Genomic DNA, 56,392 nt, shown 5'->3' on the forward strand with positions numbered 1-56,392 from the left:
CCAGGCCGTCCAGCCGCCCGGCCAGGAACGGCTCCAGCGCCAGGTGCCGCCGGTCCTGCTGGCCGACCACGACCACCAGCGGCGCCCGGTTGACCCGCGCGGTGGCCAGCGCGCCGACGGCGTTGCCGAGACCGGCCGTGGTGTGCAGCAGCACCAGGGCGGGGGCGTCGTGCGCGATCGCCCAGCCGGTGGCCATGCCGACCACGCTGCCCTCGTGCAGCGCCAGCACGAAGCGCAGGTCGTCGGGCCAGCCGCCCAGCAGGGGCACCTCGGTCGAGCCCGGGTTGGCGAACACCGTGGTCAGCCCGGTCCGCCGCAGGACCGCGAAGGTGGCGTCCCTGACCGTGCTCATCTGACTCCCTTGGCTTTCTGGATCTGCGCGTACACGTGCCCGCGCAGGTCGGCGAAGCGGGGCAGCGCCCGGGTGGCCAGCTGGTCCCGCTCGGCCGGAAGGTCGATCTTGAGGTCCTCCAGCACCACGGTCGGGGACGAGGACAGCACCACCACCCGCTGCCCGAGATAGACGGCCTCATCGATGTCGTGCGTGACGAACAGGGTGGTCGTGCCCAGCCGCTGCCACAGCGCCAGGATCAGATCCTCCAGCTCGGCCCTGGTCTGCGCGTCCACGGCCGCGAACGGCTCGTCCATGAGCAGCACCCGCGGCTCGTACGCGATGGCCCGCGCGATCGCCACCCGCTGCTGCATACCCCCGGACAGCTGCCACGGGTACGCGCCCGGCACGTCCGCCAGGCCCACCGCGGCCAATGACTCGCTCACCAGACGCTCCCGCCGCTCCTTGGCGACCTTGCGCTCCTTCAGCGGCAGCTCGACGTTCTGGCGCACGGTCATCCACGGGAAGAGGCTGCGGCCGTACTCCTGGAAGACGACCGCCATGTCGGGCGGGGGGCCGGTGACCGGGACGCCCGCCACGGACACGGTTCCGGCGGTGGCCGGGAGCAGGCCGGCGATGCAGCGCAGCAGGGTGGTCTTGCCGCAGCCGGAGGGCCCGACCACGCAGACCAGCTCGCCCCGGTCGATCGAGAACGTGAGGTCCCGGACGGCCTCACGGCTCCCGTACACCTTCCGCAAACCGGTGACCTCAAGCACGGTTACTCCAATGCCAGAACAGGATCCGGCGTTCGCACCACCGGAACGCCGTGGAGAGCGCGAAGCCCAGCAGGCCGAGGAGGAGGATGCCGCTCCACATCTCGGCGATCTGGAACCCGCGCTGGAACAGCACGATCGTGAAACCCAGCCCGCTGCTGCTGGCGAACATCTCGCTGATGACCATGAGGATGATTCCGACGGACAGCGCCTGCCGGAGGCCGGCCATGATCTGCGGGCTGGCGCCCCGCAGGATCAGGTGGCGGCGGGAGATGCCGTACATGCGGCAGGTGTCGGCCAGCACCCCGTCCAGGGCGCGTACGCCCTCGACCGTGTTGAGCAGGATCGGCCACACGCACCCGGAGACGATGACCAGCACCTTCATGGTGTCGTCGATGCCCGCCAGCAGCATGATCAGCGGTACCAGCACCGGCGGCGGGATGGCGCGGAAGAACTCCAGCACCGGCTCGGCGGTGGCCCGCAGCCGCGCCGAGAGCCCGATCGGCACGCCGAGGCCGACCCCGACGGCCGTGGCCACGACATACCCGGCCAGCAGCCGGCCGAGGCTCGGGAGCGCGTCGTCGAGCAGCCGCTCCCCGAACCAGGTCTCCGCGAAGGCCGCGGCCACCCGGCCCGGGTCCGGCACGTAGAAGTTGTCCGCCGAGGCGCTGTACGCCCACCAGGCGAGCACCAGCAGGGCGGGCAGCCCGAGCACCCGCAGGATCGCCTTCATGTTCTTCTCACTGGGATGTTCCCCTCACCGACGGATGCCAGGCCAGCACCCGGCGCTCCAGCGCCCGGACGCCGACGTTCACCGCGATCCCGATCAGGCCGGTCAGCACGACCAGCGCGTACACGGTCGGCACCGCGCCGCCGCTCTGCGCGGTCTGGATCTCCAGCCCGAGCCCGGGACTGCCGATGACCAGTTCGGCGGTGATCGCCAGGATGAAGGCCACCGCCGCCGCCAGCCGCACCCCCGTCATCACGTACGGCAACGCGGTCGGCCACACCAGGTGCCGGATGTAGGACCACCGGCCCAGGCCGTACGAGCGGGCGGTGTCCCTGGCGACGGTGTCCACGTCGGCGACGCCGTACAGGACCTGGATGAGGACCTGCCAGAAGGAGGCGTAGACGACCAGCAGCAGGGTGGAGCCGAGGGAGGCGCCGAAGAGCAGGGTGGCCAGCGGGATGAGCGCCACCGACGGGATCGGGCGGAGGAACTCGATGGTGGAGTTGCTGGCCGCCCGCAGCCCCGGGACCAGGTCGATGAGCACGCCTGCGGCGACCGCGGCCACGAAGGCGATGGCCAGGCCGAGCGCCCAGCCGCGCAGGGTCTCGCCGAGCGCGATCCAGAGTCCGGGGGTGAGCAGCAGCCCGCCCAGCTCGGCCAGGATCTCCGAGGCGGGCGGGAGGAAGCGGGCGTCGACCAGCCCCAGGCGGGGGGCGGCCTCCAGCACGGCCAGCAGCGCGGCCAGGCCGGCCGCGCCGTAGACCGGGGCGGGCAGCGCTCTCGTCACGGCAGCAGGACCGCGAGGTCGGCCTTGTTCTTGAGCACGCCGTCGCCGAGGGCCGCGTCCGCGATGGCCTGGACGGAGGCCCGGTTGACCTGGGCCGGCCACTTGGGCAGCGTGATCTGCGCGATCACCTCGGGCGCGATCTTCGTGTAGCTCTTGAGGATCTCCCTGGCCTCGTCGGGGTGGGCCTGCGCGTAGTCCAGGGACTCGTTCATCGCGGCGGTGAAGCGCTTGACCAGGTCCGGGTCGGTGTCGCGGCCGGTGAAGTACATGGCCACGGTCAGGTCGGGGGTGGACTCGGCGTAGTTCCAGGCGACTGGGCGGGCGCCCTGCGAGATGGCCTGGCTGACGAAGGGCTCGACCACCCAGATCGCGTCGACCTGCCCGTTCTGCAGGGCGGCCGGGGCGTCGGGGAAGGCCAGCTCGACGAACTTGATCGAGGACGGGTCGGCGCCGGCCTTGCGCACGGTGGCCCGGATGGTGGTGTCGCCGATGTTCTTGAGCTGGTTCACCGAGACGGTCTTGCCGGCCAGGTCGGCGGCGGTCTGGATCGGGCTGTCGCCCTTGACCAGGACGGCGCTGAAGTCCTTGCCGGACTCGCCGGTGGAGTTGACGCCGTTGGCCACGACCTTGATCGGCAGGCCCTGCTCGCTGGCGGTGAGCAGCGAGGTGGTGTTCGCGAACGCGAACTGGAACTGGCGGCTGACCACGCCGGAGATGCTGGCCGCGCCGCCCTGCACGGGCGTGATGGCGAGGTCGATGTTCTGCTTGTCGAAGAAGCCCTTCGCCTTGCCGAGGTGGATCGGCGCGGTGTCCACGATCGCGATCACACCGGCGTTGACCTTGTCCTTTCCCCCCTCCTGCGCGGCGGGCGCGGGGTCGGTGGTGCCGCAGGCGCCGACCAGCAGCAGGGCGGCGAGGAGGAGTGCACGTCGCATGGGTTACTCCAGATGTTCGCAATACGAACGAGAGTTCTCGCAGAGAACGTAGGCCCAGCCGCGTATCAACGTCAACGACGAGCGGTGTTTCGTGTTCGCATCATGAACCTGTGTTCGTTATAGGGATGAGATGGAGGCGCTAGAGTTGCGGCATCATGGCTGAGGAGTACGTCCAGTCGCTGGCCCGCGGCCTGGCGGTGATCCGCGCCTTCGACGCGGCCACACCCGAGCTGACGCTGAGCGACGTCGCCCGCAAGACCGAGCTCACCCGCGCCGCGGCGCGCCGATTCCTGCTCACCCTCGTCGACCTGGGCTACGTCAGAACCGACGGCCGCCTGTTCTCCCTCTCCCCGCGCGTGCTCGAACTCGGGTACGCGTACCTGTCCAGCCTGTCGTTGCCCGAGGTGGCGCTGCCGCACCTGGAACGCCTGGTCGCCGAGGTGCACGAGTCGGCCTCGGTCTCGGTGCTGGACGACGCCGACGTGGTCTACGTGGCCCGGGTGCCGACCACCCGGATCATGCGGGTCACCATCGCCATCGGCACCCGTTTCCCGGCGCACTGCACGTCGATGGGCCGCGTCCTGCTGGCCGGGCTGCCCCCCGACGAGCTGGACGCCTTCCTGGAGGGCCACCCCCTGGAACGCCTCACCCCGCGCACGGTCACCTCGCCGGTGGCACTGCGCGGCGAGCTCGACCGGGTGCGCGCGCAGGGCTGGGCGATGGTGGACCAGGAACTGGAGGAGGGCCTGCGCTCCATCGCGGCGCCGATCAGGAACCGGGCCGGGCGCGCGGTGGCGGCGGTCAACCTGTCCTCGCACGCCAGCCGGACCACGCTGGAGTCGGCCAGGCGCGACCTGCTGCCCCCGCTGCTGGCCACCGCGGCCAGGATCGAGGCCGACCTGCACGCGACCTCCAGCCGGGAGGCGATGCCCTGACGCCCGATCGGAGCGCCGACTAAGATCGGGGGGTGGGCCGCCCGACGATGAACGACGTGGCCGCGGAGGCGGGCGTCGCGCTCAAGACGGTCTCGCGCGTGGTCAACGACGAGCGCGGGGTCAACCCGGCCACCGCCGACCGGGTCAGGGCCGCCATCGAACGGCTCGGCTACCGCCGCAACGACAGCGCCAGAACACTGCGCCGCGGGCGCACGGCCAGCATCGGACTGGTCATCGAGGACGCCGCCGACCCGTTCTACTCCGGCCTCAGCCGCGCGGTCGAGGACGTGGCCCTCCGCCACGGCTACCTGATGTTCACCGGCTCCTCCAGCGAGGACCCGGTCAGGGAGCGCGACCTGGTGCTGGCCTTCTGCGCCCGCCGGGTGGACGGCCTGGTGATCGTCCCGGCCGGGGCCGACCACGAGTACCTCACGCCCGAGCTGGACGCCGGCATCTCCGCCGTCTTCGCCGACCGCCCGTCCGGCTCCGGGCGCGACCTGGACACCGTGCTCTGCGACAACGCGGGCGGCGCCAGGGCCGGCGTGGCCCACCTGATCGCGCACGGCCACCGCCGCGTCGGCTTCGTCGCCGACGCGCCGTCCATCTTCACCGCCACCCAGCGCTGGTACGGCTACCGCCAGGCGCTCGACGCGGCGGCGCTGCCGTACGATCCGGCGTTGATCGCGATGGGGCCGCCGGAACCCGCCCGGGTGGAGGCGGACGTGACGCGGCTGCTGGCGCTGGCCGATCCGCCGACGGCGCTGTTCACCGGGAACGGCAGGACCACGGTGGCCACGCTGCGCGCGCTGGACCGGCCGGTCGCGCTGGTCGGTTTCGACGACTTCGAGCTGGCCGACCTGCTGGGCATCACCGTGGTCGCGCAGAACCCGGCGGGGCTCGGTACGGCCGCCGCCGACCTGCTGTTCAGCCGGCTGGCGGGGAATCGGGAACCGGCGCAGCGGCGTCAGCTGCCGACCCGGCTGATCCCGCGGGGTTCGGGGGAAGGCGCCTTCCGGCTGCTCTGACGGTGTCCGGGCGCAGGTCCTTGTGGAGGGCGAACGCCGAGAGCACCGTGGCGGCTCCGAGCAGGGCGATGGCGGGGGCGGGACCGGTCAGTTCGGCCAGGCCGCCCGCGATCACGCCGCCCAGTCCCTGGCAGGTCATCATGCCCGCGCCGGACAGGCCGAACGCCTGCCCGAGCGTGGCGGCCGGCACCGCGTCCACGAACCGGCGCTGGAGCCCCAGGTTGTAGGAGAGGCCGCAGGCGGCCAGGAACGCGAGCGCGGCCCCGAGCGGGGCGCCCGGCTCTGCCAGGAAGCCGATCAGCGGCAGCCCGAGCAGCACCACCAGCGGCAACGTCAGCCGCTCACGCAGCGCGGGCGGCGCGAACCGGCCGACCAGGAACTCCCCGACGCCCATCCCGGCCGCGGTCACAGCCAGCACGATCCCGGCCGACGACGGCGTCCCCTGCTCGGTGAAGTACGGGATGAACACCGCCTCCGAGCCCACCATGAACGTGATCGGCACCCACCCGGCCAGCAGCAGGCCGCGGATCCGCCGGTCGGCCAGCAGTTGCCGGTTGACCCGCAGGCTGGCCCGTACGACCCCGGCCGCGCCCGCCACCGCACGGGCCGCCCGATCGCGCAGGCCCAGCCGGTGCAGGAGCGCGTCCGCGCCGGACAGGGCGGCGGTGACCAGCAGCGCGTTGTCCGGTCCCAGCAGGGCGAGCAGGCCGCCGCCGGCCGCCATGCCGACGATCTGCGCGCCCGCGGACGTCATCGAGAAGATCGCCCGGCCCAGCACGAAGCGGTCGCCCTCCAGCACGTCCGGGAGGATCGCGGAGCGGGCCGCCATGAAGATCGACGCGGGCACGCTGCTGAGCACGACGAGCGTGAGCATGGCCCAGACGCCGAGCCCGGCGAAGGCCAGCACGAGGCAGACGGCCACCCGCAGGAGCTCACCGGCGACGATCACCGGGCGCGGGCGCAGCCGGTCGGCCAGCGAGCCCAGGAAGACCCCGCCGATCGCGTGCGGCACAAAGCCGATCATGTACGCCGCCGCCGACAGCCCCGCGGACTCGGTCTCGGCGTAGACCAGCACGGACACGGCGAGCATCTTGATCGAGTCGCCCAGGACCATCAGCAGCTGGCCGGCGAACAGCACCCGGAACTCGGCCACCGAGAACACTTCACGGAATGTCGCGCCGCGTTCGGCGACGTCCTCCACGGTCATCACGTACCTCCCGACCGCAGATCCTCGGGACGCCCGCCCTACCCTGGCTAATATTTCGGAAATATCCGAAAGGTGGGTTGATGATCAGAATCGAGGTGAGCCCGCAGGACGTCGCCGCCAGCCGGTTCGCGATCTCGCCCGTCGTGGAGACCATGCACGCGCTCTGGGTGGTGTCGGGACGGCAGCCCGCGGGGGCGTTGCGGTCGTGGGCGGAACGGGCGCGGGAGCCGTACCGGGCGCTGCTGGCGGCTGATCCGAAGTTGCGGGCGCTCCAGGCGCTGCTGCGGAGCGGCGGGTACAACGCCGACTTCGTCGCGCCCCCGCCCACGGGGGTGAACGCGCGGTTCGAGACGGAGATCGAGCGGATCAGGGCGACCCCGCTGGCCCAGGCTCACGAGGAGATCGCCAGGAATCTGGACGGCGTGGCCCGCCCGCCCCGGGCGGTGCTGGACCTGCTGGAGGGGCCGCGCGTGGTGGAGGTGCTCGCCGACGCGCTGGAGCTGGCCTGGCGCGAGATCCTGGAGCCCGACTGGCCGCGCTTCCACGCCATCCTGGAACGCGACGTGATCCAGCGCGCGGGCCGGCTGGCCACCTACGGCTGGGCGGCGGCCCTCGACGACCTCAACCCGCGGCTCGCCTGGCGGGACGGCGGCATCGAGTTCCGCAAGGGCGGCGAGAGCGAGCACGTCCGCCTCGACGGGCGCGGCCTGCTCTTCATGCCCAGCGCCTTCGCCTCCTCGGTGATCCCCTACCTGGAGGAGTCCTGGCCGTACGCGCTCGTCTACCCGGCGCGGGGCACGGCGGCGCCCGCCCCCGCCGCGAGCACCGCGGCCCTGAGCCGCCTGATCGGCCGCTCCCGGGCTCTCATCCTGCTGGAGCTGGGGGCGCCGGCCACCACCTCCCAGCTGTGCGCCAGGCTCGCGCTGAGCCTGGGCACCACCGGCGAGCACATCGCCGCGCTCCGCGCGGCCGGCCTGATCACCGGGACCAGGACCGGCCGCACGGTCCGCTACCACCGCACGCCGCTCGGGGACGCGCTGGTCAGCCCTTGAGCGCGCCCGCCATGAGACCGCGCATGAAGAAGCGGCCCAGCAGCACATAAATGATCATGGTGGGCACCGAGGCGAGGATGGCGGCCGCCATCTGCTGGCTGTACGGCACGGTCTGCGCGCCCGCGATGTTGTTCAGCATCACCGTGGCCGGCCAGGACGAGGGCCCGGTCAGGAAGACCGCGAACAGGAAGTCGTTCCACAGCGAGGTGAACTGCCAGATGATCACCACCGCGAAGGCGGGACCCGAGACCGGGATGACGATCGAGGCGAAGGTGCGGAGCATGCCGGCGCCGTCCACCCGGGAGGCCTCGATCAGCTCGTCCGGGATGGTGGCGTAGTAGTTGCGGAAGATCAGCGTGCAGATCGGGATGCCGTAGACCACGTGGGCCAGGACCAGGCCGGGGATGCCGCCGTACACGCCGAGGTTCACCATGAGCTGGACCAGCGGGATCATCACCCCCTGGTACGGGATGAACATCCCGAACAGGAACAGCGTGAACACCAGCTCCGACCCCGGGAACCGCCACTTCGACAGGACGTACCCGTTCATCGCCCCCAGCGCGGCCGAGATCAGCGACCCCGGCACGGCCAGCAGGAAGCTGTTGGCGAAGCCGGGGCTGAGCTTCTCCCAGGCCACCGCCCACGCCTCGGTCGTCCAGACCCGCGGCAGGTTCCACGCCTGGCTCGGGTCGGCCTCCGACAGGGGCTTGAAACTGGTCACCAGCAGCACGTACACGGGCAGCAGGAAGAGCAGCACGAAAAGCAGGAGCAGTGCGAGACGCACATGCCTGATGGTCACGTTCGATCTCCCCGGCGGGCGTTCCAGATCAGGTACGGCACGACGAACACGCACACCGACAGCACGATGTAGGCCGCGATCGTGGCGCCCTTGGCCGGGTCGTGCGAGTCGAAGACGGCGGTCCACATGAAGATGGCCGGCACGTCGGTGATGATCTGCTTGCCGGACACGGCCACGATCAGGTCGAACACCTTCAGACTGATGTGCCCGAGGATGATCAGGGCCGCCAGCGTGACCGGCCGCAGGAACGGCAGCACGATGTGGCGGTAGACCTGCCACTCGGTGCACCCGTCCACCCGCGCCGACTCGCGCAGCTCCTCCGGCACGCCCCGGAACCCGGCCAGGAACAGAGCCATGATGTATCCGGACATCTGCCAGATGGCCGGAACCGCCATGGCGGCCATCCCCCAGTCCGGATCACGGAACCAGCCCCACTGCAGGAAGTCCAGCCCCAGATAACCGAGCAGGCCGTTCAGGCCGACCGCGCGCTCGCCGGTGCCGCTGTTGAGCAGCCAGCGCCAGACCACGCCGGTGGCGATGAAGGACACCGCCATCGGGAAGAGGTAGACGGCACGGAAGCCGCCCTCGCCCCGGATCCCCCGCTCCATCAGGAACGCCAGCAGCCAGCCGAGCATCAGCGCGCCGAGCACGAAGACGACGGTGAACACGATGGCGTGGCGGACCGAAAGCCCCCAGCGGTCCTCGCTCCAGATGCCGGTGAAGTTCTCCAGCCCGACGAAGCTCCCCGGGGAGATCTCGTCGTGCTGGTCGCTCAGGGCGACCTTGAAGTTCCAGCCCAGCATGCCGTACACGAAAACCGCGATGGCGATGATCGACGGTGACACCAGCAGCAAGCCGGGCAGCCACCTGCGGACCCTCGTCACATTCTTCCTTTCCCCGGGGTGGGGGTACGGGCGTGCGCCGTACCCCCACGCGTCAGGTCACTGGCCGCTGTTCTTGGCGGCGTCGGCGAGGGCCTGCTGGAACTTGGCGACGTCCTGGTCGCCCTGGAAGAGGCCGACCGCGTCGTTGATCGAGGCGCGCCAGGCGTCGTTGGCGACCACGCCGTGCTGGATCGACCCGGCCAGCTTGTTGCTCGACCACTGGGCCAGGTCCCATTCGAGGTAGTCCTTGTAGAGGGACTTGTCGGCGTCCGTACGAGCCGGGATGGAGCCCTTCAGCGGGTTGAAGGCGTCCTGGCCCTCCTTGCTCGCCGCCACCTTGAGCCAGGCCACGGCGCCGGCGCGGTTGGGCGCGCCCTTGGGCAGGGTGAAGCTGTCCGACAGCCACATGAAGGTGCCGTCGGTGCCCGGTGCGGGAGCCCAGTCGAAGTCGGTCTTGGAGGACTTGCCGAGACCGCCGTCGGGCGGGTTGTGGAAGTAGCCGTAGGCCCAGTCGCCCATGATGTTGAAGGCGGCCTGGCCGTCCGCGACCTGCTTGGCGGCCGGCTGCCAGTCCTCCACCGGCGTGCCCGCGTACGACAGGATGGTCTTGAAGTCGTTGAGCGCCTGGGTCACGTTCGCGTTCGACCAGTCGGCCTGCGCGGTCCACAGCCGGTTGTACGTCTCGGTGCCGAGCGAGCCGAGCAGCACGCTCTCCAGCAGGTGCACGACCGTCCACTGCGAGCCGATGGACAGGGGGATCTTGCCGCTCGCCTTGACCTTCTCCAGGTCCGCGATGAAGGCGGCGATCGTGGCCGGCGGAGTGCTGATGCCGGCCTCCTTCAGCACCGCCGGGTTGAACCAGAGCACGTTGGACCGGTGGATGTTCACCGGCACCGAGTAGATCTCGCCCTGCACCGAGATCTGGTCGATGAGCTGCTGCGGGAAGACGTCCCTGAGCTTGAGCTCGTCGTAGAGGAAGTTGAGCGACTCCAGCTTGCCGGCCTTGATGTAGCCCTGCAGCTCCGCGCCCGCGTGGCCCTGGAAGGTGTCCGGGGGCTGGTTGGCGCTGAGCTTGCTGGCCAGCAGCGCGCGGGCCTGGTCGCCCGAGCCGCCCGCCACGGCCGCGTCCACGAACTCCTGACCGGGGTTCTCCCGCTCGAAGATCGCCCGCATGGCCTTCAGGCCGTCCGCCTCGCCGGCGCCCGTCCACCAGGAGAAGACCTCGACCTTGGCCTCCGCGCTCTGGCTGCCGCCCTGGGATCCGCCGCCGTCCCCACACGCCGTGAGGGTCAGCAGTCCGGTTAAGGAAACCGCGACGGCCGCCATCCACCGTCGTCTCATCGCAACATCCTTTCGGGGGGTCGTGAAACGGTCATGTCATCCCCGGCTGACAACGTTGTCAAGGGGCCTAATCAAGCCACCGTTCACTAGCCTGCGTCAAGGCTTGTGCGGATAACGTCTCTATATAGAGCGCTCTCCGACGCGCCTGGTCACCCGGCGATCCCGCCCGTCCAGTATGGCGGTCACGGTCACCCCGAAATCGCGCAGGGGGCCGGGCGATTCCACCGTCGGCAGGCCCGGCCCGGCCACCACCAGCGCGCCCCTGCTGAAGGCCAGACTCGCCAGCAGCGCCAACTCGGCGTCCGCGCCGGGCGGCCAGGTGACCAGCAGCACGTCGGACCCGGTCAGGCCGATCCCGTCGTCCAGCCGGGCCATCCCGGCCAGGAATTCCTCAGCGGTCAACCGGCCCTTCTCCGTGATCAGGACCACGCCCTCGGACGGGCAGGGCAGCGGCACCGGTTCGAGGGTCGGCAGCGCTCCGAACTCGATGGCGTCCACGGCCGGTCCGAACGAGACGACCTGCCGGACCCGCGACCGGTCGGCGGCCTCCACCGCGGCCGGGGCCAGCTTCTGGGTGGTGAACAGCAGCCGGGCGTCCCAGCGCAGCAGCGCCGCCGCGTCGGCCGCGCCCAGCGGGAGCGCCACGCCCCCGGCCGCGATCACCGTGTGCAGCGCGGTCAGCTGGGCGGCCACGCCGTCCACCAGCACCCCGGCGACCTGCCCCGGCCTGGCGCCGCGCCGCAGCAGCCCGCACGCGGCCCCGACGACCGTTCCCACCAGTTCGCGGTAACTCAGCACCGCTCCGTCGCCCAGGTCGACCAGCGCCGGGCGATCCCCCTGCCCGTGGGCGCCACCGAACACCGTCCGGGTGACCACCCCGCCCAGCGGATGAGTCGTCGGCTCCATGCCTCACGACGGTACGGCCCGGGCCCCGGCTCCGGATCCGCATATCTGTGTAGTCCCCCTGTGTAGTCCCATGTGTAATCCCCCGGGGCGGGCCCGGGTCCTGCGCGACCCGAGCCCGCGGCCGTGTGCCCCTCGGCCTCGGTCTCCACCCCTCCCAGGTGACCTCGACCGACTGCTGGGGCACACGGCGGCGTCTCGATGCCCCCAGCCGGACCGGTATTCCGCGGAAGGCATCCGCTTGCGTACGAGCCAAACTAGGCGGCGCCCCGGACCCTTACATCCACACGAATATCCACTCGACGGTGTATTCGCCCCACCCCGGTCATATGTACGCCGCCGTGGAAACGCCTACACATCCGGTGTTTCGGACGCGGTGTGGACGGCATCGCTCCCGACGATCCACGCGGCCACCTGCGTACGGGAGGCGAAGCCGAGTTTGGCCAGGATGTTGGCGACATGACGGGCCACGGTGGCCTGGCTGATCACCAGTTCGTCGGCGATGGCGCGGTTGCTGAGGCCGCGGGCGATCAGGCCGGCGATCTCCTGTTCGCGGGCGGTGAGCGTGCTCTGCGGGGTGAGCGCGGCGGGCTGGACCACCGGCTGCGGCGGCCGTACACACTCCTGGAGGGCCAGCGTGACCGCCTCGTCGATGGGGAGCGCCAGGCCCTCGGCCCAGAGGGCGGCCACGGTGGCCTCGCCGAGCGCCTCCCTGGCGGGGGCCAGCACGCTCTCCAGCCGGGACCCGGCGGACGGGCGCTGGGCCACGGCCGCCGCGGCCAGCACCACCGCGTGCCGCAGGTCGCCCTCCCGCGCCGCCAGCTGCGCGAACGACGCGATCCGCCGGGCGGTCTCCATCCGCAGCCCGGCGTCCCGCCCGAGCCGCAGCGCCTCGTCGAAGCGGCGCCGGGCCTCCGGCAGGTCCCCGCTCTCCAGCGCGACCGTGCCCAGCCCCGCCAGGCAGCTGATCAGCGACTGCCGGGCGTCGAAGCCGCGCAGCAGCTCCATGGCGCGGGTGAAGTGCCGGCGGGCGGCGGCCAGGTCGCCGCGTTTGCGCGCCGCCTGGGCCAGGCCGGTGAGCCCGATCACCATGCCCAGGTGGTTGTCCAGCTCGGTGGTGAGCTCGACCACGCGCTCGCTGGCCCGCTGGGCCTCCCTGATCCTGTTCTGGCCGAGCGCCAGGAAGGCGCGGAAGCCGTGCGCCTCCGCCTCCAGCAGGCGTTCGCCGATCTCCACGCCGATGGTGACGGCCCGGTCGAGCCGTTTCTCCGGCGCGTCGGCCGGGTCGTCCTGGTCGGTGACCGCCAGCACCATGAGGCCCAGCGCCTCACCGCCGCGGTGACCGCCCGCCCGGCACAGCTCGACCCCACGCGACGCCCGCGGACCGGCGGTCGCCAGGTCGCCGGAGTTGACCGCCAGGTTGGCGACGAGGATGTGCGCCCGGCCGCGCAGAGCCGGGGACAGCGTGGGAGCGGCCAGCTCCAGCAGCCGGTCCAGCCAGCCGATCATCTCGGCCTGGTGGCGGCCCGCGCCGATCAGCGCCCAGCGCAGCTCGACCAGGCACTGGAGCATCGGTTCCGGGTCGCGTACGGCGATCGACCATTCGACCGCGGCGCGCAGATCGCCCTGCAGCCGCTCCAGCCGCTCCACCCGGCGTTTCAGGTCCGGCCAGGGCACGCCCAGGGTCGCGGTCTCCCAGTCCGCGCCGAGGTGGCAGAAGTAGTCCCGGTGCCGGCGGCGTACGCCCTGCTCCTCGCCGGAGCCGTGGAGTTGCTCGGCGGCGTACTGCCGGATGGTGTCGAGGAGCCGGTAGCGGGCCTCCCCGGCCAGTTCCCCGTCCACCACCACCAGCGACTTGTCCACCAGGGCGGTCAGCTGGACGAGCACGTCGCCGGGGCTCAGGCCGTCCCCCGGGCAGACCCGCTCGGCCATGTCGAGGGTCCAGCCGGCCCGGAACGCCGTGGCGCGGCGCAACAGCAGCCGCTGCGGCTCCGACAGCAGCCGGTAGCTCCAGTCCACCGTGGCCCGCAGGGTGCGCTGGCGCGGCGGCGCGGTCCGGTCCCAGGCCGCCAGCAGGTGGAAGCGGTCGCCGAGGCGGGCGACGATCTGCGGCACCGACAGCACCCGGGTCATCCCGGCGGCGAGTTCCAGCGCCAGCGGCAGGCCGTCCAGGTCGCGGCAGAGCCGGGCCACCACCTCGGCGTTGTCCTCGGTCAGCGCAAAGCCGGGCGCGGCGGCCGCGGCCCGGGCCAGGAAGAGCCGGCCGGCCTCGGACTCGCGCACCTCGGCCGGTCCTGCGGACTCGGGCAGCGTCAGCGGCGGCACCCGCCAGACCGTCTCGCCGGGCACCCGCAGCGGCTCCCGGCTGGTGGCCAGCACGCGGACCTCGGGGCAGGCCTCGGTCAGCCGCCGTACGAGCCGGGCGCACTCCTCGACCACGGTCTCGCAGTTGTCCAGCAGGAGCAGCATCGTCCGCCCGGCCAGCACCTCGGCCACGGTGTCCCGCAGCGACCGGTGCTGCTCGCCCTCCACCTGGAGGATCCCGGCGGTCCTGCGGACCACCTCGTCCGGTGGCGTGCCCTCGGGGAACTCGACCAGCCAGGCCCCGTCCGGCAGGTCGCCGGCCAGTTCGGCCGCGACCCGCAGGGCCAGCCTGCTCTTGCCGATCCCGCCCATCCCGCACAGGGTGACCACCCGGGTGGCCATGATCAGCTGTACGAGCTCCGCCACGTCGGGCTCGCGGCCCACGAAGGCGTTCGGCTCCAGCGGGAGGTTCCCCGCCTGCGTGATCGAAAGCGTCGTCGGGTACGTCGTCGGATGCGTCATCGAGTGCGGCGAGTTCGACGTCTGAGTCATCGGCCCTCGGGGGTCGCCGGCGGCATCGGTCACAGGAAGTGTTACACCAACTACGGGAAGCTGCCCAGACGCAACCGAGTTTCATTCCCGGACCGCCAGAGGGGATGCCCAGGAAAGCGATGGCGAATTGTCGGTGGCGGGAGACACACTGACGGCATGGCGGCCACTCCCCTGGACGAGAGCCAGAAAAGGGACGACGAAAGCCGGGAACGGGACACCGTCCCGGCAGCCGAACCGGACGAGGGCAGGATCGACGATCTGCCCGACTTCTCCGACATGACCACCCACAACTGGCACGCCCACGACGACACGATGAGCGGCGTCGGCTTCGTGACCATCGCCAGGCGGCTGCCCGCCCTGATCGCGCAGGCCGTCCGGATGGCCTGGCGGGCCAGCCCCCGCGACACGCTCGCCACCGTGGTGCTCAACCTGCTGGCCGGCGTGTTCACCGCGTTCGGCCTGCTGGCCACCACCGGCGTGCTGGAGGCCCTGTTCGCGGCCGGCCCCACCCCCGACCGGGTGCGGGCCGCGCTGCCCAGCCTGATCCTGGTGGGCGCGGCGGCCATCCTCCGCACCCTGCTCCAGGCGGGCGCGGGCTGGGCCCAGGCCCGCCTGGAACCCCAGGTCACCCGCATCGCCGAGGAACGTCTGTATGGTCTGACCAGCAAGGTCGACCTGGTCCGATTCGACGACCCCGACTTCCACGACGCGCTCCAGCGGGCCAGGTCCCGGGGCGTGAACTCGGCCGACTCCGTGGTCAGCTCCGCCATCGACGTGCTGACCGCCGGGATCAGCCTGATCGCGGCCGGCGGCGTGCTCGGCGTGCTGCACCCGGTCCTGCTGCCGCTGCTGGCGATCGCGGTCCTGCCGGACGCGTGGGCCACCGTGCGCGCGGCCAAGATGCGCTACGGCACGATGCTGTCCCTGCTGCCCACCTACCGGCGCAAGTGGATCATCAGTGAGCTGCTGGCCGAGCGGGAGACCGCCGCCGAGGTGCGCTCGTTCACCATGCGCTCCTTCCTGCTGCGTGTGTACGACCTGGTGGCCAGGACCGAGCAGGACGTCATGGTCAAGCTGGCCCGCAGGGAGACCTTCGCCCGGCTGGTGGGCGAGGCCCTCGGCGGCCTCGGCGCGGCGCTGGTCTACGTCGCGCTCGGCCTGCTGCTGGCCACCGGCGCCGTGCCGCTCGCGGTGGCGGGCACGGCGGTGCTGGCCGTGCGCTCCGGCCAGAGCTCCCTGGCCAACCTGCTCTACGCGGTCAACCGGCTGTACGAGAACGGCCTCTACTTCACCGACTTCGTGGACTTCTGCGTCACCAACGAGTCGCCGCCCGCGGCGGCGAAGGCGCGCCCTCCGGCCGGTTTCTCCCGCATCACCGTGGAGAACGTCACCTTCTCCTACCCGGGCAAGGACACCCCGGCGCTGGCCGGGGTCTCCATCCACATCGACCGGGGTGAGGTGATCGCGCTGGTCGGCGAGAACGGCTCCGGCAAGACCACCCTGTCCAAGATCCTCGCGGGCCTCTACACGCCGGCGGGCGGCCGGGTGCTCTGGGACGGCACCGACCTGGCCGGGGTGGAGGCGCACCTGCTCCGGGGCAACATCGCGGTGATCGCCCAGGACCACACCCGGTGGCCGCTGACCGCCCGCCACAACATCACCATGGGCCTGGAGAAGGGCGACGACGCGGTGATCCGGGCGGCCGGGGTGGCCGGGGCAGACGAGGTGATCGCCGAGCTGCCGAAGGGGTACCAGACGCTGCTGGACCGGCGGTTCAACGACGGCCAGGAGCTGTCCGGCGGGCAGTGGCAGCGCATCGCGGTGGCCCGCGGCTTCTACCGGGACGCGCCCCTGCTGATCTGCGACGAGCCGACGGCGGCCCTGGACGCGCGGGCCGAGCACGCCCTCTTCGAGCGGGTCAGGCAGCACTCCGACGGCCGCACGGTGCTGCTGATCACGCACCGGCTGGCCAGCGTGCGCCACGCCGACCGGATCTACGTGCTGGACCACGGCGAGGTGGTCGAGCAGGGCACCCACGACGAGCTCATCCGGGCCGACGGCATCTACGCGGATCTGTACAACCTGCAGGCACGCGCGTACAGCATGGAACCGAAGCAGGCTTAGAGCAGGGCCTCGATGACCGCCTTGGCGATGGGCGCGGCCACCTCGCCGCCGGGGCCGCCGTGCTCGACCACCACGCCGACCGCCACCCTGGGCCGGGTGGCGGGCGCGAAGGCGGTGAAGACCGCGTGGTCGGGCCCGTCGTTCTCGGCGGTGCCGGTCTTGGCCGCGACGTCGATGCCGGGGATGGCGGCGGCCGTGCCGGTCCCGCCCGGCCGGGTCACCGCGACCATCATCTCGGTGATCTGCCGAGCCACCCGTCCCGGCATGCTCTCCCGGTACTCCTCGGGACCGGTCAGGCTCACCATCGTGCCGTCCGTCAGCCGGATCTCGTCCACCAGGTACGGCCGCATCAGCACGCCGTCGTTGGCGACCGCGGCCGAGATGAGCGCGATCTCCAACGGCGTCGCCCGGTCGTCGAACTGGCCGATGGCCGACATCGCGGTCTGCGCCCGGTCCATGCGCTGCGGATACCGGCTGGCCGCCACCGGGAGCGGCACGGTGAGTTCGTCGTCGTCGAACCCGAAGGCGGCGGCCTGGCGACGCAGCGCGTCCTGGCCGAGCAGGAGGCCGAGCGTGGCGAACGCGGTGTTGCACGACATCTGGAACGCCTCGGCCAGCGGCGGCGATCCGTTGCCGCAGTCCTGGCCGCCCGGGTTGCGCAGCAGCACGGTGGTGCCGGGCAGCCGCAGCTGCGGCGGCGCGGTGATCTCGGTGACCGGGCTGTACTTTCCCGAGCCGAGCGCCGCCGCGGCGGTGATCACCTTGAACGTGGACCCCGGCGGGTAGTGCTGGCTGGTCGCCCGGTTGAGCAGCGGCCTGGCCGGGTCGGCCTGCAGCTCCTTGTCGACGCGCCGGAGCCGGGCCTGGTCGAAGGTGGCGAAGTCGTTCGGGTCGTACGCCGGGTAGGAGACCATCGCCAGGATGGCGCCCGTGGCCGGGTCGACGGCGACGACCGCGCCGCTTCTGCCGGTGGCGCTCAGTCCCTCGTACGCGGCGCGCTGGGCCCGGGAGTCGAGGGTCAGCGTCACCGTGGCGCCCCTCGCGGTGTCCTTGAGCAGGGTGCGGACCATGACCCGCGGATCGCTGCCGGACAGGGTCGCGTCCTCGGCCTGCTCGACGCCGGTGTTGCGGTAGAGCGAGACGAAGCCGGTGACCGCCGCGTACAGCGGGCCCTGCGGGTAGACGCGCTGGTACCGGTACCGGCCGCGGACCTCCCTGCTGGTGGCGAGCACGGTGCCGTCGCGCAGTCGCAGGTCGCCGCGGGAGGTGTCGAACTTGGCGAGCATGACACGCTGGTTGCGCCGGTCGGCGTTGAGCGCGCCCGACCGGAAGACCTGCACGTAGCTGGCGTTGGCGAGCAGGGCGAACAGCATCACTCCGCTCACGGCGGCGACCCGCCGCAGCGGGATGTTCATGCGCCGGGCGCGCGGACCTGCCACTTCTCTGGTGTAACAGACGGCGCGGAAAGCACGTCCCCGGTGGCGGCAAAGGCCGGTCAGACGCCCTGCGGGATCGCCATCACGTCCTTGTAGTACTGGATCTTGTTCTGGATGGCGCCCTGCCGCCGCCGCAGGGTGGCGATCTGCCGTTCGACGCCCTCGTCGTGGGATTCGAGGAGTTCGATGCGGTCCCGGATGGTGTGGTCGCCCTGGCGGACGAGTTCCGCGAAGCGGAGCATCTCGGCGATCGGCATGCCGGTGTCGCGCAGGCAGCGGATCATGTTCAGCCAGCCGACGTCACCGTCGGTGAACCGGCGCTGCCCGGCGGCGTTGCGCCCGACGTTGCCGAGCAGCCCGATGCGCTCGTAGTACCGGAGGGTGTCCAGGCTGAAGCCGGTCTCCTCGGAAACCTGCCCTGGTGTGAATACGGCCATGGGCCGATCCTGGCACCTGGAGTACGCTCCAGGTCAAGACGCCCTCATCCGCCGGATATCCGGGCTTGCCCTGGAGCGCGCTCCAGCTCGCACAGTCGGCGCATGACGAATCACCGCGGTCACCCGCAGATCAACGCCGGCTGGTTCAGCACCCCCGCGCTGCTTCCGCTCTGGGTCCTGGACGAGTACAGCACCCAGCCCTGGCACGCTACTCGGCGAGATGCGCGGAAAGGTAGCGGCGGACCAGCCGCTTACACTCCGCGATCAGTTCGGAGTCTCCTTCGGGGTGTGCTCGGAAGGCGAGCTTGAGCACCGCGTCGGCGGCCTCCACGGCCACCACGAAGGCGCGGGCGAGCGCGTCGTCTCCGGGCGCGCCGAGCAGGTCGACCATGAGGGTGCGCAGCCGGTCGGCGACCACGACGTTGTTCTCCAGGGCCGCGTCCAGCATGCGCTGGGTACCGGGGACCACCGGCCCGCCGGGGGCGGCCAGCACCTCGCCGAAGTCGACCACGGAGAACCCGGGCGTGTTCCGCTTCATCCGGACGAACTCGTCGATGGTCAGGTCGACGGCGTCGGTCCAGTCGCCCAGCCGGCTGGCGCTCAGCCGGGTCGCCATCCGGCCGAGGAACGCGTCCAGGTTGCGCAGGGCGAGCGCGCGGACCAGTCCCTGCTTGTCGGGGAAGAACTGGTAGAAGGTGCCGATGGGCACCTCGGCGCGACGGGCGACCTCCTTGGTCGTGAGCGCCTCGTATCCCACCTCGTCCAGGAGCTGGGCGCACTCGTCGAGCATGCGCTCGACCCGTTCCAGGCTGCGGCGCTGGGCCGGACGACGACGCAGCGTCCCGGCGGCGGCGTTTGTCATTGGCCCATTCTCTACCTTGTCGATTGCTGTCGCGTTAACATGAGTTGCACTCACGTTGAGGAGGATCGATGTTCCTCTGGGGTACGGCCACCGCCGCCTACCAGATCGAAGGCGCGGTCGCCGAGGACGGGCGCGGACCCTCCGTCTGGGACACCTTCGCGCACGAGCCGGGCAGGGTGCGGGACGGGCACACGGGCGACGTGGCCTGCGACCACTATCACCGGTGGGCCGAGGACGTCGAACTGATGGCGGCGGCGGGGGTCAACGCGTACCGGTTCTCGGTGGCGTGGTCGCGGGTGCTGCCGGCCGGGCGGGGGGCGGTGAACGGCAGGGGGCTGGACTTCTACGACCGGCTGGTGGACGGGCTCTGTGCGAAGGGGATCGCCCCGGCGCTGACGCTGTTCCACTGGGATCTGCCGCAGGCCCTGGAGGACGAGGGCGGCTGGCTGAACCGCGACACCTCCGGATATTTCGCGGAATACGCGGGAATCGTGGCGGAGCGGCTGGCCGACCGGGTCAAGCTGTGGATCACCCTCAACGAGCCCTTCGTGCACATGGTGTACGGGTACGGCCTGGGCACCCACGCCCCCGGGAGGACCCTGTTCCTGGAGGCCCTGCCGGTGGCCCATCATCAGCTGCTGGGGCACGGCCTGGCGGTCCAGGCGCTGCGGGCGGCCGGGGCCGGGCAGGTGCTGATCACCAACAACTGCACCCCGGTGTGGGCCGCGTCGGACTCCCCCGAGGACACGGCCGCCGCCGACGCGTACGACATCCTGCACAACCGGCTCTTCAACGACCCCATCCTTACCGGCAAATATCCCGACATGTCGGCCTTCGGCATCGGCGAGATGCCCGGCGTACGCCCCGGAGACCTCGAAACGATCGCGCAGCCCCTCGACGGGCTAGGGATCAACTACTACAACCCCACCCGGATCGCCGCCCCCAGCACCGACCTCCTGCCGTTCGACGACGCCGGCGTCACCGGCTACCCCACCACCGCCTTCGGCTGGCCGGTCGTCCCCGACGGCCTGCGCGAGCTCCTGACCGGCCTGCGCGCCCGCTACCCCGGCCTGCCGCCGATCTACATCACCGAGAACGGCTGCTCGTACGACGGCCTCGACGACCGGTTCCGGATCGACTACCTGGCCGGCCACCTCGACGCCCTGCGCCGGGCCCAGGACGAGGGCGTGGACGTGCGCGGTTACTTCGCCTGGTCGCTGCTGGACAACTTCGAGTGGGCCGAGGGCTACCACCAGCGCTTCGGCCTGGTGCACGTGGACTTCGCCACCCAGGCCAGGACGCCGAAGGCGTCGTACCACTGGTTCAGGAGAATGATCCTCAAGAGAATGATCTCAGAGCACTGACACGTGCACGTGGTCGTAGTGGTTGGCCGTGTTGCTGCCCCGGTTGGCCATCATCTTGGGCGCGGCGCCGGTCCTGATGTCGTAGTACTTCTGCTGCCAGATGATGTACATGATGCCGAGCTTGCGGCCGTTGGCCACGCACCACTCGGCCAGCGCGTCCCCGCGGGCCTTGGCGCTCGCGTCCGGCATGCGCCCGCCGCTGCTGATCATGAAGTCGCAGGCGCGGCCCTTGCCGTGCTCGCCGAAGTCGCCGGCCCGGAAGCAGCCGACCCCGAACGGCATAGGGAAGTTCTGCATGATCAGGTTGCGGATGGAGACCATGCGTGAGGTGAGGCCGGTGCCGGCGTCCGGGGTCTGGAAGCCGAACTTGGCGAGCAGCTTCTCGACCTCGCGCTGTTTGCCCTGGAGTTCCTTGATGTCCTTGCGCAGCTGGTCCACCCGCTGGTCGGCCGTCTTGGCGGCCTTCTTCTGCTCGGCGATCAGCCGGTTGACGCGGGTGAGCCGCTCGGCCTTCTCGTCGGTGAGGTAGGCCAGCGTGGAGGCGGTGCCGAGGTCGGACTGCATGCTGAAGATCTGCACGCTGTCGATGCCGCCGCTCATGTAGGTGGTCTGGGCGAACTCCGCGACCTTGCGCTCGGCCTTGACCAGGTCGGCCTTGAGCCGCTTGACCCGCGCGTCGGCCCGCTCGGCGGCCTTGCGGGTGTCGTCCAGGGTGGCGATCTCGCCCCGGTACGCCTTGGCCAGCTCGGCGGCCTCTTTGGTGAGCTGGCGCAGCTTGGCCTGCCGGTCGGGCTCGGCCGCGGCGGAGGCGGTCAGCGGGGACAGGGAGGAGGAGATCGCGAACATGCCGAACAGGCCGGCGGCGACCAGCGCAGCTCCTGCCCGTCGTGGCACCAGTCCCTCCCCTCCCAGACGGACCGAAACTATAGAAGACGATCTTGACGGCTGCCACCGGAACGGGGGAACTCGTGCGCCTTTGACGAAGTATCTACCATTTTGGGAGCTCTCTCCGGACAGCGCCCTTGCCAGTGTGCTGCAGAACATGATTCGGTCTGGGGGTTGTCGTGGCCGATGTGAGCGAGAAGACTTGTCCAAGCAAGCACTCGTTCATGCAGGCGCGGGAGGCAGAGCAATGCTCCAGCACGACACGCTGTTCATCGGGGGCGACTGGGTGGCCCCCGCGGGCACCGGGACCATCGACGTCATCTCCCCGCACACCGAGGAGGTCGTCGGCCGGGTGCCGGACGGCACCCCGGCGGACATGGACCGCGCGGTGGCCGCCGCCCGCGCGGCCTTCGACCACGGCCCCTGGCCCCGGATGAGCATGGCCGAACGGGCCGAGGTGGTCAGCAGGCTGGCCGGCATCTACGCCGCCCGGCAGGGCGAGATCGCCGAGATCATCACGCTGGAGATGGGCTCGCCCATCACGTTCTCCCACTTGGCGCAGGCGCCGCAGCCGCTGGGCATGCTCCAGTACTTCGCCGAGCTGGGCCGGACCTTCGAGGTCGAGGACCAGCGCCCCGGCATGTTTGGCCCGGTCACCGTGCGCCGCGAGCCGGTCGGCGTGGTGGCCGCCATCGTGCCGTGGAACGTCCCGCAGTTCGTCATCATGACCAAGCTCGCCCCCGCGCTGGTGGCCGGCTGCACCGTCGTCATCAAGCCCGCGCCGGAGACGCCGCTGGACGGGTACCTGCTGGGCGAGATGATCAAGGAGGCCGGTATCCCCGACGGCGTCGTCAGCATCGTCGCGGCCGGCCGGGAGGCCGGAGAGCACCTGGTCTCCCACCCCGGCGTGGACAAGATCGCCTTCACCGGCTCCACCGCCGCCGGCCGCCGGATTGGCGCCATCTGCGGCGAGCAGCTCAAGCGATGCAGCCTGGAGCTGGGCGGCAAGTCCGCCGCGATCATCCTGGACGACTGCGACCTGCCCTCCGCGATGGGCTTCCTGTCGATCGCCTCGCTGCTCAACAGCGGCCAGGCCTGCGTCGCCCAGACCCGCATCCTGGCCTCCCGCAGCCGCTACGACGAGGTCGTGCAGGCCGTGGCCGAGATGGTCAACGGCCAGACGGTCGGCGACCCCGCCGACCCCGGCACCGCGATCGGCCCGATGGTGGCCAAGCGCCAGCAGGAGCGGGTCGAGGGCTACATCAGGATCGGCCTGGACGAGGGCGCCAAGGCCGTCGTCGGCGGCCTCGACCGCCCCTTCGACCGCGGCTGGTACGTCTCCCCCACCGTCTTCGCCAACGCCGCCAACGACATGCGCATCGCCCGCGAGGAGATCTTCGGCCCGGTCCTCACCGTCATCCCGTACGACGACGAGGGCGACGCCATCCGGATCGCCAACGACAGCGACTACGGCCTGTCCGGCAGCGTCTGGACGGCCGACGTGGACCACGGCATGGACGTGGCCCGGCAGGTCCGTACCGGAACTTATGGCGTCAACATGATGAACACTCTGGAGCCCGGCACGCCTTTCGGCGGGTACAAGGCCAGCGGTCTCGGCCGCGAACTCGGCCCCGAGGGCCTGTCGGCCTACCTGGAGTACAAGAGCATCGCGCGCCTCGGCTAGTTGCTCCTCCCGGGTCCGGTACGGCATGCCGTACCGGACCCGGGAAGACGCCCAGCGCGCCCCCGCGACGCTGGGCGGAATTTCTCACCCCTGGTGTAGACGCCGGCGATTACGGTTTGGTTCGCGAAGTCCACTGACCAATTCGGCGGATCAGATCCGGCGTAGCGGCCGACTCCGCGTGACCGTAACCCGGCTCGATCCAGAGCTCCTTGGGGTCGCCCGCGGCCTCGTACAGCTGGTGGGCGTGTTCCAGCGGGAAGAACGTGTCGGCGTCGCCGTGCACCAGCAGCAGCGGAACGGGCGCGATCATGGGCGCGACCTCGTACGGAGCCAGCGGCATCGGGTCCCAGCGGCCGACGGCGATCCTGGTGCGCCGGGCCAGCCGGGCCGCCAGCCGGCCGGCCGGATGCTCGATCGCCCAGTGCACCTGGCGCATCGGTTTCGTGCCCCGGTAGTACCAGCGGGCCGGGCCGCTCACCGCCACCACCGCGTCCACCCCGCCGTGCAGGGCGGCGTGCCGCAGGGCCACCGCCGCGCCCATGGAGAAGCCCACGGTGACCACCCGCCGGTAGGCGGTGCGGGCGTGCCGTACGGCCGCGTCCAGGTCCAGGACCTCCAGGTCGCCGACGGTGGACAGGCCGGAGGAGCGCCCGTGGCCGCGGAAGTCGATGGCCAGCACCCCGGCGTACCGGGCCAGGACGGCGGCGATGCGGCGGGTGGCGGGGGCCCGCCAGGAGCCGGTGAAGCCGTGCGCGAGCACGATGCCGAGGTCGCCGGAGGGCCCGGGAAAGTGTCCGGCGTCGATTCTGACGCCGTCGGAGGTGCGCAGCATGGCGCCGTAGACAGGAGCGATCACCACGCTCACCAGGTTACGGATGGCCGGTTATATACACGCTCGTGAGGAGGTCAGGGTTTCCCGGGCGCATGCCGCCGATCTGGATCAACTAAAATGGTAAGGCCGCACTCTCGCGGCAGGAGCGTCTCGCCGCAAAGTCCGGGACGCGGACGACACCCCGACCTACCAGAGCGAGACTCCACTATGCCTTTGAACAGCCGCGACGACCTGCGGAACATCGCGATCATCGCGCACGTCGACCATGGCAAGACCACGCTGGTGGACGCCATGCTGTGGCAGTCCGGGGCGTTCCGCGCCAACCAGGACGTCGACGAGCGTGTCATGGACTCCAACGACCTGGAGCGCGAGAAGGGGATCACCATTCTCGCGAAGAACACGGCCGTCAAGCACGGCGGCCACACCCTCAACATCATCGACACCCCCGGCCACGCCGACTTCGGCGGCGAGGTCGAGCGCGGCCTGTCCATGGTGGACGGCGTGGTCCTGCTGGTGGACGCCTCCGAGGGCCCGCTGCCGCAGACCCGCTTCGTGCTGCGCAAGGCCTTCGCCGCGAAGATGCCGGTCATCCTGTGCATCAACAAGGTGGACCGCCCGGACGCCCGGATCAAGGAGGTCGTGGACGAGGTCTACGAGCTCTTCATCGACCTGGACGCCACCGAGGAGCAGATCGACTTCCCGATCGTCTACGCGTCGGCCAAGGCCGGCCGGGCCTCCCTGAACCGCCCCGACGACGGCGGCATGCCCGACTCCGAGAACCTCGAACCGCTCTTCGAGACGATCTACAAGACCATCCCGGCGCCCACGTACGACCCGACCGCGCCGCTGCAGGCGCACGTCACCAACCTGGACGCCTCCAGCTACCTGGGCAGGATCGCGCTCTGCCGGGTGCACCAGGGCACCATCAAGAAGGGCCAGCAGGTGGCGTGGTGCCGCACCGACGGCAGCATCCAGCGAGTGAAGATCACCGAGCTGCTGATGACCGACGCGCTGGAGCGCAAGCCGGCGGAGGAGGCGGGCCCCGGCGACATCATCGCCATCGCCGGCATCCCCGACATCATGATCGGCGAGACCCTGGCCGACCCGGAGGACCCGCGCCCGCTGCCGCTCATCACGGTGGACGAGCCAGCCATCTCGATGACCATCGGCACCAACACCTCGCCGCTGGTCGGCCGGGTCAAGGGTGGCAAGGTCACCGCCCGCATGGTCAAGGACCGGCTGGACCGGGAGCTGGTCGGCAACGTGTCGCTGCGCATCCTGCCGACCGACCGCCCGGACAGCTGGGAGGTGCAGGGCCGCGGCGAGCTGGCGCTGGCCATCCTGGTCGAGCAGATGCGCCGGGAGGGCTACGAGCTGACCGTGGGCAAGCCGCAGGTGGTCACCAAGGAGATCGACGGCAAGCGGCACGAGCCCGTCGAGCGCCTCACCGTGGACTGCCCGGAGGAGTACCTGGGGGCCGTCACCCAGCTGCTCGCGGTCCGCAAGGGCCGGATGGAGCACATGACCAACCACGGCACCGGCTGGATCCGGATGGAGTTCGTGGTCCCGGCCCGCGGCCTGATCGGCTTCCGTACCGAGTTCCTGACCGAGACCCGGGGCACCGGCCTGGTGCACCACGTCTTCGACTCGTACGAGCCGTGGTTCGGCGAGCTGCGCACGCGGGGCAACGGCTCGCTGGTGGCCGACCGCTCCGGCCCGGTCACCGCGTTCGCGATGACGAACCTCCAGGAGCGCGGCATCCTGTTCGTCGGCCCCGGCACCGAGGTGTACGAGGGCATGATCGTCGGGGAGAACTCCCGCTCCGACGACATGGACGTCAACATCACCAAGGAGAAGAAGCTCACCAACATGCGCTCCTCCACGGCGGATGTGACCGAGACCCTGATCCCGCCGCGCCAGCTGTCTCTGGAGCAGGCGCTGGAGTTCATCCGGGACGACGAGTGCGTGGAGATCACGCCGGAGTCGGTCCGGATCCGGAAGGTCGTCCTGGACGCCTCCACCCGGGCCCGTACGGCGGCCCGCGCCAAGCGCGCCAACTAGCGAGCACTTGGGAACGCCCGTCCCGGTTGGGGCGGGCGTTCCGCTTTTCTCCCGCGAGAAGTTGGAACCCCTGAACGGGGGTTCCGCCGTGTCCGCGACGCGCTGGACGTCACCCTGTGCGACAGAGGAGTCACCAGCCGCTGACGGAGGAGAGCACAGCAATGACCCAGCGCGTCACGAACATCTGCCTGACGGCCACGATCGCGGTCGGCCTGGCCGTCGCCGGGGTGGCCACGATGGCGGAGGCGGCCCCGCACGACAAGCCGCTCCAGGTCGCCATCAGGGACGTGAACGGCATCCGCGTCGGCACGCTGGTCGTGGCGCCCAAGGACCGGGCCCGATCGCGGGTGACGGTCCGGGTCCGCGACCTGCCGGCGGGCTACCACGGCTTCCACATCCACTCCGTCGGCCTCTGCGACGCGAAGGCCGTGGACCCGGCGACGAAGGCCGTCTCGCCCTTCTTCTCCGCGGGCGGGCACCTGGACCTGGCCCCGGGCGGGCACAGCCACCCCTCGCACTCCGGCGACCTGCCGCCGCTGCTGGTCGGCAGGAACGGCACCGGGAGCGCCTCGTTCCTCACCGACCGGTTCCGCGCGGGCCAGCTCACCGACGCGGACGGCAGCGCCATCATCGTGCACGGCCTGGCCGACAACCAGGCCAACATTCCGCCGCGTTATGCCCCCGGCGGCCCGGACTCCGACACTCTCAAAACAGGCGATTCCGGACCGCGTATCGCGTGCGGCGCCATTAAGGCGATCAAAGGCGGCAAGGCTCCCAAGTGACCCGCAAGCGAGTTGCAATTCCGATGCCGCACCCTGACGGCAGAGGAAGGGGGCTTCCCATGAAAATCGTGAGCGGAAGTTTCTACGCGGCGCTGTTCTGCGCCTGGGTGATCATCGCCCTCGTCGCTGTGCTCTTTCAGTACGTTCTGAACTAATCGCAGCGCGGGTACGGCTTGCGCGGTGGGGCGCGTGAGCCGTACCGGATGGGTCAGCTCAATCGGACCCGCAGCCAGTCCACCAACGGGGTCAATGTGCGCCAGGTCTCGCGGACTCTGTCCAGGGTCTCGCGGGTGTGGATCCATGGTTCCGGCTCGTACCGGCGACCGGCGTAGAGGGCCTTGTGGCGGAGCAGGTCCAACCTGGGGTGATCTTCGGAAACGCCGCGGGGGCGGGTCTTCAGGCGGTCTCCGGAGATCGTGAACTCGGCGCGCAGGCCGTCGACGATCTTCTCCAGTTCCGGGCCGGAGTCGTCGTCGTCCACCGCCGTCCGGAAACGGTTCGTCATCTCCCCCTGCGCCCACCAACCGCCGGCCACATAAAGCCCATCCGCACCGATCTGCAGGTAATACCCCACACCATCGATAATTTGGATATAACCACCCTGATGGTCCTTATACGGGGATTTATCCCTGGAAAAACGAACGTCGCGGTACGGACGGAACAGATGAGGCGTGCCGAACTCCTCCGCCAGTTCGTCCAGCAAGGCGGTCATCGGTGTTTTGACCATGGTGTCGTACACGTGTTTGTTGGCATTCCAGTAGGACTTGGAGTTGTCCGCCTCCAGGCCCTCGTAGAACATGAACGCCTCGTCGGGGATGCCGCTGAACACCATCCCCCCACCGTATCCGCTAGGTGGCCTTCTCCTTGCGCGCGTGGAAGTACTCCTGGCCGGGAGTGGTGTCGCCGAGCAGTTCGGTGACCGTGACGTAGGTGAAGCCCTTCTTGTCCAGCATGTCCAGCAGCATCGGCACGGACTTCACGGTGGACTCGTGGATGTCGTGCATCAGGATGATGTCCCCCGGCCTGGCCCGCTGGCAGCGTTTGGCCACCAGGTCGGCGTCGCGGTCCCGCCAGTCCAGGGTGTCCAGCCCCCACAGGATCTGCGACATGCCGAACCGCCGGGTCATCGCCGCCACCCCCTTGTCGGTCGCCCCGTACGGCGGGCGCATCGTCCGCATCCGCACCCCCGTGTACCTGCCCACCGCCTCCTGGGTCCTGACCAGCTGATCCTTGAGCGCGCCCGGCGACAGCGAGGGCAGCGACGGATGGTCCCACGAGTGGTTGCCCAGCTCGTGGCCCTCGACGACCATGCGCTGGAGCAGCGCGGCGCTCTTGTCGTTCACCATCCGGCCGACCACGTAGAAGGTGGCCTTGGCGCCGTGCTCGGCCAGCGTGTCCAGCACCTCTCCGGTCTCGTCGCCGGGGCCGTCGTCGAAGGTGAGCGCGACGCACTTGAGCTTGGCGCAGTCGATGCCCCGCGCCCGGGGCGCCACCGGATACCGGGGCTTGGGCCACCACGGCTGCGCCGCCGTCAGCGTCTGCGCCAGCGACTGGGGATCGAGCGCGGGGGGCGGCAGCCCGGGAATGGACAGGACGGGCAGCTTGCCAGGCCCATTCGTAATGGTCGTACTACAGCCGGTAACCGCCACGAGCAACACGAGTCCCAGCCGCATATATCCCCCCGACGCAGGCGGGGACTATGGATAGTCTTCGGCCGCGTCCCCCCGTAAGACCTTGGCCAAGTCCTCCCACCAGAGCGGCACGTCAGCCCGCAGTTCGGCATACCGCCGGGCCACTCGGATGGCGCATCCAACCGGATCCGTACCCAGGTGGCGGCGTTTCACCGCGCCTTCCTGCCAGCGGAAGAAGCCGTCACGGTAGCTCACGACAAGGCCGATCCAAACGGAGAGCGTAGCGTCATCACCGATCTCGTACGCGTCGTCCACTCCGACGTTGGCCAGTTCGGCACGGAGTTTCTCCACGGCGGCCCGAGACTCACTCACCGGCGACCCCCAGCAGACGTTGCGACGCGCACAGTGAGGGATGTACCCAGCATCGGGCAACCCCTCGCATGTTCATGGGGTAATCATGGGACTCCGCGCGGTGACTCCGCAGCGTTATCCCACTTCTGCGTACCTGCGGGGCCGGTCAGCGACGTTTCGGGGCCTTTGTAAGGTATTGGGGATTCGCTTCACCATTACTGGGGGTTAGTGTGACGGCAGTGGCGCTCGCGACGGCGTGTGCGGTCATCTTCGGCACCGCCGATTTCTTCGGCGGGCTGGCGACCCGGCGCTCGCGCGTGCTGGCCGTGGTGGCCTGCTCCCAGCTCGGCGGGATGGTGCTGGTCCTGGCGCTGATGCCGTTCCTGCCGGGGGTCGCGAGCACGGAGGCGCTGCTGTGGGGCATGGCCTCCGGGGTGGCCGGCGGCCTGGGCATCGTGCTGTTCTACCGCGGCCTGGCGACGGGCAAGATGTCGGTGGTCGCGCCGATCACGGCCACCACGGCGATGGCCGTACCGGTCATGGCGGGGCTGGTCCTGGGCGAACGGCCGTCCCTGCTGGCCATGGGCGGGGTGGCGCTGGGCCTGGTCGCGGTCATGATGGTGAGCAGGGAGCCGGGGGGGTCCGGGGCGCTGACGCTCGGCCCGGTGCTGAACGCGCTCGCCTCGGGAGCCGGTTTCGGCGGCTTCTTCATCCTGCTCAAGCTGGCCCCCGCGGACGCCGGGCTGTGGCCGCTGGTGGGCGCGCGCGTCGCGTCCATCGCGCTGGTGGCGATCCTGGCGGTGGCCACGCGGCGGAGCATGCGCCCCACGCCGGGGTCGCTGCGGGTGACGATCGCGGCCGGCGTGCTGGACATGACGGCCAATGTGCTGTTCCTGCTGGCTGCGCAGCGCGGCATGCTGATTCTGGTGACCGTCCTGGTCTCGCTCTACCCGGCCAGCACCTTATTGCTGGCCCGCTACGTGCTCGGAGAACGTTTGAGTTCCATGCAAATTGCGGGCGTTGGTTGCGCATTGGGAGCAATCGCGCTTATTGCGGCGTCATAGTGCATTGTCATAAAGCGTTGGAGCTTGTTACGTTCGTGCCCGTGCAGGTCGAGCGGGCTCCCCTCGTCTCCGAGCCGTTCGCGCACGTCGCCGTGGCGTATGGCTCGCCCGAGGAGTACCTGAAATCGGTCCTGCCCTGCCTGCTGGGCGGGCTGCGCCGCGACGAGCGGACCCTGCTGATCGGCCCCGGGGAGCACCTCGACCTGGTCAGGACCGCCCTCGGCGACGACGACGCCCGGGTCGAGACCCACCTCAGCCAGGACTGGTACGGCCATCCGGCCCGCGCCATGGCCGCCTTCCACGAGTTCGCCCGCCGCCCGGGCCCCGCCCTGATCGTCGCCGAGCCGGTCTGGGAGTCGCCCGCGGACGCGGCCGAGTGGGCCAGGATCGAGGCGGTCGTGAACGTGGCGTTCGCCGGCATCCGCTGCACGGTGATGTGCGTCTACCGCGACCCCGCCGAGGAGACGTTCCGCAGCCATCCCTGGTACCTGGACGGGGACGTGATCAAGCCGAGCGGGCCGTACGTGCCGCCGGAGCGCCTGGACTTGCGGCAGCCCCCGTTCGAGGGCGCTCCGCCGTACGCGCGGGAGCTGGACTTCGATCTGCCCGGGATCCGGCTGATGCGGTCGTTCGTACGGGAGCAGGCGCGGTCGGCCGGGATGGCGGAGGACGAGGTCACCTCGCTCGTGCTGGCGGCGGCCGAGATCGCGGCCAACGCGGTCGAGCACGGGGCGGGCCACGGGCGGGTGGCGATGTGGCGGGCGGGCGGCGAGCTGGTCTGCGAGATCACCAACCCGGACCCCGGGATCGAGGTGCCCTTCCCCGGCTACATCCCGCCGGAGCCGGAGTCGTTGCGCGGCTACGGCCTGTGGATCAGCCGGCAGCTCTGCGACCGCATGGAGGTCAGGACCGTGGACGGAACCTCCTGCGTCCGCCTGCACATGACGCTCTAGGGGTTCCGCTCAGGCCTTTCTCTTCATGCGGCCACGCTTTCCGACTCGCGGACGACGCCCTCCTCCCGGGCGTACCCCTCCAGCATGCCGCGCAGCTGCCGCCGGCCCCGGTGCAGCCGCGACATGACGGTCCCGATCGGCGTGCCCATCCGGTCGGCGATCTCCTTGTACGCGAAGCCCTCCACGTCGGCCAGGTAGACGGCGACCCGGAAGTCCTCCGGCAGGGAGCGGAGCGCGTTCATCACGACGTTGTCCGGCAGCGACTCCAGTGCCTCGGTCTCGGCCGACTTCAGCCCGGTGGACATGTGTGACTCGGCGGCGGCCAGCTGCCAGTCCTCGATCTCCTCGGCGGCCGACAGTTTGGGCGAGCGCTGCTTCTTGCGGTAGTCGTTGATGAAGTTGTTGGTGAGGATGCGGTGCAGCCACGCCTTCAGGTTGGTGCCCTCCCGGAACTGGTGGTAGGAGGTGAACGCCTTGGTGACCGTCTCCTGGACGAGGTCCTCCGCGTCGGCGGGGTTGCGGGTGAGACGCATGGCGGAGGCGTACAACTGGCTGGTCACGGGCACGACGTCGCGCTCGAACCAGGCCTGACGCTGCTCATCGCTCATCGAGATCATGTCATCCCCCCTGGAACTCTCTCCCCCGTTACCCCTCCGGAGCGGACCCATGCGGATATGCCGCACCGTCGTGGTCATCGTCATAGTGGCAGCTGACCCGTAAGCGGGGTGTTAGCCGGCCAGAGGGGTTCAGTCGGGAGCACCGGGAGCCTGTAGGCTTGATCACCCGCCTGGCGGACAAGTCTCATTATCATAACACTCTTGCCTCGATCCGGAAGAAAGTGTGGCGAACGGCACTCGTTACAGTTAGCCGCATGAAGCACATGGACCGGCACGATCCGGCGACGCGCACCTGGGCCGCCGAGGCCATCCGGGCCGTGGAGGCGGACTCCAACCGTAGCTGCGACACCCATCTGCACGTCTTCCCCCTCCCCGCGCACTGGGGCGTGGACCTCTACCTGAAAGACGAGTCGGTCCACCCCACCGGTTCACTCAAACACCGCCTCGCCCGCTCCCTTTTCCTGTACGGCCTGGCCAACGGCTGGATCGGCCCGCACACCACGATCATCGAAGCCTCCAGCGGATCCACCGCGGTGAGCGAGGCGTACTTCGCCCGGCTGCTCGGCCTGCCGTTCATCGCGGTCATCCCGGCCTCCACCTCCCCGGAGAAACGCGACCTCATCGAGTTCTACGGCGGCAAGTGCCACCTGGTGGACGACCCCGGAAAGATCTACGAAGAGTCCACCAGGCTGGCGGCCGAGACCGGCGGCCACTACATGGACCAGTTCACCTACGCCGAGCGGGCCACCGACTGGCGCGGCAACAACAACATCGCCGAGTCGATCTTCGATCAGCTGGCCCTGGAGCGGCACCCCGAGCCCGCCTGGATCGTGGTCGGCGCCGGCACCGGCGGCACCTCGGCGACGATCGGCCGCTACCTGCGCTACCGCCGCCACCAGACCCGCCTCTGCGTGGCCGACCCCGACGGCTCGGCCTTCTACCCGTCCTGGGTCTCCGGCCAGGACGGCACCGCCGGCGGCTCCCGGATCGAGGGCATCGGCCGGCCCCGGGTGGAGCCGTCCTTCCTGCCGACCGTGATCGACCGGATGACGCAGGTGCCGGACGCCGTGTCCATCGCGGCCATGCGGTGGACCCGGGAGGTCACCCACCGGGACGTGGGGGGATCCACCGGGACCAACATGGCGGCGGCCGTACAGATCATCGGGGAGATGCGGGAGGCCGGGGAGCGCGGCAGCGTGGTGACGCTGATCTGCGACGGCGGCGAGCGTTACCGGGGAACCTACGGCAGCGACGCGTGGCTGGCGGAGAAGGGCATCGACATCGAGCCGCACCTGGCCGGGTTCAGGGCGTTCCTGGCGTCCTGAGGGCCTCGCGCACGTCCTTGTCGCCGGGATCCAGCTCGGCCGCCCTGACCAGGTCGGCGTGGGCCCGCTCGTCCTCCCCGACCGCGCGCAGCGCCACCGCGCGGTTGTACCGCAGCGCCGCGTCGTCGCCCAGCTCGATGGCCCGGCTGAGATCGGCCACCGCGCCGGACGCGTCGCCCAGTTCGAAGGCCAGTTCCCCCCGGCTGGCCCAGGCCGCCACCAGGCCGGGATCGTGGAACAGCGCCGCGTCGAACGCCTTGCGGGCCTCCGCGTACCGGCCGGTGGCCGCCTCCGCCTGCCCCAGCGCGCACAGCAGGTACGCGTTGCGCGGGTTCAGCGCCAGCCCCAGCCGCGCGTCCGACCTGGCCCGGTCGTACTCGCCGAGCGCCACCAGCAGCCCGGCCCGGTTGGCGTACGCGTCGACGAAGCCGGGATCCAGCTCGATCGCGTAGTCCAGGTCGGCCAGCGCGCCCGCGTGGTCCCCTTCGGCGAACCGGATCTCCGCCCGGTTGTAGTACGCCTCCGGGAACGGCGGCCCGGCCCGCATCGCGGTCTCGTAGTCGGCGATCGCGTCCACGGCGCGGCCCAGCCGGTAGAGCAGGTTGCCCCGGTCGATGTAGTAGTCCGGGTAGCCCGGGTCGGCCTCGATCACCGCGTCCAGGTCGGCCAGGGCCGCCGCCGGATCGCCCAGCAGCACGGTCAGCTGCGCCCGGTTGGCCCGCAGCACCAGCCGGTGGATCGCGTGCTCGCCCGGTTCCAGATCGCGCTCGGCCAGCTCGATCGCCTCCTCGACCAGCCGCAGCGCCGGCCGCAGGCGGCCCAGCCTGGTCTCGATCAGCGCCTTGCCGTTCAGGTCGAAGCCCAGGTGGAAGGCGCGCACCCGCCGGTCGGGCAGCAGCCTGGTGATCGTGACGGCCTCGTTGATCCAGGCCCTCGCCTGTTCCACGTCCCGGCGTCCGGGGTCGTGGTGGCGGGTCAGCAGCATGGCGGTGGCGTACGCGGCGGTCGCCCGGTTGACCGGGTCCGTGCTCTCCCGCCTGGCCAGGTCGAACAGGTCGCGGGCGGCGTCCTCCCGCTCGGTGGCGGCCAGCGCGCCCGCCGTACGGTGGACCAGCGCCCACCAGTCCTCGGTGTCCACCTGGGCGCGCTCCAGGGCCCGCTGCCCGGCCTCGGCCGCCGCGTGGTGGAAGCCCTCGCCGACGTACCGGCGGACCAGCTCGGGAGTGACGGACGGCCAGGCGTGCGCGGCCGGCCCGCCACCGCCGGGAACCGCCTCCACGTGCAGGGGCAGCGCGGCGGCCAGCGGCGGCTCGGCCACCGGCGTGCACACCACCACCGTCAGCATGGCCGGGTCGATCCGGCGCAGCAGCACACCGAGCAGCTCCCGGTCGGTGTGGTCGGCCTCGTGCACGTTCTCCACGATCAGCGCGGCCGGCTCACTCCCGGCCAGCCGGTCGCGGACGAACTCGGCGATCCCGTTGGCCAGCCGGAGCGTACGGCGCGGCGCGGGCACCAGGATGCGCTCCGCCTCCGGCACCCGGTCGGCCAGGCTCCGCCGCCGGGCCCGGACGAGCTCCCGCAGTTCGGGCGCGGCGGCCCGGATCTCGATGTCGTGCGCGGCCAGCAACTCTGGCCGGGCACCGGGCACCAGCACGGCCAGCAGCGCCGCCGCCGCCGTGTAGGGCCCCGCGGAACGGTGCGCGTCGATCGGCTCGCGCAACGGGCGCGGCAGGTCACGCTCACCGTTCCAGCGGGTCCCCTGGACCCACAGATGGCGCAGCGGCCGGCTTCCCTCGCCGATGCGGACCGGAACCGCGCGACTCCGGTCCCAGGGATCGATCAAGGAAGGTGCTTGGCGCTGGCACTGCCGGTGAGCTTGACCGGGCCTGGCTTGTGAACGATGACCTTCTTCATCAAACGAGCCTTCCAGAAGATTTCGGGACTCGCCAATGTCAACACAACCGAGAAGGAATTAACAATAGCTTGGCCGGTAATAGACATTTCCCGATAAATGCACTTAATTAGCTATTCAGTCACCCAGAAGCTTCGGTCAGGCCTCACCCAGAAGCGCGTCCACGAAGACCTCGGGGTCGAAGGGGGCCAGGTCGTCGGGGCCTTCGCCGAGGCCGGCCAGCTTGACCGGAACACCGAGCTCGCGCTGGACCGAGATGACGATGCCGCCCTTCGCGGTGCCGTCCAATTTGGTGAGCGCGATACCGGTGATGTTCACCACTTCGGCGAATACCTGGGCCTGGCGCATGCCGTTCTGGCCCGTCGTCGCGTCCAGCACCAGCAGGACCTCGTCCACCTGGGCCCGCTTCTCGATCACCCGCTTCACCTTGCCCAGCTCGTCCATGAGGCCGGTCTTGGTGTGCAGGCGGCCGGCCGTGTCCACGATCACCACGTCCGCCTTGTCGGAGATGCCGCGCGAGACCGCGTCGAACGCGACCGAGGCCGGGTCGCCGCCCTCGGGGCCGCGCACCACCGGCGCGCCCACGCGGTCGCCCCAGGTCTGCAGCTGGTCGGCGGCGGCGGCCCGGAAGGTGTCGGCCGCGCCGAGCACCACGCTCTTGCCGTCCCCGATCAGCGACCGGGCCAGCTTGCCGGTGGTGGTGGTCTTGCCGGTGCCGTTCACGCCCACCACCAGCAGCACCGCCGGGCGCTCCCCCGGCGCCGAGGTGTGCAGGGTCCGGTCCAGGCCGGGGTTGATCTGGGTGAGCAGCTGCTCGCGCAGCAGCCCCCGCACCTCCTTCGGCGTGCGGGAGCCCAGCACCTTCACCTTCGTGCGCAGCTCCTCGACCATGGCCCGGGTGGGCGCCACGCCCACGTCCGCGGTGATCAGGGTCTCCTCGATCTCGTCCCAGACCTCGTCGTCCAGCCGGTCCCGGGAGAGCAGCTCGAGCAGGCCCTTGCCGAGCGTGGTCTGCGAACGGGCCAGCCGCGCGCGCAGCCGGACCATGCGTCCCGCCGACGGCGGGGGGACCTCGACCTCCGGCGGCTTGACCAGCTCCTCCACCGGAGGCGCGGGAGGCGCCAGGGTCGCGGTCGCCGTGCCGCCGCCCTGCTCCTCCTCCTCGCCGCCCCCGCCCGCCGGCGGGGTGTCCACCGGGGGAAGCTTCTTGGCCGACGGCCGGAACATGAAGAAAAGACCGCCGGCCGCCAGCAACGCGGCCAGGATCACGACAATGCTGATGACCAGGTAACCATCCACACCGGTCAGTTTTCCAGATAACGCCTGGGGACGGGGTCAGGCGTGCTCGCGCAGGCGCTGGCTGACCACCTGGGTGACGCCGTCCCCGCGCATGGACACCCCGTACAGCGCGTCGGCGATCTCCATCGTGCGCTTCTGGTGGGTGATCACGATCAGCTGGGAGCTCTGCCTGAGCTCCTCGAACAGGGTCAGCAGGCGCTGGGTGTTGGTGTCGTCCAGGGCGGCCTCCACCTCGTCCATCACGTAGAACGGGGACGGGCGGGCCTTGAAGATGGAGATCAGGAAGGCCACCGCGGTCAGCGAGCGCTCGCCGCCGGACAGCAGCGACAGCCGCTTCACCTTCTTGCCCGGCGGGCGGGCCTCCACCTCCACGCCGGTGGTCAGCATGTCGCTGGGGTCGGTCAGCAGCAGACGGCCCTCGCCGCCGGGGAAGACCCGCTCGAAGATCTGCGAGAACTCGCGCTGCACGTCGTCGTAGGCGGCCGAGAACACCTGCTCCACCCGGTCGTCCACCTCCTTGACCACGAGCAGCAGGTCCCGCCGGGTCTTCTTGAGGTCCTCCAGCTGGGAGGTGAGGAAGGTGTGGCGCTCCTCCAGGGCGGCGAACTCCTCCAGGGCGAGCGGGTTGACCTTGCCCAGCTGGGCCATCTGCTTGTCGGCGGCGCGGGCGCGCTTCTCCTGCTCGGCCCGGACGTACGGGATGGGCGGGTCGCCGGGGACCTCGGCCGTGGGGCCGTACTCGGCGATGAGGGCGTCGGTCTCGACGCCGTACTCCTCCATGGCGCGCTCCTGGAGCTGCTCCAGCCGCAGGCGCTGCTCGGTCCTGGCCACCTCGCTGCCGTGCACCCGGTTGACCAGCTTGTCCAGCTCTGTTCCGAGCTCCCTGACCCGGAGGCGCACCGTCTTCAGCTCGGCGTCCACGGCCTCGCGGACCGTCTCGGCCTCGTCCCGCTCGGTGGCGGCGCGGGTCAGCGAGGTCTCCAGCGCGCGCAGCGCCGTCTGGGCGCCCTTGACCACGGAGGCGGCCACCTTGGCCTGGACCCGCCTGCGTTCCCGCTGGGCGGCGGCCCTGGCCCGGTCCTCGCGCTCCCGCCGGGCCGCGCGCAGCAGCCCGTCGGCGCGGCCCGCGATCCCGCGCACCCGTTCCTCGGCCGTCCGCACCGTCAGCCTGGCCTCCATCTCCACCTGGCGGGTGACGCCGCAGGCCGCGGCCAGCTCGTCGCGCAGCTCGGTGGTCGGCTCGGCCTCCAGCTCGCCCGCGTACTCCTCCTCGGCCAGCCGCTCCTCCAGCTCGGCGATCCCGGCGCGCGCGACCTCCCTGGCCTCCTCAGCCCCCTGTACGGCAGCCGCCAGCCGCTCGCCCTCGTCCCTGGCCGCCTTGACCGCCGCCTCCAGCCGGGCCAGCTGCTTGGCCGCGTCCGCCAGCCGCTGATCGGCAGCCCGCTGCCGTCCGCGCACCCGGTCGAGCGCCGCCTGCGCCGCGTCCAGACCGCCCCGCGCCGAGTTGACCCCGTTCTGGGCCACGGTGACACCGGTCTGCGCCTCGCTCACCCGCGCCTGCGCGGCCTCCACCGCCTCCCTGGCCGCCCCCTCCGCCTGGATGGCTTCCGCCAGGATCTCGGCGTTCTCCTCGGCGGTGACGGCGGCGGCGCGCAGGTCGCCGACGGCCTGCTCCAAGGCGGCCCTGACCTGCCAGGTCGAGTTGTCGGCCGAACCGGTGCCGGTGAGCGCGCCGAAGACCGCGCCGGGGCCCAGCACGGCGGCCAGGTCGGGGCGTTCCGAGGACAGCCGCTCGGCGGTGGCCACGTCCTTGGCCAGCAGCACCGGGCGCGGCGGGCCTGGCAGCTCGCCGGTCACCCATTCCAGCTCGCCGTCGCCGGAAAGGCTCAGCTCCAGGGCGTCGCGGCGGGCGGTCAGGGCGCTCAGGGCGCGCTGGGCGTCCTGGTCGGCGGCGCGAGCCGTACCGACCTGGGAGGAGGCGGCGGCCAGGGCGGCGCGGGGGGCCGCGACGGCGGACTTGGCCTCCTCGACCAGGGCCTTCGCCTGCTCCACGATCTCGCGGGCGGCCTCCACCTGGGCCCGGGCCAGCGCCACGCCCTCCTCGGCGCTCGCCAGCTCGGCGGCCAGCCCCGCGTCGGTGGCGGGTTCGCTCAGCTCCTGGGCGTCGTGGTCGGCCTGCGCCTGCTCGGCCCGCTCGCGGGCGTCGTCGAGGGCCTTGGCGAGCCGGCCGATCTCCTCCTCGGCGGCGCGCGCCCGGCTCCTGGCCGAGTCCACCTGGCCGCGCAGCCGGGCCAGCGCCTCCCGGCGGTCGGCGGCGGCCCTGGCCAGCGCGGCCAGCCTGCGCTCCTCCGCCGCCAGCGACTCCTCGGCCTCGCCCCTGGACTCCACCGCGACGGCCAGCCGCTCCTGCGCCTCCGCCAGCGCCTCCTGCAGCTCCCGCTCCTGCTCCCTGACCTCGGCCGCCTCGCGCTCGAACTCCTCCGGGTCACGGCCCCGGCGCTCGATCGACGCCGCGTCGGCCGCGTTGCGCTCCCGTTCGGCCGCCAGGCTCTCCACGCCCCGCAGCCGCTCCCGCAGGGCCGACAGCCGGTAGAACGTCTCCTGCGCCGCCGTCAGCCTCGGCTGCGCCTCGTTGGCGGCGCCCTCCAGCGCGGCCTCCCGCTCCTGGCCCTCCGCGTGCTCCCGCTCCACCTGCGCCCGCCTGGCCTGTACGGCGGCCTCGTCCTCGGCCTCCCGCTGGAGCGTGTCCCGCAACGTCACCACGTCGTCGGCGAGCAGCCGGAGGCGGGCGTCGCGCAGGTCGGCCTGGATCACGGCCGCCTTTCGGGCGATCTCGGCCTGCCGGCCCAGGGGCTTCAGCTGGCGTCGTAACTCGGTCGCCAGGTCCTGGACGCGGGTCAGGTTGGCCTGCATGGCGTCCAGCTTGCGGAGCGCCTTCTCTTTGCGTTTGCGGTGCTTGAGGACTCCGGCGGCCTCTTCGATAAACGCCCTGCGCTCCTCGGGGCCGGCGTGGAGGACCTGGTCGAGCTGGCCCTGGCCGACGATGACGTGCATCTCCCGGCCGATTCCCGAGTCGGACAGCAGTTCCTGGATGTCCAGCAGCCGGCAGGTGTCGCCGTTGATCGCGTACTCGCTCTGGCCCGACCGGAACATCAGCCGGCTGATCGTCACCTCGGTGTAGTCGATCGGGAGCGCGCCGTCGCTGTTGTCGATGGTCAGCGTGACCTCGGCCCGTCCCAGCGGCGGTCGCGACGACGTTCCCGCGAAGATGACGTCTTCCATCTTCCCGCCGCGCAGCGACTTGGCGCTGTGCTCCCCCATCACCCACGCCAGCGCGTCCACCACGTTGGACTTACCGGACCCGTTCGGACCCACCACACAGGTGATCCCCGGCTCGAATCTCAACGCGGTAGCCGAAGCGAACGACTTGAACCCACGCAGCGTCAGGGTCTTCAGGTACAACTCCCGACCCCCTCACTGCCACCCACTCCCGGGGAAGACTACCGCCTGCGACCTCCCCCTGACCGACCCTTCCGACCGGCCACCGTCCCTTACCCTCTACGACCACCCCAAACGAACCACTCGCCACCTGACTCGCCCCGCGCTGAACCCCAAGGAATCACGTAACGGTGGATCTCCCACCCACCCTGTTCGCGCTCGCGCACAGCCGGCCACGCACCCCTACCCCGACGCGCGGCCACCGGTTCCGATGGCCCATGCCTCCGCCGACTCCCCTGTTGCCGCACCCGGTTGCCGTCGTTCATGCCTCCGGCGGCGGCACGGTTACTGCCCCACCCACCCACCCTTTCTTCCGCTGCGCGGCGGTCTCCCCGGCCCCGAGAGGCCTGGCGAAGCCCTGGAAGGGGCCCGGGGGAAGCCCCGGAACGAAGGGTGGGCGGGTGGGAAAACCACGCGCAACCCGAAACCAGAGCCCCAAACGGGAGGCCCAGGGCGAAGCCGCAGAACGAAGGGCGACGGGATGGCTGAGTCGGCAACCCAGGGCCAAGACCCCAGACCGGGAGGCGGAGCGAAGACCCAGACGGGGGCCGGGGCGAAGCCCCGGAACGGAGGGTGGGCGGGTGGGGGAACCACGCGCAACCCGAGGCGAGACCCAAGTGGGCAACCCGGGGTGAGGCCCTCAATCCGGGAGGCGGGGTGAAGGCTTGGAGACGGGGAGGGATGGGTGTGAGAACTGTCACATGGGGGGTGGGGGGAATATTTTTGATAGTTGGTCTGGGGGGTGTAAAGGGGTGTCAAGGGAAACACAAGGTGGCCGGAACATTGCTGCGAATGTCCGGCCAAATGACAAGGGACGCCCTTTCGAGGCGCCCCTGACAATTTTCATCCGTGTTGTGACCCGGCCTCTCAGGTGAGAGCCGGCTCGCGATCCTGCAGCCTAACCAGAGCCTCATCACGAGTTTGCGCCGCGAGCGCATCGTTCTGTGCCTGGAGTCGGGTGAGTTCTGCCTCCAGGTCACGGATGCGCTGCTGGAGGCGACGCATTTCCGAGACCATACGAGGGTCAGGACCGCCGACGTGGCCGAGTAGAGCCTTCGCCATGGTAAAGGGTCCTCCACGCTGAGTGACCAGACTGGTTCGCGCACTTCGAGCCGCGGGAGGGGTGCGCGTGGTTCTTCTCAAGAGTCGCACCGGCCGCGGAAGCGGTCAAGTTGAACGCTTCACAATGAGCTTCCGGTGGACACTGTCGACATGTAAATATACCTCATTTGGGTGGTTTAAGGGAAGGGGCTATCGCTCCACAAAGCCGACAACTGTCCCTTTCGGATCACTCCATCGCTCTATCACACCCGTGACCTGCCCGGGCGTGTCCCCCCCACTTAACAGGTCAAGTAACGCGGCGCAAGATTCCCGTGGCCCTTCGGCCACAACCTCAACCCGGCCGTCCGCTAGGTTGAGCGCCCACCCCTGGAGACCGAGCTCCAACGCCCGGGCACGCACCCACCAGCGGAAGCCGACTCCCTGAACCCGGCCCCGCACCCACACCGTCAATCTCACCACGACCGCACCCCAACAGCAGCCTTCTCAAGTATGGCACTGCCTCCGAGAAGCACCCTCACCACCTGCCGTTTCGCGGCCTAGGCTGACATTTCGGGCAGCTGTAGCTGGACCTGTTCATGAACGCGTCCCGCCGGACCGGCGCCCCGCACCGCGGACAGGGCTCGTCCCGCCGCCCGTACACGGCGAGTGACCGGTCGAAGTAGCCGCTCTCCCCGTTGACGTTGACGTAGAGCCGGTCGAAGGACGTCCCGCCCTCGCCCAGCGCCTCGGTCATCACCGACCGAGCCGCAGCGAGCAGCTCGGCCACCTTCTTGCCGGTCAGCGTCTCGGTCGGCCGGGCCCAGTGCAGCCGGGCCCGCCAGAGCGCCTCGTCGGCGTAGATGTTCCCGACCCCGCTGATCAGCGACTGGTCGAGCAGCGCCCGTTTCACCCCGGTCTGCCGCCGCCGGATCTTGATGGCGAACTCGGCGTCGTCGAAGGACTCCTCGAACGGGTCGGGGGCGATGTGCGCGATCGGCTCGGGGACCGTGCGCGAAGGCCGTACCGACAAGGGGGAGACCAGCAGGTGGCCGAACGTGCGCTGGTCGACGAAGCGGAGTTCGGGGCCGCCGTCGGCGAAGCCGATGCGGACCCGCAGGTGCTTCTCGGCCGGCTCCTTCGGCTCGATCATGAGGAGCTGCCCGCTCATGCCCAGGTGCGCCATGAGCGCGTCCTCGACCGGCGAACCGGCGTCCTGGAGCGGCAGCCACAGGTACTTGCCCCGCCGCTCCGCCGACACGACCGTCCGGCCGACCAGCAGATCCGCGAGGTCACCCGTGTTCCGCCGGACGGCGCGGGGATGCAGCACCTCGGCCGAGGCGATCTCCCGCCCGGCCACCCAGGTTTCCAGCCCGCGCCGGACGACCTCTACCTCCGGCAATTCCGGCATGCGCGCTCCTGTGTCACGTCCGGCCGACGGCCGCTTCCCGGGCGTCGCGCACGGCGCGGATCGCCGTCCAGGCGGCCTCGGCCGCCTGCTGCTCGGCTTCCTTCTTGCTGCGGCCGGCGCCGGTCCCGTACTCCTGGCCCCCGACCCGTACGGTCGCCACGAACGACTTGGCGTGGTCGGGCCCGCTCTCGTCGACGTGGTACTCGGGCACGCCGAGCATCTCCGAGGCGGTCAGCTCCTGCAGCGACGTCTTCCAGTCCAGCCCCGCGCCGAGCGAGGCGGACCGCTTGATCAGCGGGTCGAACAGCAGGTGCACGACCCGGAACGCCTCCTCCAGGCCCTTGTCCACGTAGACCGTGCCGATCAGGGCCTCCAGCGTGTCGGCCAGGATCGAGGACTTGTCCCGCCCGCCGGTGCCCTCCTCGCCGCGGCCGAGCCGCAGGAAGCGGCCCAGGTCGAGCGTGCGGGCCACGTCGGCCAGCGCCCGCATGTTGACCACGGCGGCGCGCAGCTTGGCCAGCTGCCCCTCGGGCAGGTCGGGGTGGCCGCGGAACAGGGTGTCGGTGACGACCAGGCCGAGCACCGAGTCGCCCAGGAACTCCAGCCGCTCGTTGGTGGGCAGGCCGCCGTTCTCGTACGCGTATGACCGGTGGGTCAGCGCCCGCTCCAGGATGTCGGTGCTGAGCCTGACCTCCAGCACCCGCTCCAGCTCGTCACGGACGGCTTCAACGGCGACGGGCTTCCCGTTCATGATGTTCCTCCTCGTGCATGGCAACGCCGAAGCACGGTGGCAGGTGGATCATCTTGACGAAGCCCGAAGGCGTGGTGGGCGTCGGGTACGCACCCGGCGTCCACCACGGCCGCGGGCGAGCCGCCACCGCACGCGCTCATTCGAAGCGCTTGTGAAGCAAGGTAACGCCGACCGGGCCGTTTGACGACCCGATCGGCGCCTCAATCCCCAAAACCCGGGCGCGTTCCGCGATCACGGAACGCGCGCGGACCGCTGTGCGCGCGTTCAGGCCTTCGGCTCGATGACCTGACGGCGGTTGTAGGTGCCGCACTCGGGGCACGCGATGTGCGGGCGCTTCGGCGAGCGGCACTGGGGGCAGCTCACGAGCGCGACCGCGGTCGTCTTCCACTGGGACCTGCGGGCGCGGGTGTTGCTCCGCGACATCTTCCGCTTGGGAACGGCCACGTCAGGCCTCCTGATCGTCTTCGTTGTCGTCTATTTTCAGACCCTGCAGCGACGCCCACCGGCTGTCCACCCGCTCGTGCCCGTGGTCGGGGCCGGCTTCCGCCAGCTTGACCCCGCACTCCGAGCAGAGCCCGGGGCAGTCCTCGCCGCACACCGGGCTCAGCGGCAGCGCGAGCACCACCGCGTCACGGAACGTCGGTTCCAGGTCGAGCAGTTCGCCGTCGAGGAGCGAGTCGTCCTCGCCGGCGTCCTCCGCCGAGTAGAAGAAGAGCTCCTGGAACGAGACCTCGATTTCCGAGGTCACCGGGTCCAGGCAGCGCGAGCACTCCCCGCTGAGCGGAGCGCTCGCCGTGCCCGTCACGAGCACGCCCTCCATGACCGCCTCAAGCCGGAGATCCAGCTCGACATCGGCGTCCTTGGGAACACCGATCATGCCGACCGCGAGATCCACCGGTGCCGGGAGCGTCGGACTCGTCTTGCGCATCGACCCCGGTCGCCGCCCCAGATCGTGAGTTGAGATCACCCAAGGGGCTCGGGGGTCGAGGCTGTGCAGACTCATCCTGCTTTCCACTGAGGCATGGCGAAACCCGCCGTCATACAAGGCCAGACGCTAACGATACCAGCTGTTAAACGCCCCCACGGCCGACTAACCGCCGACTAACCGCGCAGCCTCTCGACCAGCAGCCGGAGGACCAGGTCGGGGACGAGGCCGGAGACGTCGCCGCCGTAGCGGGCGATCTCCTTGAGGCGGCTGGAGGACAGGAAGGAGTACTCCGGGTTGGTGGACATGAAGAGGGTCTCCACGCCCGACATGCGGTAGTTCAGCTGGGCCATCTGGAGTTCGTAGTCGAAGTCGCTGACCGCGCGCAGGCCCTTGACGATGGTCGGGATGCCCTGCTGCTTGGCGAAGTCGACGAGGAGCCCGTGGAACTTCTCCACCCGGACGTTGCCGTACTCCTTGGTGACCTCCTGGAGCATCTCGATGCGTTCTTCGACGGTGAAGAGGCTCTTCTTCTCGATATTGATCAAGACGGCCACGACGACCTCGTCGTAGAGCCGGGAGGTCCGGCCGATGATGTCAAGATGACCGTTGGTGACGGGGTCAAATGACCCCGGGCAGACTACTCGGCGCACCACACACCCCTTAGATCAGCATCATTCGGCGTGACCGTACCAAACGGTCGCTTCACCGTAACGACGGGCCTTGGCCTCCTCGAATCCGGGGGGCCATCGAAGATCCTTCCCCCTCGTCTCGCGCTCGACGGCGACCAACGCGCCGGGGGCCAGCCACCCGTTGTCGCGCAGCGCCAGCAGCACCTCGGCCACCGTCTCGTCCCGCACCACGTACGGCGGGTCCGCGAACACGAAGTCGTACGGCTCCGCGCACGGCTGCGCCACGACCCGCTCCACCCGGTCGGCCCGCAGCACCGCCCCCGGCAGCCCGAGGGCGGCGATGTTCTCGCGGATGGTTCTGGCGGCCTTGGCGTCCGACTCGACGAGCAGCGCGTGCGACGCGCCGCGGCTCAGCGATTCCAGCCCGACGGCGCCCGACCCCGCGTACAGGTCGAGGACCCGTTCCGGCACTCCGAGCAGCGAGCCGACGGTGGCGAAAAGCCCTTCCCTGGCGCGGTCGCTGGTCGGGCGGGTGCCCTTCCCCGGCGGCACGGCCAGCCTGCGCCCGCCCGCGCTTCCTGCGATGACCCTGGTCATCCGCCCATTATCCCTGGTCAAGAGTGAGTAAGGGGTGGCGAGAAATAGGTAAGGGTGATTCCCTCCACCCGCGCCTACCTGCAATATGGGTCTTGCGGCCTTCACGGTGACCCAGGGGAAGGCCGGCCGGTGTGATCGTGAGCCCTTCCGCACGCCGGCGCCCTCGGCACCTGACCCGAGGGTGGGCCCAGCCGGGGACGGCATTCGGGGGGAGGCCGTCCCAAGGCTGGGCCCTGGGTCATTTTGACGCCCAGGGCCCCTCCCGGCTCCCCTGCTCAACGCGATTGCTCCCAGACCTACGCCGATTCGAGACCACGATCTCCCGGCGATCGCCCGGTGATCTCCCGGCTTCAGGTCTTCTCCAGGTACTCCGAGCGCTCGTCGGTGACGAGCGTGTCCAGTTCCGCCTTCAGCTGCGGATGGGATTCCAGCAGCGGGTCCCCGGTAAGCAGGATGAGCGCCTCCTCGCGGGCGGCCTCGATGACGTCCTCGTCGCGGAGCAGCTGGAGCATGCGCAGCGACGACTTCCGCCCGGACTGCGCCGCGCCCAGGACGTCGCCCTCGCGGCGCTGTTCGAGGTCCACGCGGGAGAGCTCGAACCCGTCCAGGGTGTGCGCGACCGCGTCCAGCCGCAGCCGGGCGGGGGTGTCGGGCACGGACTCGCTGACCAGGAGGCAGAGGCCGGGCAGCCCGCCCCGGCCGACCCGCCCGCGCAGCTGATGCAGCTGGGAGACCCCGAAGCGGTCCGCGTCCATGATCACCATGACGGAGGCGTTGGGCACGTCCACGCCCACCTCGATGACGGTGGTGGCCACCAGCACGTCGGTCTCGCCCCGGGCGAAGGAGCGCATGATCGCGTCCTTCTCCTCCGGCGGCAGCTTGCCGTGGAGCACGGCCACCCGCAGCCCGTGCAGGGGGCCGTCGGCGAGCAGGCCGGCGACCTCCACCACGGCCAGCGGGGGCCGGCGCTCCGGTTCCTCCTTGGCGTCCTCCTTGACGAGGTCGCCCTCGTCACCCTCCTGGTCGCCGATGCGCGGGCACACGATGTACGCCTGCCGCCCCAGCCCGACCTCCTCCCGGATGCGCTCCCACGTGCGCTCCAGGTAGTGCGGCTTCTCGGCGGCCGGCACCACATGCGTGGTGATCGGCGCCCGCCCCGACGGCAGCTGGCTGAGCGTGGACACCTCCAGGTCCCCGAAGACGGTCATGGCCACCGTGCGCGGGATCGGCGTGGCGGTCATCACCAGCACGTGCGGCCGCCCGCCCTGGGACTTCTCCCGAAGCGCGTCCCGCTGCTCCACGCCGAACCGGTGCTGCTCGTCCACGACCACCAGGCCCAGGTCGGCGAACTGCACCTTGTCCTGGAGCAGCGCGTGGGTGCCCACCACGATGCCGGCCGCCCCGGAGGCCGCGTCCAGCAGGTTGGAGCGCCGGGCCGCCGCGCCCATGGAACCGGTCAGCAGGGCCACGCCGGTCCCGCCGAACATGCCGCCGCCGGCCAGGTCGCCGAGCATGGCCACGATGGAGCGGTGGTGCTGCTGGGCCAGGACCTCGGTCGGGGCGAGCAGCGCCGCCTGCCCGCCGGAGTCCACCACCTGCAGCATGGCCCGCAGCGCCACCACGGTCTTGCCCGCGCCGACCTCGCCCTGCAGCAGCCGGTGCATGGGATGCTCGCTGGCCAGGTCGGCGGAGATCTCCTCGCCCACCTCGCGCTGCCCGTCGGTCAGCCGGAACGGCAGCCGCGCGTCGAAGTCGGCGAGCATGCCGCCGGCTCGGCCGGGCCGCGCCGTGGCGGGCCACTGCGCCGCCGCGATCCTGCGCTGCGCCAGCACGGCCTGGAGCAGGAACGCCTCGTCGAACTTGAGCCGCTTCCTCGCCCGCGCGATGTCGCCGTGGTCCCGCGGGCGGTGGATGGCCTTCAGCGCGTCCGTCAGCCCCGGCAGGCCCAGCCTCCTGCGCAGTTCCACCGGGAGCGGATCGTCGAGTTCGAGCACGTCCAGGACGGTCCGCACCGCGCGCTGGATCTTCCAGGTGGCCAGGTTCTGGGCGGACGGGTAGATCGGCACCGGCGCGGTGCTGAACTCCTCGGCGGTCTCCTCGTCCTCGGTCACGTAGTCCGGGTGCGTGAGCGACCGCCGCTTCACCCCGGACGGCGTGCTAAACACGTTGACCTTGCCGGAGAAGGTGGCCTCGGTGCCGGGCAGCAGCCGCTGCTCGGCCACATACGCGCCCTTGCCGAAGAAGGCCAGCCGCAGCCGGTCCTTCCCGTCGGTCACCTCGACGTCGAGCCAGGTGCCCTGCCGGTTCTTCATCGGCCGCCGCTGCACGGCCGAGACGCGCCCGACCACGGTGACGTGGTCGTCATGCTCCAGCGAGGCGATCGGCGTCAGCTCGCCGCGCTCGGCATAGCGCCGCGGGTAGTGGCGCAGCAGCTCGCCCACCGTGCTGATGCCCAGCGCGCTCTCCAGCGGCGCGGCCGTCTTGTCCCCCACCGCGAGCTTCAACGGCTCATCGAACCTGGTCACGTCAACCAGTTCTACCGCGCGTGGGCGACATATTCATTCGACCCCGATGAGCAGCGGATAGCCGCCCTGCCCACCGGCGTAGTGGATCACCTCGATATCCGGGCGAACCGCGTCCAAATGCCCCTGGACCGCCTCGGCCAGCGTGTCCCCCTCCGCCCCGGAGACCAGCGTCACCAGCTCGCTGCCGCCGGACACCAGCCGGTCGGCGACCTCGATCGCGACCTCGGCGAGAGCCGTACCGATCAGGGCGACGTCGCCGTCCACCACGCCCAGCACGTCCCCGGGACGGCACAGGCCGGCGCTGGTCATCGCCTCCCGGTTGGCCACCCACACGTGCCCGTGCCGGGTGTGCCCCGCCGCGTCCGTCATGGCCACCACGTCGTCGTCGAACCGCCGCGCCGGATCGTGGACGGCCAGCGCCGCCAGCCCCTGCACCGACGCCCTGGTCGGCAGCACGCTGACCGTCGAGCCCTCCTCGCGGGCGATCTCGGCCGCCGCCGCGGCGACCGCGCGGACCCCGCTGTCGTTGGGCAGCACGACCACCTCGGCCCCCGCCTCCCTGATCGCCGCCAGTACGGCCGCCAGCGGCGGGCTCGACCCGGGATCCCTGCGCACCACCACGGCCCCGGACTCCCGGAACAGCGCCGCCAGCCCGTCACCCGCCGCCACCGCGACGACCCCGCGCCCCCGGCCGGTCTCGGGCGCCCGCCCGCCGAGATACGTCACCTTGATCCGGTACGGCCGTCCGGCCGCCAAGCCCGCCTCGATCGCCGCCCCGGCGTCGTCCACGTGCACGTGCACGTTCCACAGGCCGTCCCCGCCGATGATCACCAGCGAGTCGCCGAGCCCGTCCAGCTCCGCCCGGAGGCCCTCGACCGCGTCCTCCCCGCCGTCGAGGAGGTACATGACCTCGTATCCGGGATATCCGGGCTGGTCGTCCGAGGGTCGTACATCGATCGTGGAGGTGGGGGCGGGCACGTCGTGGTGATCGGTGTAGGCGCCGGTGACCACCTCGGCCAGCGCCTCCAGGATGATCGTCAGCCCCGCGCCGCCCGCGTCCACGACGCCGTTGCGGGCGAGCACCTCCAGCTGGCCCGTGGTCCGCAGCAGCGCCTGGCGTGCGGATCTGGCGGCGGCGCCGGCCACCTCGCCGAGGTCGCCGGGCAGGCCGCGCACCGCGTCGGCCACGGCCGCGAGCACGCTCAGCACGGTTCCCTCGACCGGGCGGGACACCGCCGACCTGGCCAGTTCCGCGGCTCGCAGCAGACCGTCCCGGACGTCCGCGCCCCGGCCCTCGGCCGCGCGCAGGACCTCGGCCAGGCCCCGGACGGCCTGGCTGACGATCACGCCCGAGTTGCCCCGCGCGCCGAGCAGGGCTCCCCGCGCCAGGGCCGCCCAGGTCTGGTCGGCGTCCGCGCCGGCGGGCAGGCCGGCCAGGGCCTCCGCCGCGGCCAGCATGGTCAGGTGCAGGTTCGTGCCGGTGTCGCCGTCGGGCACCGGGAACACGTTCAGGGCGTCGATCTCCGCCCGGGCCCGGCCCAGCGTGTCGGCGGAACGCCGTACCCAGCCGCGGACCGCGGGCGGGTCGAGCACCTCCAGCATTGACCGGCTCCCAGGGTCGCGCGCGGGCCAACCGGCGTCCAGACGCTTCCCATGCGCTACCGTTGGCAGGTACGAGGTTATCCCGTCCCGCCGCGCCTCCGTTTCGCGTGCATGGGCGGATATCCGGTATCCTCGTGTGGCCAGCCGGTTGTCCCGGCATGCTCGGATGAGCTGATCTAAGACTTGATCCTGAAGGAGCGATGACCGTGGCTTCCGTCTGCGACATCTGCGCTAAGAAGCCGATTTTCGGCAACAACGTCTCCCACTCGCACCGCCGTACCCGGCGCAACTGGAAGCCGAACATCCAGACTGTCCGCGCGACGGTCAACGGAACGCCGAAGCGGCTCAACGTGTGCACCTCCTGCATCAAGGCAGGCAAGGTCACCCGCTAGCACCCGCGGCCTGGAAACCCGTCACCCTGAGGTGACGGGTTTCGCTTTGTTTCAGCCGCGAGCGCGCCACGACCAGGCGTGGTCCACGGGGCCGATGCCGGCGCCCAGCGGGAACCCGTTCGCGATCGCCCCGGTGACGTACGCCTTGGCCAGCTCCACCGCGCGGGGCACGTCCTCGCCGCGGGCCAGGTAGGACGCGATGGCGGAGGCCAGCGTGCATCCCGTGCCGTGGGTGTGGCGGTTGTCCAGGCGTTCGGCCCGGTACCGGTGTTCGACGACGCCGTCGGTGAGCAGGTCGACCGGCTCCCCGGGAAGATGCCCGCCCTTGATGAGCGCCCAGCGCGGCCCGAGTCCGAGGACCGCGTCGGCGGCGCGGCGCAGGTCGTCCTCGCCCTCCACCTTCACCCCGGTGAGCTGCTCGACCTCCCACAGGTTCGGGGTGACCACGGTGGCCGTCGGCAGCAAGCGGGACTTCACCGTGCCCACCGCCTCGGGCGCGAGCAGCGAGTCACCGTGTTTGGAGACTCCGACCGGGTCCACCACCACCGGCGCGGCCACGCCCGCGAGCACGTCGGCCACGGTCTCCACCAGGACCGGGGACGCCAGCATGCCGGTCTTCACCGCCTGCGCCCCGATGTCCCCCAGCACCGAGTCCAGCTGGGCCCGTACGGCCTCGGGCGGCAGCTCCCAGTAGCCCTGCACGCCCACCGAGTTCTGCGCGGTCACCGCCGCCACCACGCTCATACCGTGCACGCCGAGCGCCAGCATCGTCTTCAGGTCGGCCTGGATGCCGGCGCCCCCGCCGGAGTCGGAGCCGGCGACGGTCAGAACGCGGGGAGGGACCAGTGGGGAAAGTGGAGGAGTCATACGACCATCCAACCAGCCGTACCCCCCGTCGACTCCGCCCGCCGCCGCCCGCCGCCCGCCGGTCAGGCGAAGAAGTCGAACTCGCCGTTCTTGACGCCCCCGACGAAGGCCTCCCACTCGGCCCGGGTGTAGATGATCACTCCCCGGTCCCGGTGGCGGCTGTGCCGTACCGCCACGCGGCCTGTGCCGTCCGCCAGTGGGCCCGCCTCAACGCACTGTCCGCCGCCGCTTGAGCTCTCCGTGCTGACATGCCACGTGACGACCCCAAGGTCCTCCGTCGCCCTCATGCCGAGTCCCTCCGTGTCCCCTACCCAAAGCGCCTCGCGGCGTTCCGGATGAAGTTTCCAGATTCGACCGGCGGAAGCGCTTTTGTATGGAGAGAATCATATGCCTGCATAAATTTACGGGTATTGTCCGCTTCTGCGTAGAGAGCGCCGCCGCGGGTTTCGGCATAGGCCACATCGGGATAAGGGTCCGGCATATCGAAGATCTGGAATCCGCCTTCGGGGCTCGCGTGCGCGCCGGCGCTGAACGGGATGATCCGAACCGTCACATCGGGCCGTTCCGAAACCGCGGCGAGTCGCCTCAGCTGGGCGAACATCACGCGGGCTCCGCCGATCGCGCGGTGCAGCACCGACTCGTCGAGGATTATTTCGAGGCGGGGATGCGGATCGGATTCGAGCATTCTTTGCCGGGCCATCCTGAACTCCAGCCATTGCTGAATGCGTTCCGGATGGGCGTCCACGTCCGTTGTCGTAATGACCGCGGAAGCGTACGCGCGGGTCTGAAACAGGCCCGGGATGACCATCGGCTCGAAGACGCGGATTCGCTCGGCCCGGGACTCCAGCCAGGCGCGGTCGAGCATGCCACCCAGGGCCTCCGGGGTGTAGCCGTCCCACCAGCCCGTATGCCAGACCTCGCGGCTGAGGCGCTCCATGCCCTCGCGTTTGCTCTCGTCGTTGATGCCGTACAGGTTGAGCAGGGCGATCACGTCGGGGGTACGGGCGGGCACCAGGCCGCCCTCGATGCGGCTGATGGTGGCGGGGTCGCGCTGGATGTATTCGCCGGCGTCGCGCAGGGTGAGTTTCGCCGCTTCACGCAGTTCCCTGAGCTGTTTGCCCAGCCACTGCGTACGCAGCGTCGGACCTCGTCTGCCGGCCATGGGGGACCGCCCTTTCTTCAATTGCAACCCCAAGTCGTGCGGCGAATCCGGACGCGACCGGACTCGTAATCATGCAAGCTTGCAGGGCACCGGATCTGACGTCCGGGCATCATGCCGCTTAGCATTCTCCGCAAAACGGAAAGGCGTCGCGACCATTTCGGCCTGCTCCGTTTCGCATATTCTCAAGTCACGGGAAGAGGGCCGTATTGCCCTTGCGGTCACAGTGCCGATTTCGGTATGGACAAACCACGCAATTCGGCCAATCGGCCGGCGAGGCGCGCTACTTCCTGCTCTTCGGGGAACAAAACGCGAGACCACCACGGGGGTGGCGGCTGGTCCGGAACACCTCCGAGAATTCCGCCGGCAATGGCGGCGACCGTGTCGGTGTCGCCGCCCAGGCCGACCGCGTGGACCAGAGCGGTGGCGAGATCGGTCGAGTCGCGGACGACGTGGACGACGGCGGCGATCGTCGGCGCGGCCTGGGTCGGGATGCCACCGGGCGGCGGGGTCCAGGTTCCCGAGGCCGCCTGCCTGACGGCCTCGAACTCGGGCAGTCCGAGATGCTCGGCTTCCTCGACGGCGGCGGCGAGGATCCGGTCCGGGTCCTCAAGAGCCCAGGTGGCCATGGCGGTGACGATCGAGGCCGCGCCGATGGCCACCGGATGCGTGTGGGTGCCCCGGGAGAGCTCCCGTACCAGGGCGCGGCGGCGGACGGGGTCGCCGGGCGGGACCATCCAGCCGACGGGGGCCATGCGCATCGCGGCCCCGTTCGTGGCGCGCCCGGGTTCGGAGGGCAGCCGCCCGGTCGCGGTGAACTCCTCGACGGCCCGGCGGGTGGTGGAGCCGATCCCGCGCATGTCCCCGGCCTCGGCGGCGAGGCGGCGCATGAACTCGGGGGCCGCCGGGCTGCCCGCCGTGTCGGCGAGCAGCCGGGCGACGATCATCATCTGGGCGGTGTCGTCGGAGGTGGTCCCGCTCGGCCAGCGCCCGGCGGGCAGCTCGAACAGCCGGTCCCGATCGACCTGGGCGGGTGGTGCGGTCTCCCAGGGCACTCCCAGCGCGTCCCCCGCCGCCAGCCCGCGGATCGCCGATCCGATCTGCCGCGCGACGGTCATGCTCAGATCGTGGGGGGCGCGGCGATCATGCATTCGCCGCCGGTCAGCTCGCAGCCGTCCGGGGAGACGGGCGAGCCGGTGGCGATCAGCTCCACCACGAGCTCCTCACCGGCCGGCAGCGGCGCGATCGAGGTGAGGACGAGCCTGTCTCCCTGGATCTCCCACTGGGCGCCCTCGACGGTGAGGATCTCCCCGCCGACCGGCAGGCTCACCCGCAGGTCCGAGACGTCCTCGGTCCCGCCGAGCAGGACGATGCGCGCCTGGTAGCCGTCGGAGTCCTCCTGCGTCACCTCGAAGGAGAGCGTCACGTCCGGCGACGCCGCCCGCAGCGCGGCCCGCTCGGGCGGCGGGTCGTTGCCGATCGGCCCCGCCCCCTCCTCCAGGCCGGTCTCGTCGTCGGTGATGACCGGCTCGTCGTCCGCGGTGGGCGTGGCCGACCGCTTCGGTTTGGGCGACGCCGTACGGCTGGGCGTGGGCTTGGCCTGCACGACCGAGGGAGTGGGCTCGGTCTGGGGCTTGGGCTTCGCCTTGGGTGGTGTCGACGAAGGGGTGTCCTCGGGCGTGGCGACATCGGTCGTCAGCGGGGACACCGGCTGCGAGGGAGCCGGGGCCGCCCCGCAGGATCCGGGCTCGCACGTGGCCGCCGGCGGCTCCAGGACCAGGCTCGTACGGTCCCCGGCCAGCCGCACTCCCGCGAACGTGAGCCCCACCGCCACCAGCACCGACAGCCCGGACATCAACGCGGCCCGCCCGAACCGCCCACGGGCGCCGGGCTCGCTGAACCCCTCGGGCCCGCCGGCGAACTCCACGGCGGCGACTCCGGGCGAGGCGTCCGGCCAGCGGTAGCTGATCTCCGTCTGGGGCGCAGGCTCCGGCTCGGCGGGGCGCGGCCGCTTGGCCGGCAGGTCCCAGCGGTAGGCCGGGTGCACGACCGGCTGGTCCTCATCGGCGGGCGGCGCGGCGTCCTCGGGCCAGCGGTAGGTGAGCTCGGGCGTCCGCCCGGTCAGGTGCCCGAGCCACCGGTCGAAGCCGTCCGGCGAGTCGGGAGATTCCGGAGTTCCAGGGGAAAAGTGGTGCTCAGCTGTGGCGTCCGCGGACGTGCGCGAATCGTCGGCATCGGGGCTGTCCCCATCACCGCTATCTCGTCCAGTCCTGTGACGACCCATGTACGGTCCTTCCTGTTGGGCGACCGTGTTACTTCATAACAGATCTAAAACGCCTTTGTCACAAATTTCACATCATCCCCTGAAGTGATCCCAGCCCCCGGGGGCCTCCGCACGGCCCTTGACCTGCACGCCGTGGCCTGCCGCGACTGCTCCGACGACCCGCCACGGAGGCGGAAGGCGTACCTCGGGAGGGAAGGCGGCGGCGAGGGCGTGGTCGTCGCCGCCGGTCAGGATCCAGTCCAGCGGATCGGCGCCCACCTGGCGGGCCGCGTCGGCGAGCGGCGCGGACACCGGGAAACCGCCGGGATCCAGGATCACGGCGACGCCGCTGGCGGCGGCCACGTGCCCGAGGTCCTGCACCAGGCCGTCGCTGACGTCCACCATCGCCGTCGCGCGCAGCGCCGCCGCGCGCGGCCCCTGCTCGTACGGCGGCTCCGGTCGCCGGTGCGCCAGCAGCAACTCCGCGAAGGCGTCCGAAACAGCACCCGCGGAGAGCAGCGCGAGCCCGGCCGCCGCGTGCCCGAGCCGCCCGGCCACGGCCACCTGATCGCCGGGACTGGCCCCGGAGCGCGTGACCGGAGCGATCCCGCCGAGATCCCCCAGCGCCGTCACGCCCAGGACGATCGTGTCGGACTTGGCGATGTCGCCACCCGCGACGCCGGCGCCCACGAGGGCGCACTCGTCGCGGAAGCCGTCGCTCAGCGCGTCCAGCCACTCGACCGTGGTGTCGGCGGGCATGCCGAGCCCCACGAACAGCCCTGTGGGCGTCGCTCCCATGGCCATGATGTCGGAAAGATTCTGCGCTGCCGCTTTACGACCGATTTCATACCCACTGGACCAATCGCGGCGGAAGTGTCTACCCTCAAGAAGCAGATCCGTCGTCACGACCACGCGCCTGTCGGGCGCAGCCAGGACCGCGGCGTCGTCCCCGGGGCCGAGCAGCACCGACGCACTGTGGGACAGACGTCCCGCAATCCGGCTAACTACACCGAATTCGCCTAGTTCTCCGACTGTGATGTCACACCTCCTGGTGTTCGGGGTACGTTGACCTTTCGGTGGTGATCAATCCCGGGAGGACCTGATGGTGCAGGCCTACATCCTTATTCAGACCGAGGTCGGCAAGGCCGCCGCTGTGGCGGACGCGATCGCCAAGATCCCCGGTGTCACGCAAGCCGAAGACGTCACCGGTCCGTACGACGTGATCGTCCGGGCGGAGGCGCGCAACGTGGACGAGCTGGGCAAGCTCGTGGTGGCGCAGATCCAGGCCGTACGGGGCATCACCCGTACTCTGACGTGCCCGATCGTCCATATTTGAGATTATTGATGAAGTCACTGATCGCCCTGCTCGTCCTGGCGGTGGCCGCGTGTTCCAGTGCCGTACGCGTGGAGCCGCCGAGTCCGCAGGGTCCGGCGGCGGCGGCGTGCAAGCAGCTGGGCGCGGCGTTGCCCCGGGAGCTGGACGGGGAGCACCGGGTGGCGACCGAGCCGCCCTCGCCGTACGTGGCGGTGTGGGGAGCCGGGCAGATCACCGTGCGCTGCGGGGTGGACCGTCCGGCGGCGATGGCCCCCACCGACACCGTGAACGACATCAACGGGGTGGCCTGGTTCACCGAGCCGAACAACCCCACCCTGTTCACCGCGGTCAACCGGGAGGCGTACGTCCAGGTGACGATCTCGGTGATCCATCAGCCGGGTGACATCCTGGTCAGCCTCGCCGATCCCATCAAGGCGACAATCCCCTAGTCCTACATTTCGCGCGGGCATGGCCGCCCTCGCCACACGATTACCCATAGGTCAAGCGCGAAATATAGGACTAACGCAGTCCCACCGGCCGGTGCAGGGCCAGCTGGATCAGGCGGTCCACCAGCTGCCCGTACGACAGTCCGGTCGCCGCCCACAGCTGGGGCGCCACCGACAGCGACGTGAACCCGGGCATCGTGTTGATCTCGTTGAGGATGAGCTCCCCCGCGGGCGTGTAGAAGAAGTCCACCCGGGACAGCCCCTCGCAGCCCAGCGCCTCGAACGCGCGGATCGCCATCGACTGGATCTCCGCCGTGACCTCGGCGGGCAGCTCCGCGGGAACCTCCAGCGCCATCTGGTCGGCGTAGTACTTGGCCTCGAAGTCGAAGAACTCCTGGCCGCCCTTGACCACCACCTCGCCCGGCAGGCTGGCCTCGGGACCGGCGTCGCCGAGCGACTCCAGCACCGCGCACTCGATCTCCCGGCCCGGGATGGCCGCCTCCACCAGCACCTTCGGGTCGTGCGCGCGGGCGGCCTCGATGGCCGCCTCCAGCTCGTCCGGGGTGCTCGCCTTCGAGATGCCCTGCGAGGACCCGGCCCGCGCCGGCTTCACGAACACCGGCCAGCCGAGATCCTCGATCTCCTTCAGCACCTGGGCCCGGTCACCGCGCCAGTGCCGGTCCTGCACCACCACGTACGGCCCGACCGGCAGCCCGGCCGCCTTCAGCAGCTGCTTCATGAACGCCTTGTCCATGCCGACCGCGCTGGCCAGCACCCCGGACCCGACATACCGC

General features: G+C 70.8%; 54 protein-coding genes (1 of these 54 cut by a window edge). 14 read left to right on the forward strand and 40 right to left on the reverse strand.

The genetic code is table 11. From position 1 onward, the window contains the following. The 5 genes from Aph01nite_RS26105 to Aph01nite_RS26125 form a co-directional block, all read right to left on the reverse strand. The coding region (locus Aph01nite_RS26105; RefSeq protein ID WP_275419290.1) for a thiamine pyrophosphate-binding protein at positions 1-352 on the reverse strand (352 nt) is incomplete at its 3' end. Further along, positions 349-1,107: an ABC transporter ATP-binding protein gene (locus Aph01nite_RS26110; RefSeq protein WP_204043635.1), complete on the reverse strand. Its 759-nt coding sequence runs from the start codon at positions 1,105-1,107 to the stop codon at positions 349-351. The genes Aph01nite_RS26110 and Aph01nite_RS26105, both read right to left, overlap by 4 nt. After that, on the reverse strand, positions 1,100-1,837 hold the full coding sequence (locus Aph01nite_RS26115; RefSeq protein ID WP_204043636.1) for an ABC transporter permease: 738 nt from the start codon (positions 1,835-1,837) through the stop codon (positions 1,100-1,102). Before Aph01nite_RS26115 ends, Aph01nite_RS26110 begins: the two co-directional genes overlap by 8 nt. Positions 1,838-1,844: 7 nt before the next feature. Beyond that, positions 1,845-2,621: an ABC transporter permease gene (locus Aph01nite_RS26120; protein ID WP_204043637.1), complete on the reverse strand. Its 777-nt coding sequence runs from the start codon at positions 2,619-2,621 to the stop codon at positions 1,845-1,847. Continuing rightward, positions 2,618-3,556, reverse strand: coding sequence for an ABC transporter substrate-binding protein (locus Aph01nite_RS26125; RefSeq protein WP_204043638.1), 939 nt, complete (start codon positions 3,554-3,556; stop codon positions 2,618-2,620). Before Aph01nite_RS26125 ends, Aph01nite_RS26120 begins: the two co-directional genes overlap by 4 nt. A gap of 155 nt (positions 3,557-3,711) precedes the next feature. On the opposite strand from Aph01nite_RS26125, the gene Aph01nite_RS26130 reads away from it, so the two are divergent. After that, complete coding sequence (locus Aph01nite_RS26130) at positions 3,712-4,491, forward strand: IclR family transcriptional regulator (RefSeq protein ID WP_204043639.1); 780 nt, start codon at positions 3,712-3,714, stop codon at positions 4,489-4,491. A 32-nt stretch (positions 4,492-4,523) separates the two neighbouring features. Beyond that, positions 4,524-5,516 carry a LacI family DNA-binding transcriptional regulator gene (locus Aph01nite_RS26135; protein ID WP_239161986.1) on the forward strand — a complete coding sequence of 331 codons (993 nt, stop codon included), beginning with the start codon at positions 4,524-4,526 and terminating at the stop codon, positions 5,514-5,516. Here the strand turns inward: Aph01nite_RS26135 and Aph01nite_RS26140 are convergent. Then, positions 5,416-6,723, reverse strand: a complete 1,308-nt coding sequence (locus Aph01nite_RS26140) for an MFS transporter (RefSeq protein ID WP_204043640.1) — start codon at positions 6,721-6,723, stop codon at positions 5,416-5,418. The two genes, Aph01nite_RS26135 and Aph01nite_RS26140, sit on opposite strands and share 101 nt — an antisense overlap. An 80-nt stretch (positions 6,724-6,803) precedes the next feature. Here Aph01nite_RS26140 and Aph01nite_RS26145 point away from each other — a divergent pair, with 80 nt between their 5' ends. After that, on the forward strand, positions 6,804-7,775 hold the full coding sequence (locus Aph01nite_RS26145; protein ID WP_239161987.1) for an ArsR/SmtB family transcription factor: 972 nt from the start codon (positions 6,804-6,806) through the stop codon (positions 7,773-7,775). Here Aph01nite_RS26145 and Aph01nite_RS26150 read toward each other — a convergent pair. The 5 genes from Aph01nite_RS26150 to Aph01nite_RS26170 all read right to left on the reverse strand — a co-directional run bounded on the left by Aph01nite_RS26150 (position 7,765) and on the right by Aph01nite_RS26170 (position 14,558). Further along, positions 7,765-8,574, reverse strand: a complete 810-nt coding sequence (locus Aph01nite_RS26150; RefSeq protein WP_239161988.1) for a carbohydrate ABC transporter permease — start codon at positions 8,572-8,574, stop codon at positions 7,765-7,767. The two genes, Aph01nite_RS26145 and Aph01nite_RS26150, sit on opposite strands and share 11 nt — an antisense overlap. Continuing rightward, complete coding sequence (locus Aph01nite_RS26155) at positions 8,571-9,458, reverse strand: carbohydrate ABC transporter permease (RefSeq protein WP_204043643.1); 888 nt, start codon at positions 9,456-9,458, stop codon at positions 8,571-8,573. Before Aph01nite_RS26155 ends, Aph01nite_RS26150 begins: the two co-directional genes overlap by 4 nt. A 57-nt stretch (positions 9,459-9,515) precedes the next feature. Next, positions 9,516-10,799, reverse strand: coding sequence for an ABC transporter substrate-binding protein (locus Aph01nite_RS26160; RefSeq protein WP_204043644.1), 1,284 nt, complete (start codon positions 10,797-10,799; stop codon positions 9,516-9,518). 120 nt (positions 10,800-10,919) lie between these two features. Continuing rightward, complete coding sequence (locus Aph01nite_RS26165) at positions 10,920-11,705, reverse strand: AMP-binding protein (protein WP_204043645.1); 786 nt, start codon at positions 11,703-11,705, stop codon at positions 10,920-10,922. Between the two features lie 348 nt (positions 11,706-12,053). Next, entirely contained in the window at positions 12,054-14,558 is a 2,505-nt protein-coding gene (locus Aph01nite_RS26170) for an ATP-binding protein (protein WP_239161989.1), read from the reverse strand. Positions 14,559-14,714: 156 nt separating this feature from the next. Here Aph01nite_RS26170 and Aph01nite_RS26175 point away from each other — a divergent pair, with 156 nt between their 5' ends. Then, on the forward strand, positions 14,715-16,682 hold the full coding sequence (locus Aph01nite_RS26175; protein WP_239161990.1) for an ABC transporter ATP-binding protein: 1,968 nt from the start codon (positions 14,715-14,717) through the stop codon (positions 16,680-16,682). Here the strand turns inward: Aph01nite_RS26175 and Aph01nite_RS26180 are convergent. The 3 genes from Aph01nite_RS26180 to Aph01nite_RS26190 form a co-directional block, all read right to left on the reverse strand. Further along, entirely contained in the window at positions 16,679-18,121 is a 1,443-nt protein-coding gene (locus Aph01nite_RS26180; RefSeq protein WP_204043646.1) for a peptidoglycan D,D-transpeptidase FtsI family protein, read from the reverse strand. The genes Aph01nite_RS26175 and Aph01nite_RS26180 overlap by 4 nt on opposite strands. Positions 18,122-18,177: 56 nt before the next feature. After that, entirely contained in the window at positions 18,178-18,555 is a 378-nt protein-coding gene (locus Aph01nite_RS26185; RefSeq protein ID WP_204043647.1) for a MerR family transcriptional regulator, read from the reverse strand. Positions 18,556-18,763: 208 nt separating this feature from the next. Beyond that, a complete protein-coding gene (locus Aph01nite_RS26190) occupies positions 18,764-19,417 on the reverse strand; it encodes a TetR/AcrR family transcriptional regulator (RefSeq protein ID WP_204043648.1) in 654 nt (217 codons plus the stop codon). Between the two features lie 68 nt (positions 19,418-19,485). Here Aph01nite_RS26190 and Aph01nite_RS26195 point away from each other — a divergent pair, with 68 nt between their 5' ends. Continuing rightward, positions 19,486-20,781, forward strand: coding sequence for a GH1 family beta-glucosidase (locus Aph01nite_RS26195; RefSeq protein ID WP_204043649.1), 1,296 nt, complete (start codon positions 19,486-19,488; stop codon positions 20,779-20,781). Here Aph01nite_RS26195 and Aph01nite_RS26200 read toward each other — a convergent pair. Beyond that, a complete protein-coding gene (locus Aph01nite_RS26200; RefSeq protein WP_204043650.1) occupies positions 20,770-21,675 on the reverse strand; it encodes a coiled-coil domain-containing protein in 906 nt (301 codons plus the stop codon). The two genes, Aph01nite_RS26195 and Aph01nite_RS26200, sit on opposite strands and share 12 nt — an antisense overlap. 238 nt (positions 21,676-21,913) lie before the next feature. Here Aph01nite_RS26200 and Aph01nite_RS26205 point away from each other — a divergent pair, with 238 nt between their 5' ends. Then, on the forward strand, positions 21,914-23,350 hold the full coding sequence (locus Aph01nite_RS26205) for an aldehyde dehydrogenase (RefSeq protein WP_204043651.1): 1,437 nt from the start codon (positions 21,914-21,916) through the stop codon (positions 23,348-23,350). A 109-nt stretch (positions 23,351-23,459) separates the two neighbouring features. Here the strand turns inward: Aph01nite_RS26205 and Aph01nite_RS26210 are convergent, their stop codons facing one another. Beyond that, positions 23,460-24,182, reverse strand: a complete 723-nt coding sequence (locus tag Aph01nite_RS26210; RefSeq protein ID WP_204043697.1) for an alpha/beta hydrolase — start codon at positions 24,180-24,182, stop codon at positions 23,460-23,462. 207 nt (positions 24,183-24,389) lie between these two features. On the opposite strand from Aph01nite_RS26210, the gene typA reads away from it, so the two are divergent. Next, positions 24,390-26,243, forward strand: coding sequence for a translational GTPase TypA (gene typA, locus Aph01nite_RS26215; protein ID WP_204043652.1), 1,854 nt, complete (start codon positions 24,390-24,392; stop codon positions 26,241-26,243). 161 nt (positions 26,244-26,404) lie between these two features. Further along, positions 26,405-27,025: a superoxide dismutase family protein gene (locus Aph01nite_RS26220; RefSeq protein ID WP_204043653.1), complete on the forward strand. Its 621-nt coding sequence runs from the start codon at positions 26,405-26,407 to the stop codon at positions 27,023-27,025. Positions 27,026-27,233: 208 nt separating this feature from the next. Here Aph01nite_RS26220 and Aph01nite_RS26225 read toward each other — a convergent pair whose 3' ends face one another. Genes Aph01nite_RS26225 through Aph01nite_RS26235 form a run of 3 tightly spaced genes read right to left on the reverse strand, consistent with a single transcriptional unit; the run spans position 27,234 to position 29,028 of the window. Beyond that, complete coding sequence (locus tag Aph01nite_RS26225) at positions 27,234-27,857, reverse strand: DUF2461 domain-containing protein (RefSeq protein ID WP_204043654.1); 624 nt, start codon at positions 27,855-27,857, stop codon at positions 27,234-27,236. A gap of 16 nt (positions 27,858-27,873) precedes the next feature. Then, the gene (locus Aph01nite_RS26230; protein WP_204043655.1) at positions 27,874-28,698 is read right to left on the reverse strand and encodes a polysaccharide deacetylase family protein; all 825 of its coding nucleotides are present in this window, start codon (positions 28,696-28,698) and stop codon (positions 27,874-27,876) included. A gap of 24 nt (positions 28,699-28,722) precedes the next feature. Next, entirely contained in the window at positions 28,723-29,028 is a 306-nt protein-coding gene (locus Aph01nite_RS26235) for a hypothetical protein (protein WP_204043656.1), read from the reverse strand. A gap of 218 nt (positions 29,029-29,246) precedes the next feature. Here Aph01nite_RS26235 and Aph01nite_RS26240 point away from each other — a divergent pair, with 218 nt between their 5' ends. Together Aph01nite_RS26240 and Aph01nite_RS26245 are read left to right on the forward strand one after the other, a co-directional pair. After that, on the forward strand, positions 29,247-30,071 hold the full coding sequence (locus Aph01nite_RS26240) for a DMT family transporter (protein WP_239161991.1): 825 nt from the start codon (positions 29,247-29,249) through the stop codon (positions 30,069-30,071). 17 nt (positions 30,072-30,088) lie between these two features. Beyond that, positions 30,089-31,024, forward strand: coding sequence for an anti-sigma factor RsbA family regulatory protein (locus tag Aph01nite_RS26245; protein ID WP_204043658.1), 936 nt, complete (start codon positions 30,089-30,091; stop codon positions 31,022-31,024). 23 nt (positions 31,025-31,047) lie between these two features. Here the strand turns inward: Aph01nite_RS26245 and Aph01nite_RS26250 are convergent, their stop codons facing one another. Next, the gene (locus tag Aph01nite_RS26250) at positions 31,048-31,641 is read right to left on the reverse strand and encodes a sigma-70 family RNA polymerase sigma factor (protein ID WP_204043659.1); all 594 of its coding nucleotides are present in this window, start codon (positions 31,639-31,641) and stop codon (positions 31,048-31,050) included. A 263-nt stretch (positions 31,642-31,904) separates the two neighbouring features. Between Aph01nite_RS26250 and Aph01nite_RS26255 the strand changes: the two genes are divergently transcribed. Next, positions 31,905-32,966: a PLP-dependent cysteine synthase family protein gene (locus Aph01nite_RS26255; RefSeq protein ID WP_204043698.1), complete on the forward strand. Its 1,062-nt coding sequence runs from the start codon at positions 31,905-31,907 to the stop codon at positions 32,964-32,966. Here Aph01nite_RS26255 and Aph01nite_RS26260 read toward each other — a convergent pair. The 13 genes from Aph01nite_RS26260 to fakA form a co-directional block, all read right to left on the reverse strand. Beyond that, a complete protein-coding gene (locus tag Aph01nite_RS26260) occupies positions 32,944-34,809 on the reverse strand; it encodes a tetratricopeptide repeat protein (RefSeq protein ID WP_239161993.1) in 1,866 nt (621 codons plus the stop codon). The genes Aph01nite_RS26255 and Aph01nite_RS26260 overlap by 23 nt on opposite strands. Before the next feature lie 207 nt (positions 34,810-35,016). Then, positions 35,017-36,177 (reverse strand): signal recognition particle-docking protein FtsY, encoded by a 1,161-nt coding sequence (gene ftsY / locus Aph01nite_RS26265; RefSeq protein WP_204043660.1) that lies wholly within the window; start codon positions 36,175-36,177, stop codon positions 35,017-35,019. Between the two features lie 36 nt (positions 36,178-36,213). Further along, entirely contained in the window at positions 36,214-39,639 is a 3,426-nt protein-coding gene (locus Aph01nite_RS26270) for a chromosome segregation SMC family protein (protein ID WP_204043661.1), read from the reverse strand. A 903-nt stretch (positions 39,640-40,542) separates the two neighbouring features. Then, entirely contained in the window at positions 40,543-40,737 is a 195-nt protein-coding gene (locus Aph01nite_RS26275) for a hypothetical protein (RefSeq protein ID WP_155336276.1), read from the reverse strand. A gap of 189 nt (positions 40,738-40,926) precedes the next feature. Then, entirely contained in the window at positions 40,927-41,196 is a 270-nt protein-coding gene (locus Aph01nite_RS26280; protein ID WP_204043662.1) for an acylphosphatase, read from the reverse strand. A 55-nt stretch (positions 41,197-41,251) separates the two neighbouring features. Beyond that, positions 41,252-42,124, reverse strand: coding sequence for a bifunctional DNA-formamidopyrimidine glycosylase/DNA-(apurinic or apyrimidinic site) lyase (gene mutM / locus Aph01nite_RS26285; protein ID WP_204043663.1), 873 nt, complete (start codon positions 42,122-42,124; stop codon positions 41,252-41,254). Positions 42,125-42,137: 13 nt separating this feature from the next. Beyond that, positions 42,138-42,875, reverse strand: coding sequence for a ribonuclease III (gene rnc / locus Aph01nite_RS26290; RefSeq protein ID WP_204043664.1), 738 nt, complete (start codon positions 42,873-42,875; stop codon positions 42,138-42,140). A gap of 264 nt (positions 42,876-43,139) precedes the next feature. Further along, positions 43,140-43,319 carry a 50S ribosomal protein L32 gene (gene rpmF / locus Aph01nite_RS26295; protein ID WP_204043665.1) on the reverse strand — a complete coding sequence of 60 codons (180 nt, stop codon included), beginning with the start codon at positions 43,317-43,319 and terminating at the stop codon, positions 43,140-43,142. A gap of 1 nt (position 43,320) precedes the next feature. Continuing rightward, positions 43,321-43,878 carry a YceD family protein gene (locus Aph01nite_RS26300; protein WP_204043666.1) on the reverse strand — a complete coding sequence of 186 codons (558 nt, stop codon included), beginning with the start codon at positions 43,876-43,878 and terminating at the stop codon, positions 43,321-43,323. A 98-nt stretch (positions 43,879-43,976) separates the two neighbouring features. After that, positions 43,977-44,453 (reverse strand): pantetheine-phosphate adenylyltransferase, encoded by a 477-nt coding sequence (coaD, locus tag Aph01nite_RS26305; protein ID WP_204043667.1) that lies wholly within the window; start codon positions 44,451-44,453, stop codon positions 43,977-43,979. A 21-nt stretch (positions 44,454-44,474) separates the two neighbouring features. Further along, the gene (gene rsmD, locus Aph01nite_RS26310) at positions 44,475-45,029 is read right to left on the reverse strand and encodes a 16S rRNA (guanine(966)-N(2))-methyltransferase RsmD (protein ID WP_204043668.1); all 555 of its coding nucleotides are present in this window, start codon (positions 45,027-45,029) and stop codon (positions 44,475-44,477) included. 350 nt (positions 45,030-45,379) lie between these two features. After that, positions 45,380-47,554: an ATP-dependent DNA helicase RecG gene (recG, locus tag Aph01nite_RS26315; RefSeq protein WP_204043669.1), complete on the reverse strand. Its 2,175-nt coding sequence runs from the start codon at positions 47,552-47,554 to the stop codon at positions 45,380-45,382. A gap of 33 nt (positions 47,555-47,587) precedes the next feature. Beyond that, positions 47,588-49,156, reverse strand: coding sequence for a DAK2 domain-containing protein (fakA, locus tag Aph01nite_RS26320; protein ID WP_204043670.1), 1,569 nt, complete (start codon positions 49,154-49,156; stop codon positions 47,588-47,590). A 206-nt stretch (positions 49,157-49,362) separates the two neighbouring features. Between fakA and rpmB the strand changes: the two genes are divergently transcribed. Next, positions 49,363-49,548, forward strand: a complete 186-nt coding sequence (gene rpmB / locus Aph01nite_RS26325; RefSeq protein ID WP_155336401.1) for a 50S ribosomal protein L28 — start codon at positions 49,363-49,365, stop codon at positions 49,546-49,548. Positions 49,549-49,599: 51 nt separating this feature from the next. Here rpmB and thiD read toward each other — a convergent pair whose 3' ends face one another. The 6 genes from thiD to Aph01nite_RS26355 all read right to left on the reverse strand — a co-directional run bounded on the left by thiD (position 49,600) and on the right by Aph01nite_RS26355 (position 54,875). Beyond that, positions 49,600-50,415 carry a bifunctional hydroxymethylpyrimidine kinase/phosphomethylpyrimidine kinase gene (thiD, locus tag Aph01nite_RS26330; protein WP_204043671.1) on the reverse strand — a complete coding sequence of 272 codons (816 nt, stop codon included), beginning with the start codon at positions 50,413-50,415 and terminating at the stop codon, positions 49,600-49,602. Positions 50,416-50,477: 62 nt separating this feature from the next. Next, the gene (locus Aph01nite_RS26335) at positions 50,478-50,702 is read right to left on the reverse strand and encodes a DUF397 domain-containing protein (protein ID WP_204043672.1); all 225 of its coding nucleotides are present in this window, start codon (positions 50,700-50,702) and stop codon (positions 50,478-50,480) included. Between the two features lie 20 nt (positions 50,703-50,722). Further along, positions 50,723-51,577, reverse strand: coding sequence for a helix-turn-helix domain-containing protein (locus tag Aph01nite_RS26340; RefSeq protein WP_204043673.1), 855 nt, complete (start codon positions 51,575-51,577; stop codon positions 50,723-50,725). A 218-nt stretch (positions 51,578-51,795) separates the two neighbouring features. Then, the gene (locus tag Aph01nite_RS26345; protein ID WP_204043674.1) at positions 51,796-52,692 is read right to left on the reverse strand and encodes an ADP-ribosylglycohydrolase family protein; all 897 of its coding nucleotides are present in this window, start codon (positions 52,690-52,692) and stop codon (positions 51,796-51,798) included. Between the two features lie 2 nt (positions 52,693-52,694). After that, positions 52,695-53,858, reverse strand: coding sequence for a hypothetical protein (locus Aph01nite_RS26350; protein WP_204043675.1), 1,164 nt, complete (start codon positions 53,856-53,858; stop codon positions 52,695-52,697). 72 nt (positions 53,859-53,930) lie between these two features. Beyond that, a complete protein-coding gene (locus tag Aph01nite_RS26355) occupies positions 53,931-54,875 on the reverse strand; it encodes a thiamine-phosphate kinase (protein ID WP_204043700.1) in 945 nt (314 codons plus the stop codon). Positions 54,876-54,939: 64 nt separating this feature from the next. On the opposite strand from Aph01nite_RS26355, the gene Aph01nite_RS26360 reads away from it, so the two are divergent. Together Aph01nite_RS26360 and Aph01nite_RS26365 are read left to right on the forward strand one after the other, a co-directional pair. After that, positions 54,940-55,173, forward strand: coding sequence for an Lrp/AsnC ligand binding domain-containing protein (locus Aph01nite_RS26360; RefSeq protein ID WP_204043676.1), 234 nt, complete (start codon positions 54,940-54,942; stop codon positions 55,171-55,173). Positions 55,174-55,181: 8 nt separating this feature from the next. Then, positions 55,182-55,601 carry a DUF3515 domain-containing protein gene (locus tag Aph01nite_RS26365; RefSeq protein WP_204043677.1) on the forward strand — a complete coding sequence of 140 codons (420 nt, stop codon included), beginning with the start codon at positions 55,182-55,184 and terminating at the stop codon, positions 55,599-55,601. Between the two features lie 70 nt (positions 55,602-55,671). On the opposite strand, the gene Aph01nite_RS26370 is transcribed toward Aph01nite_RS26365, so the two are convergent. Continuing rightward, positions 55,672-56,392 carry the 3' portion of a D-alanine--D-alanine ligase family protein gene (locus Aph01nite_RS26370; RefSeq protein WP_204043678.1) on the reverse strand. It continues 371 nt past the right edge of the window, so the window shows 721 of its 1,092 coding nt (coding positions 372-1,092); the start codon falls outside the window, past its right edge — the gene reads right to left on this strand; its stop codon occupies positions 55,672-55,674.

This window comes from Acrocarpospora phusangensis (assembly GCF_016862995.1).
Taxonomy (GTDB): domain Bacteria; phylum Actinomycetota; class Actinomycetes; order Streptosporangiales; family Streptosporangiaceae; genus Acrocarpospora; species Acrocarpospora phusangensis.

What these genes read in the sequence shown, in the direction of transcription:
- Aph01nite_RS26115 (WP_204043636.1), bottom strand. Translation starts at nt 1,837, where the DNA reads ATGAAGGCGATCCTGCGGGTGCTCGGGCTGCCCGCCCTGCTGGTGCTC.
- Aph01nite_RS26125 (WP_204043638.1), bottom strand. Translation starts at nt 3,556, where the DNA reads ATGCGACGTGCACTCCTCCTCGCCGCCCTGCTGCTGGTCGGCGCCTGC.
- Aph01nite_RS26130 (WP_204043639.1), top strand. Translation starts at nt 3,712, where the DNA reads ATGGCTGAGGAGTACGTCCAGTCGCTGGCCCGCGGCCTGGCGGTGATC.
- Aph01nite_RS26140 (WP_204043640.1), bottom strand. Translation starts at nt 6,723, where the DNA reads ATGACCGTGGAGGACGTCGCCGAACGCGGCGCGACATTCCGTGAAGTG.
- Aph01nite_RS26145 (WP_239161987.1), top strand. Translation starts at nt 6,804, where the DNA reads ATGATCAGAATCGAGGTGAGCCCGCAGGACGTCGCCGCCAGCCGGTTC.
- Aph01nite_RS26160 (WP_204043644.1), bottom strand. Translation starts at nt 10,799, where the DNA reads ATGAGACGACGGTGGATGGCGGCCGTCGCGGTTTCCTTAACCGGACTG.
- Aph01nite_RS26165 (WP_204043645.1), bottom strand. Translation starts at nt 11,705, where the DNA reads ATGGAGCCGACGACTCATCCGCTGGGCGGGGTGGTCACCCGGACGGTG.
- Aph01nite_RS26170 (WP_239161989.1), bottom strand. Translation starts at nt 14,558, where the DNA reads ATGACTCAGACGTCGAACTCGCCGCACTCGATGACGCATCCGACGACG.
- Aph01nite_RS26175 (WP_239161990.1), top strand. Translation starts at nt 14,715, where the DNA reads ATGGCGGCCACTCCCCTGGACGAGAGCCAGAAAAGGGACGACGAAAGC.
- Aph01nite_RS26185 (WP_204043647.1), bottom strand. Translation starts at nt 18,555, where the DNA reads ATGGCCGTATTCACACCAGGGCAGGTTTCCGAGGAGACCGGCTTCAGC.
- Aph01nite_RS26190 (WP_204043648.1), bottom strand. Translation starts at nt 19,417, where the DNA reads ATGACAAACGCCGCCGCCGGGACGCTGCGTCGTCGTCCGGCCCAGCGC.
- Aph01nite_RS26195 (WP_204043649.1), top strand. Translation starts at nt 19,486, where the DNA reads ATGTTCCTCTGGGGTACGGCCACCGCCGCCTACCAGATCGAAGGCGCG.
- Aph01nite_RS26205 (WP_204043651.1), top strand. Translation starts at nt 21,914, where the DNA reads ATGCTCCAGCACGACACGCTGTTCATCGGGGGCGACTGGGTGGCCCCC.
- Aph01nite_RS26210 (WP_204043697.1), bottom strand. Translation starts at nt 24,182, where the DNA reads ATGCTGCGCACCTCCGACGGCGTCAGAATCGACGCCGGACACTTTCCC.
- typA (WP_204043652.1), top strand. Translation starts at nt 24,390, where the DNA reads ATGCCTTTGAACAGCCGCGACGACCTGCGGAACATCGCGATCATCGCG.
- Aph01nite_RS26220 (WP_204043653.1), top strand. Translation starts at nt 26,405, where the DNA reads ATGACCCAGCGCGTCACGAACATCTGCCTGACGGCCACGATCGCGGTC.
- Aph01nite_RS26225 (WP_204043654.1), bottom strand. Translation starts at nt 27,857, where the DNA reads ATGGTGTTCAGCGGCATCCCCGACGAGGCGTTCATGTTCTACGAGGGC.
- Aph01nite_RS26230 (WP_204043655.1), bottom strand. Translation starts at nt 28,698, where the DNA reads ATGCGGCTGGGACTCGTGTTGCTCGTGGCGGTTACCGGCTGTAGTACG.
- Aph01nite_RS26250 (WP_204043659.1), bottom strand. Translation starts at nt 31,641, where the DNA reads ATGATCTCGATGAGCGATGAGCAGCGTCAGGCCTGGTTCGAGCGCGAC.
- Aph01nite_RS26255 (WP_204043698.1), top strand. Translation starts at nt 31,905, where the DNA reads ATGGACCGGCACGATCCGGCGACGCGCACCTGGGCCGCCGAGGCCATC.
- Aph01nite_RS26275 (WP_155336276.1), bottom strand. Translation starts at nt 40,737, where the DNA reads ATGGCGAAGGCTCTACTCGGCCACGTCGGCGGTCCTGACCCTCGTATG.
- mutM (WP_204043663.1), bottom strand. Translation starts at nt 42,124, where the DNA reads ATGCCGGAATTGCCGGAGGTAGAGGTCGTCCGGCGCGGGCTGGAAACC.
- rnc (WP_204043664.1), bottom strand. Translation starts at nt 42,875, where the DNA reads ATGAACGGGAAGCCCGTCGCCGTTGAAGCCGTCCGTGACGAGCTGGAG.
- Aph01nite_RS26300 (WP_204043666.1), bottom strand. Translation starts at nt 43,878, where the DNA reads ATGAGTCTGCACAGCCTCGACCCCCGAGCCCCTTGGGTGATCTCAACT.
- rsmD (WP_204043668.1), bottom strand. Translation starts at nt 45,029, where the DNA reads ATGACCAGGGTCATCGCAGGAAGCGCGGGCGGGCGCAGGCTGGCCGTG.
- fakA (WP_204043670.1), bottom strand. Translation starts at nt 49,156, where the DNA reads ATGCTGGAGGTGCTCGACCCGCCCGCGGTCCGCGGCTGGGTACGGCGT.
- thiD (WP_204043671.1), bottom strand. Translation starts at nt 50,415, where the DNA reads ATGACTCCTCCACTTTCCCCACTGGTCCCTCCCCGCGTTCTGACCGTC.
- Aph01nite_RS26335 (WP_204043672.1), bottom strand. Translation starts at nt 50,702, where the DNA reads ATGAGGGCGACGGAGGACCTTGGGGTCGTCACGTGGCATGTCAGCACG.
- Aph01nite_RS26340 (WP_204043673.1), bottom strand. Translation starts at nt 51,577, where the DNA reads ATGGCCGGCAGACGAGGTCCGACGCTGCGTACGCAGTGGCTGGGCAAA.
- Aph01nite_RS26345 (WP_204043674.1), bottom strand. Translation starts at nt 52,692, where the DNA reads ATGACCGTCGCGCGGCAGATCGGATCGGCGATCCGCGGGCTGGCGGCG.
- Aph01nite_RS26350 (WP_204043675.1), bottom strand. Translation starts at nt 53,858, where the DNA reads ATGGGTCGTCACAGGACTGGACGAGATAGCGGTGATGGGGACAGCCCC.
- Aph01nite_RS26360 (WP_204043676.1), top strand. Translation starts at nt 54,940, where the DNA reads ATGGTGCAGGCCTACATCCTTATTCAGACCGAGGTCGGCAAGGCCGCC.
- Aph01nite_RS26365 (WP_204043677.1), top strand. Translation starts at nt 55,182, where the DNA reads ATGAAGTCACTGATCGCCCTGCTCGTCCTGGCGGTGGCCGCGTGTTCC.